This is a genomic window from Bradyrhizobium sp. BRP22, assembly GCF_020194175.1.
Classification (GTDB): Bacteria; Pseudomonadota; Alphaproteobacteria; order Rhizobiales; family Xanthobacteraceae; genus Bradyrhizobium.
The window spans coordinates 1-57,671 of record NZ_JADYVX010000038.1 but is presented as its reverse complement, the minus strand read 5'-3'; the positions used below and the strand labels follow the sequence as shown (position 1 = coordinate 57,671).

The 57,671-nt window shown below is 62.9% G+C and carries 49 protein-coding genes and 1 pseudogene (1 of these 50 running past the window's edge); 21 read left to right on the top strand and 29 right to left on the bottom strand.

Annotation, left to right across the window (positions count from 1 at the left end; all coding sequences use genetic code 11):
• From I6F35_RS32690 to I6F35_RS32660, 7 genes are all read right to left on the bottom strand, one after another.
• Positions 1-1,487, bottom strand: the 5' portion of a protein-coding gene (locus I6F35_RS32690; protein ID WP_225121760.1) for a flavin monoamine oxidase family protein. 109 nt of this gene lie to the left of the window's left edge; 1,487 of the gene's 1,596 nt are visible here — the first part of the coding sequence; its start codon is at positions 1,485-1,487; its stop codon lies off the left edge, out of view.
• A gap of 182 nt (positions 1,488-1,669) precedes the next feature.
• Positions 1,670-2,419, bottom strand: coding sequence for a hypothetical protein (locus tag I6F35_RS32685; RefSeq protein WP_225121759.1), 750 nt, complete (start codon positions 2,417-2,419; stop codon positions 1,670-1,672).
• Between the two features lie 45 nt (positions 2,420-2,464).
• On the bottom strand, positions 2,465-3,205 hold the full coding sequence (locus tag I6F35_RS32680; RefSeq protein WP_225121758.1) for an ABC transporter ATP-binding protein: 741 nt from the start codon (positions 3,203-3,205) through the stop codon (positions 2,465-2,467).
• Entirely contained in the window at positions 3,189-3,938 is a 750-nt protein-coding gene (locus I6F35_RS32675) for an ABC transporter ATP-binding protein (protein WP_225121757.1), read from the bottom strand. The genes I6F35_RS32680 and I6F35_RS32675 overlap by 17 nt, the downstream gene beginning before the upstream one ends.
• Complete coding sequence (locus I6F35_RS32670) at positions 3,931-4,866, bottom strand: branched-chain amino acid ABC transporter permease (RefSeq protein WP_225121756.1); 936 nt, start codon at positions 4,864-4,866, stop codon at positions 3,931-3,933. The genes I6F35_RS32675 and I6F35_RS32670 overlap by 8 nt, the downstream gene beginning before the upstream one ends.
• The gene (locus I6F35_RS32665) at positions 4,863-5,729 is read right to left on the bottom strand and encodes a branched-chain amino acid ABC transporter permease (RefSeq protein WP_225121755.1); all 867 of its coding nucleotides are present in this window, start codon (positions 5,727-5,729) and stop codon (positions 4,863-4,865) included. Before I6F35_RS32665 ends, I6F35_RS32670 begins: the two co-directional genes overlap by 4 nt.
• 121 nt (positions 5,730-5,850) lie before the next feature.
• Positions 5,851-7,068: an amino acid ABC transporter substrate-binding protein gene (locus tag I6F35_RS32660; RefSeq protein WP_225121754.1), complete on the bottom strand. Its 1,218-nt coding sequence runs from the start codon at positions 7,066-7,068 to the stop codon at positions 5,851-5,853.
• A 161-nt stretch (positions 7,069-7,229) separates the two neighbouring features.
• Between I6F35_RS32660 and I6F35_RS32655 the strand changes: the two genes are divergently transcribed.
• On the top strand, positions 7,230-8,132 hold the full coding sequence (locus I6F35_RS32655) for a LysR family transcriptional regulator (RefSeq protein WP_225121753.1): 903 nt from the start codon (positions 7,230-7,232) through the stop codon (positions 8,130-8,132).
• 10 nt (positions 8,133-8,142) lie between these two features.
• Here the strand turns inward: I6F35_RS32655 and I6F35_RS32650 are convergent, their stop codons facing one another.
• From I6F35_RS32650 to I6F35_RS32640, 3 genes are all read right to left on the bottom strand, one after another.
• Complete coding sequence (locus tag I6F35_RS32650; RefSeq protein WP_225121752.1) at positions 8,143-9,786, bottom strand: benzoate-CoA ligase family protein; 1,644 nt, start codon at positions 9,784-9,786, stop codon at positions 8,143-8,145.
• Between the two features lie 142 nt (positions 9,787-9,928).
• Positions 9,929-10,741, bottom strand: a complete 813-nt coding sequence (locus I6F35_RS32645) for an alpha/beta hydrolase (protein ID WP_225121751.1) — start codon at positions 10,739-10,741, stop codon at positions 9,929-9,931.
• On the bottom strand, positions 10,738-11,232 hold the full coding sequence (locus I6F35_RS32640; RefSeq protein ID WP_225121750.1) for a MarR family transcriptional regulator: 495 nt from the start codon (positions 11,230-11,232) through the stop codon (positions 10,738-10,740). The genes I6F35_RS32645 and I6F35_RS32640 overlap by 4 nt, the downstream gene beginning before the upstream one ends.
• Before the next feature lie 261 nt (positions 11,233-11,493).
• On the opposite strand from I6F35_RS32640, the gene I6F35_RS32635 reads away from it, so the two are divergent.
• Together I6F35_RS32635 and I6F35_RS32630 are read left to right on the top strand one after the other, a co-directional pair.
• The gene (locus I6F35_RS32635) at positions 11,494-12,660 is read left to right on the top strand and encodes an ABC transporter substrate-binding protein (protein ID WP_225121749.1); all 1,167 of its coding nucleotides are present in this window, start codon (positions 11,494-11,496) and stop codon (positions 12,658-12,660) included.
• 28 nt (positions 12,661-12,688) lie between these two features.
• On the top strand, positions 12,689-13,141 hold the full coding sequence (locus I6F35_RS32630; RefSeq protein ID WP_225121748.1) for a cupin domain-containing protein: 453 nt from the start codon (positions 12,689-12,691) through the stop codon (positions 13,139-13,141).
• Between the two features lie 146 nt (positions 13,142-13,287).
• Here the strand turns inward: I6F35_RS32630 and I6F35_RS32625 are convergent, their stop codons facing one another.
• From I6F35_RS32625 to I6F35_RS32585, 9 genes are all read right to left on the bottom strand, one after another.
• Positions 13,288-14,532 (bottom strand): flavin-dependent oxidoreductase, encoded by a 1,245-nt coding sequence (locus tag I6F35_RS32625; RefSeq protein WP_225121747.1) that lies wholly within the window; start codon positions 14,530-14,532, stop codon positions 13,288-13,290.
• A gap of 188 nt (positions 14,533-14,720) precedes the next feature.
• Entirely contained in the window at positions 14,721-15,116 is a 396-nt protein-coding gene (locus I6F35_RS32620) for a RidA family protein (RefSeq protein WP_225121746.1), read from the bottom strand.
• A gap of 20 nt (positions 15,117-15,136) precedes the next feature.
• The gene (locus I6F35_RS32615) at positions 15,137-15,976 is read right to left on the bottom strand and encodes an enoyl-CoA hydratase family protein (RefSeq protein ID WP_225121745.1); all 840 of its coding nucleotides are present in this window, start codon (positions 15,974-15,976) and stop codon (positions 15,137-15,139) included.
• A 23-nt stretch (positions 15,977-15,999) separates the two neighbouring features.
• Positions 16,000-16,782 (bottom strand): SDR family NAD(P)-dependent oxidoreductase, encoded by a 783-nt coding sequence (locus I6F35_RS32610; RefSeq protein WP_225121744.1) that lies wholly within the window; start codon positions 16,780-16,782, stop codon positions 16,000-16,002.
• A complete protein-coding gene (locus tag I6F35_RS32605) occupies positions 16,779-19,094 on the bottom strand; it encodes a bifunctional salicylyl-CoA 5-hydroxylase/oxidoreductase (protein ID WP_225121743.1) in 2,316 nt (771 codons plus the stop codon). Before I6F35_RS32605 ends, I6F35_RS32610 begins: the two co-directional genes overlap by 4 nt.
• A 384-nt stretch (positions 19,095-19,478) precedes the next feature.
• A complete protein-coding gene (locus I6F35_RS32600) occupies positions 19,479-20,798 on the bottom strand; it encodes a UDP-glucose/GDP-mannose dehydrogenase family protein (protein WP_225121742.1) in 1,320 nt (439 codons plus the stop codon).
• A 42-nt stretch (positions 20,799-20,840) separates the two neighbouring features.
• Positions 20,841-21,632: an FkbM family methyltransferase gene (locus tag I6F35_RS32595; RefSeq protein WP_225121741.1), complete on the bottom strand. Its 792-nt coding sequence runs from the start codon at positions 21,630-21,632 to the stop codon at positions 20,841-20,843.
• A gap of 79 nt (positions 21,633-21,711) precedes the next feature.
• Positions 21,712-23,145, bottom strand: a complete 1,434-nt coding sequence (locus I6F35_RS32590; RefSeq protein ID WP_225121740.1) for a mannose-1-phosphate guanylyltransferase/mannose-6-phosphate isomerase — start codon at positions 23,143-23,145, stop codon at positions 21,712-21,714.
• 40 nt (positions 23,146-23,185) lie between these two features.
• Positions 23,186-23,872: a sugar transferase gene (locus I6F35_RS32585; protein WP_225121739.1), complete on the bottom strand. Its 687-nt coding sequence runs from the start codon at positions 23,870-23,872 to the stop codon at positions 23,186-23,188.
• A gap of 639 nt (positions 23,873-24,511) precedes the next feature.
• On the opposite strand from I6F35_RS32585, the gene I6F35_RS32580 reads away from it, so the two are divergent.
• From I6F35_RS32580 to I6F35_RS32535, 10 genes are all read left to right on the top strand, one after another.
• Positions 24,512-24,649 carry a hypothetical protein gene (locus I6F35_RS32580; RefSeq protein WP_225121738.1) on the top strand — a complete coding sequence of 46 codons (138 nt, stop codon included), beginning with the start codon at positions 24,512-24,514 and terminating at the stop codon, positions 24,647-24,649.
• Between the two features lie 60 nt (positions 24,650-24,709).
• Complete coding sequence (locus I6F35_RS32575; RefSeq protein ID WP_225121737.1) at positions 24,710-25,471, top strand: metallophosphoesterase; 762 nt, start codon at positions 24,710-24,712, stop codon at positions 25,469-25,471.
• Positions 25,472-25,758: 287 nt separating this feature from the next.
• Positions 25,759-26,208 (top strand): polysaccharide biosynthesis/export family protein, encoded by a 450-nt coding sequence (locus tag I6F35_RS32570; RefSeq protein WP_346283229.1) that lies wholly within the window; start codon positions 25,759-25,761, stop codon positions 26,206-26,208.
• A gap of 301 nt (positions 26,209-26,509) precedes the next feature.
• A complete protein-coding gene (locus I6F35_RS32565) occupies positions 26,510-27,937 on the top strand; it encodes an outer membrane beta-barrel protein (RefSeq protein ID WP_225121735.1) in 1,428 nt (475 codons plus the stop codon).
• Positions 27,918-30,236 carry a polysaccharide biosynthesis tyrosine autokinase gene (locus tag I6F35_RS32560; RefSeq protein ID WP_225121734.1) on the top strand — a complete coding sequence of 773 codons (2,319 nt, stop codon included), beginning with the start codon at positions 27,918-27,920 and terminating at the stop codon, positions 30,234-30,236. The genes I6F35_RS32565 and I6F35_RS32560 overlap by 20 nt, the downstream gene beginning before the upstream one ends.
• Positions 30,237-30,316: 80 nt before the next feature.
• Positions 30,317-31,609 (top strand): VpsF family polysaccharide biosynthesis protein, encoded by a 1,293-nt coding sequence (locus I6F35_RS32555; RefSeq protein WP_225121733.1) that lies wholly within the window; start codon positions 30,317-30,319, stop codon positions 31,607-31,609.
• Between the two features lie 21 nt (positions 31,610-31,630).
• The gene (locus I6F35_RS32550; RefSeq protein ID WP_225121732.1) at positions 31,631-32,704 is read left to right on the top strand and encodes a glycosyltransferase; all 1,074 of its coding nucleotides are present in this window, start codon (positions 31,631-31,633) and stop codon (positions 32,702-32,704) included.
• 2 nt (positions 32,705-32,706) lie between these two features.
• Positions 32,707-33,816, top strand: a complete 1,110-nt coding sequence (locus I6F35_RS32545; RefSeq protein ID WP_225121731.1) for an acyltransferase — start codon at positions 32,707-32,709, stop codon at positions 33,814-33,816.
• The gene (locus I6F35_RS32540; protein ID WP_225121730.1) at positions 33,816-34,865 is read left to right on the top strand and encodes an acyltransferase; all 1,050 of its coding nucleotides are present in this window, start codon (positions 33,816-33,818) and stop codon (positions 34,863-34,865) included. The genes I6F35_RS32545 and I6F35_RS32540 overlap by 1 nt, the downstream gene beginning before the upstream one ends.
• Before the next feature lie 2 nt (positions 34,866-34,867).
• Positions 34,868-36,304, top strand: coding sequence for an oligosaccharide flippase family protein (locus I6F35_RS32535; protein WP_225121729.1), 1,437 nt, complete (start codon positions 34,868-34,870; stop codon positions 36,302-36,304).
• An 8-nt stretch (positions 36,305-36,312) separates the two neighbouring features.
• Here I6F35_RS32535 and I6F35_RS32530 read toward each other — a convergent pair whose 3' ends face one another.
• Positions 36,313-37,416: an endo-1,4-beta-xylanase gene (locus I6F35_RS32530; RefSeq protein WP_225121728.1), complete on the bottom strand. Its 1,104-nt coding sequence runs from the start codon at positions 37,414-37,416 to the stop codon at positions 36,313-36,315.
• A gap of 207 nt (positions 37,417-37,623) precedes the next feature.
• Between I6F35_RS32530 and I6F35_RS32525 the strand changes: the two genes are divergently transcribed.
• From I6F35_RS32525 to I6F35_RS32510, 4 genes are read left to right on the top strand one after another with little or no spacing between them, the layout of a single operon-like run.
• Complete coding sequence (locus I6F35_RS32525) at positions 37,624-38,421, top strand: WecB/TagA/CpsF family glycosyltransferase (protein ID WP_225121727.1); 798 nt, start codon at positions 37,624-37,626, stop codon at positions 38,419-38,421.
• Positions 38,418-39,692 carry a glycosyltransferase gene (locus I6F35_RS32520; RefSeq protein ID WP_225121726.1) on the top strand — a complete coding sequence of 425 codons (1,275 nt, stop codon included), beginning with the start codon at positions 38,418-38,420 and terminating at the stop codon, positions 39,690-39,692. The genes I6F35_RS32525 and I6F35_RS32520 overlap by 4 nt, the downstream gene beginning before the upstream one ends.
• Positions 39,693-39,701: 9 nt before the next feature.
• Positions 39,702-40,877, top strand: a complete 1,176-nt coding sequence (locus I6F35_RS32515; protein ID WP_225121725.1) for a glycosyltransferase family 4 protein — start codon at positions 39,702-39,704, stop codon at positions 40,875-40,877.
• Entirely contained in the window at positions 40,874-41,287 is a 414-nt protein-coding gene (locus I6F35_RS32510) for a hypothetical protein (RefSeq protein ID WP_225121724.1), read from the top strand. Before I6F35_RS32515 ends, I6F35_RS32510 begins: the two co-directional genes overlap by 4 nt.
• Positions 41,288-41,306: 19 nt before the next feature.
• Here I6F35_RS32510 and I6F35_RS32505 read toward each other — a convergent pair whose 3' ends face one another.
• Together I6F35_RS32505 and I6F35_RS32500 are read right to left on the bottom strand one after the other, a co-directional pair.
• The gene (locus I6F35_RS32505; RefSeq protein WP_225121723.1) at positions 41,307-42,287 is read right to left on the bottom strand and encodes a class I SAM-dependent methyltransferase; all 981 of its coding nucleotides are present in this window, start codon (positions 42,285-42,287) and stop codon (positions 41,307-41,309) included.
• Positions 42,288-42,615: 328 nt separating this feature from the next.
• Positions 42,616-43,074 (bottom strand): DUF983 domain-containing protein, encoded by a 459-nt coding sequence (locus I6F35_RS32500; protein ID WP_225121722.1) that lies wholly within the window; start codon positions 43,072-43,074, stop codon positions 42,616-42,618.
• A 124-nt stretch (positions 43,075-43,198) separates the two neighbouring features.
• On the opposite strand from I6F35_RS32500, the gene I6F35_RS32495 reads away from it, so the two are divergent.
• Entirely contained in the window at positions 43,199-44,530 is a 1,332-nt protein-coding gene (locus I6F35_RS32495; RefSeq protein ID WP_225121721.1) for a PLP-dependent aminotransferase family protein, read from the top strand.
• A gap of 26 nt (positions 44,531-44,556) precedes the next feature.
• Here the strand turns inward: I6F35_RS32495 and I6F35_RS32490 are convergent, their stop codons facing one another.
• The 5 genes from I6F35_RS32490 to I6F35_RS32470 all read right to left on the bottom strand — a co-directional run bounded on the left by I6F35_RS32490 (position 44,557) and on the right by I6F35_RS32470 (position 51,674).
• Positions 44,557-44,733, bottom strand: coding sequence for a hypothetical protein (locus I6F35_RS32490; protein WP_225121720.1), 177 nt, complete (start codon positions 44,731-44,733; stop codon positions 44,557-44,559).
• Between the two features lie 17 nt (positions 44,734-44,750).
• Complete coding sequence (locus I6F35_RS32485) at positions 44,751-45,914, bottom strand: PepSY-associated TM helix domain-containing protein (protein WP_225121719.1); 1,164 nt, start codon at positions 45,912-45,914, stop codon at positions 44,751-44,753.
• Positions 45,915-45,924: 10 nt separating this feature from the next.
• A complete protein-coding gene (locus I6F35_RS32480; protein WP_225121718.1) occupies positions 45,925-48,255 on the bottom strand; it encodes a TonB-dependent siderophore receptor in 2,331 nt (776 codons plus the stop codon).
• 208 nt (positions 48,256-48,463) lie between these two features.
• Positions 48,464-49,387 carry an AraC family transcriptional regulator gene (locus tag I6F35_RS40645; RefSeq protein ID WP_225121717.1) on the bottom strand — a complete coding sequence of 308 codons (924 nt, stop codon included), beginning with the start codon at positions 49,385-49,387 and terminating at the stop codon, positions 48,464-48,466.
• Between the two features lie 940 nt (positions 49,388-50,327).
• The gene (locus I6F35_RS32470; protein ID WP_225121716.1) at positions 50,328-51,674 is read right to left on the bottom strand and encodes an acyl-CoA dehydrogenase family protein; all 1,347 of its coding nucleotides are present in this window, start codon (positions 51,672-51,674) and stop codon (positions 50,328-50,330) included.
• 253 nt (positions 51,675-51,927) lie between these two features.
• Here I6F35_RS32470 and I6F35_RS32465 point away from each other — a divergent pair, with 253 nt between their 5' ends.
• On the top strand, positions 51,928-52,557 hold the full coding sequence (locus I6F35_RS32465) for a transcriptional regulator (protein WP_225121715.1): 630 nt from the start codon (positions 51,928-51,930) through the stop codon (positions 52,555-52,557).
• Here the strand turns inward: I6F35_RS32465 and I6F35_RS32460 are convergent.
• Positions 52,521-53,864, bottom strand: coding sequence for an acyl-CoA dehydrogenase family protein (locus I6F35_RS32460; protein ID WP_225121714.1), 1,344 nt, complete (start codon positions 53,862-53,864; stop codon positions 52,521-52,523). The two genes, I6F35_RS32465 and I6F35_RS32460, sit on opposite strands and share 37 nt — an antisense overlap.
• 307 nt (positions 53,865-54,171) lie before the next feature.
• Here I6F35_RS32460 and I6F35_RS32455 point away from each other — a divergent pair, with 307 nt between their 5' ends.
• A complete protein-coding gene (locus I6F35_RS32455) occupies positions 54,172-55,908 on the top strand; it encodes an ABC transporter permease subunit (protein WP_225121713.1) in 1,737 nt (578 codons plus the stop codon).
• Positions 55,909-56,237: 329 nt separating this feature from the next.
• Positions 56,238-57,485: a multidrug effflux MFS transporter gene (locus I6F35_RS32450; RefSeq protein ID WP_225121712.1), complete on the top strand. Its 1,248-nt coding sequence runs from the start codon at positions 56,238-56,240 to the stop codon at positions 57,483-57,485.
• Positions 57,486-57,581: 96 nt separating this feature from the next.
• Here I6F35_RS32450 and I6F35_RS32445 read toward each other — a convergent pair.
• Positions 57,582-57,671, bottom strand: a pseudogene (locus I6F35_RS32445) (IS5/IS1182 family transposase); the annotation flags it as partial.

Genomic DNA, 57,671 nt, shown 5'->3' with positions numbered 1-57,671 from the left:
ATGCGCCCATCGATCTGGCATAGATGCTTGTAATGCTTCGCCCGGCCCTCATCGGTCCATTCGCCGCTGCAGCCGAGCGTGAACGGCACCCGATGCCAGGCGACCGCCACGCCGTTCTCGAATTCCCGTTTGTATTGCGGATGGATCATGGAACCGAACTCAACAGCATTTGCGATCCGTTGCGTCGGCGCCATCGCGGTGAACTCATACGCATTCGCGCCTTCGAAGAGATAGGCCCCCAGCAGCACGCCGCGTCCGGCGCGATTGAAACCGTCATTGGGATAGGCAATCTGCCGGATCGGCAGGTCGGTATAGGTGATGCCGCCGTAGATCGCCTCGTCCTCTTCCCAGAAGCGGCGCTTGAACTGCAGGCCGACCTTGACCGCGCCGGCATAGGAAACGGCGTCTATCGCGGCCTGCATGCGGCTGCCGACGTCGACCGGGATCTGGCTCAGGATCGAGAGCGGGATCGTGCAGATGCACCAATCCGCCTGTGCATGCAGTACCGTCGACGGACTTGTCGTGTCGACATAGCTGACGGTGACGCCGCGGTCGTTCTGCTGGATCTGCGTCACCTTGGCGTTATAGCGGATGAGATCGCCGACCTCCTTCGCAAACGCCTTGCCGATCATGTCCATGCCGCCCACCGGCTGGAACATCGTGGTCTGGAAGCTGTAGCGCGCAAAATTCTGCAAGTAGCGCCAGACACGCGACCGCAACAGGTCCGACAAGGTGACGGGATCGCTCGGCAACGGCTCGGGACTTAAGCCCCCGCCGGGCTCGCGCGCATAGCCGCGGAACTCGGCCGAGACGAGATTGGCGTTGTATCTATAGTCGGAATCCAGCGCGCCCCAGGATCGCAGCGCCTGCAGCAGGATCTCCTGGTCTTCCTTGGACACCGCCTCGTCGAGCTTGCCCTGCTGGGTTGCCTTCGCAAGCAGTTCGGAAACCTGGCCCTGGAAATCCGCCTTGATCGCGCGGATCTTTTGCGGCTCGCCGCCGAACGCGCGCGAGGCGTGCAGATAGGCATTGTGGTTCAACTGAATGAACGGCTCGAGCGCAACTCCGAGCCGCCGGCAATAGTCGAGCAGCGCGCGGTGATGATAGGGAATCCGCCACGGACCCGGGTTGAGGTAGAGGCCGCGGTCGAATTCGCAAGTCTGCCTCTGGCCGCCGAGTTCGACGAATGTGTCGCCGCCGCGCAGCGTCCAGTTGCGGCCGCCTGCCCTGTTGTTGAATTCGAGGACCTGGACCTTGTAGCCCGCCTTGCGCAACTCCAGCGCCGCCGTCATGCCGGCAAGCCCGGCGCCCAGGACCAGGACGGATGCGCCCTTCGGATCGCCTTCGAGCCGCAGCGGCCCCTTGTAGGTCGACTCGGAGGCGAAGCCGAGGCTGGTCATCGCGTGATACATCGCCGCGCTGCCGGCCATCGCGCCGATCAACGAGAAAAGATCACGCCGCCTGATGACTGCCGCTTCGCTCTGCATTGACGTCCCAGCCGCACCAGATCTGGAGGTGCCAAAGGAAACGATTGGCTACTCAACTGTCAAGCAAGCGGCTTGATTGAACGCGCGCCAACACGCGCTTTTGATGCGAGTGCGGCGCGTTGATGCGAGATCGAGAGGCACGCTCCGTCTCACCTTCGCCCGCTCGCGGGCTGAGGGAGAAGTCAGATCACCTTTTCGATGTGAACGCAGCGGCAGTCCATCTCGTAGTCGAGACCGACCACCGGCGGGCGGTTGAAATGCCAGGTCAGGCCGTTCCTGAACACACCGCGGCGGCCGAGTTCGCTTTCCAGGATCGAATAGACGTCCTGCACGGTGTAGAGCTGCACGCCGGTGGTCTGTTTCCACGTGCCCCCAAATGCGCTCATGCGGCGTTCCATCTCATCCAGCACCCACTTTGCCTTGGCCAGCATGCCCGCCGGACTGACATCGCCGGGGCTGACAATGTGGTCGCGATAGTTCGCCTTGCCTTCGACCGACTCGCCGCTGCCGGCGATCACGAAGGATGGCGCGGCCTGCGGCGCCGGCACTGCGTAGGAGAAGGCATGGAAACACGGCTCGGCCGGAGGATCGATCTTCGGACAGACATTGCTGCGCGCCACCGGATTGATGCCGTCCTTCATCACGCCCCATTCGATCAGCGTCTTGATGTAGATCTCGTTGAAGGCGCGAAAGCCCTCCTCCGTGAACGGCGCGGGCGAGCGCAATTCGCAGGCGCCGAACGCCGTCAGGGGGCGGCCGGCGCCTTTGAGGATATCGGCAATCCGCGCAAATCCCTCCCTCAGCGGCACCGGATCGGCGAAGCGCACGCGCTCGATGGTGAAGCCAGGAAGCGCGCCGATGCCGCAGGAATACTGGCTGACACCCGGCATGAAGCGATAGCCGCCGTCTTGAACCTCGATGGTCGTAATCATGACACCTCTTTGCAACGTAAAGGGGTTAGGAAAGGCCGAATTCGGTCATTCGTGGAGCACGCCGAGATACGCATCGCGGACGATCGGGTCGGCGAGCAGTTCGCTTCCCGCGCCGCTGCGCACGATACGGCCCATGTCCATGACAAAGGCGCGGTGACAGAGGTCGAGCGCGATGGTGACGTCCTGCTCCACCAGCAGGATCGACGTGCCGTTGGCGTTGAGCTGGCGCAGCGCCGCCACGAGCTGTTCGACCAGCAAGGGCGAAAGCCCGAGCGAGAGCTCGTCGATCATCAATAATAGCGGCGCACTCATCAGGCCGCGGCCGATCGCGCACATCTGCTGCTCGCCGCCGGACAATGTCGCCGCGGCCTGGCGCCGCCGCTCGCGCAGCTTCGGGAACGTGGCATAGACCTGATCGAGGTCGCGGTTGATCTCGGCGCGGCTCGCCTTGCGCAGATAGGCGCCCATCAAAAGGTTCTCCTCGACGCTCATGGCGCCGAACAGCCGCCGCCCTTCCGGCACATGCACGATGCCGTGGGCGAGGATTTCGGCGGCGGTGTCGCCGGTGAGGTCGCGGCCTTCGGAGAAGTAATTGCCCGCGGTGGTCGGGATCAGGCTCGACAATGCCCGCATCAGCGTGGTCTTGCCGGCGCCGTTGGAGCCGATCAGCGCGGTGATCTCGCCGTGCCGCACGTCGAGATCGATGCCCCACAGCACCTGGATCTCGCCATAGCCGGCGGAGAGCCCTTTCAGTTCGAGGATCAGTGAACTAGCCACGGCCGGCATTCCGTTTGGTATATTGCTGGCCGAGATAGGCCTCGACCACCGCAGGATTCTCGATCACCTCGCGCGGCGCGCCATCGGCGATCAGCGCGCCGTTATGCAGCACCGCGATGCGCGTGCAGACATTGAGCACGACCTTCATCAGATGCTCGATCATCACGATGGTGATGCCGCCAGCCGCAAGCTCATGGATCAGCTTCGTCGCGCGCTCGACCTCGGCGCTGTTGAGGCCGGCATTGACCTCGTCGAGGAACAACAATTTCGGCTTCATCGCGAGCGCCTTCGCAAGCTCCAGCCGCTTGCGCATGGCGAGCGTCAGCGTCGCAGCGGACTGATTGGCCTGCAGCTCGAGGCCGACATAGACCAGGTGCGCCATGGCCTGCTCACGCGCGGTGTTCAGACTTTGGCCCGGCTGCGAAAACAGCGCGGCAGCGGCGACGTTGTCGAGCGCGGTGAATTCGGCAAAGGGTTGCACGATCTGGAAGGTGCGCGACAGGCCGAGCCGCGCCGCCTGATAGGTCTTGATCCGCGTGATGTCCTTGCCATCGAAGGAGACCTTGCCGGAATTGGCCGGCGTGACGCCACAGATGGTGTTGACCAGCGTGGTCTTGCCGGCGCCGTTCGGACCAATCAGGCCGAGCACCTCGCCCCCGTTGACGGCGAGCGTGACGTCGCGCAGCGCCTGCAGGCCGCTGAAATGCCGGGACACGTTTTCGAGGCGAAGGATCTCAGACATGCTTGACCCGTCGCCACAGGTTGGCCGGCCGCAGCGAGATCAGGCCATGCGGCAGGAACAGGAGCAAGAGGACAATGATCAGCCCGAGCACGCCGGTGTGGAACTGGATGTAGTTGCGCCAGACCACCTCCTCGAGCCCGAGATAGAGGAACGCGCCGCAGGCAACGCCGAGCGGCGAGCCGAGCCCGCCCATCAGTGCCATCACGATCGGCTTCACCGAATAGAGGATGTCGAAGACGTCGGACGGATCGATATAGTGCACCCAGGCGGCATAGACGCCGCCGGCCGCGCTGACGAAACAGGCCGACAGGCCGAAGGCGATGCTCTTGTAGAGCGTGGTGTTGAGGCCGACCATGCTGGAGGCGGTCTCGTTCTGGCGGATGCAGGCGAGTCCGAAGCCGAGCTTGGACCCGGCGACCGCCATCACCATCAGCGCGGTGAGCAGCAGCAGGATCCACATCGCGTAGAAGAAGAACATCGCCTCCGCCAGCACGCCGAAGCCGGACACCAAGGGAATGTTGAGGCCCATGCCGCCGCCGGTGAGATCGGTGGCATTGTTGACGAGTTCGCGCAGCACCTCGACCAGCGAGAGGCTTGCGATCGCGAAGTAGTGTCCGCGCAGGCGCAAGAGGGCCGCGCCGAGCGCCGCCGTGACCAATAAGGCAGCGACGGCCGAGATCACGACGCCAAGCCAGAGCGGCAATCCCTTGCCCAGCAGCACGCCGGTGGTGTAGGCGCCGAAGCCGAAGAAGGCGGCCGTCGCAAACGACGGGTAGCCGGCAAAGCCGCCGACCACGTTCCACGACAGCGCCAGGATCGCGTACATGCAGGCGATGGTGCCGAGCCGCAGCGCATAGGGGCCGCCGACCAGCGGCAGTGCAGCGACGACCGCGAGCAGGATGAGCAGGACGATATTCGACTTCCTCATTCAAAACCCTTCCGGCCAAGGAGCCCCTGCGGGCGCAGGATCAGGAAGATGATGAGCAGGATGAAGGACAGCGTGGTCGCATGGGCCGGGCCGAAGAAGGTCGAGCCGATCCCCTCGACCAGCGCCAGCAACAGGCCGCCTGCAAGCGCGCCCGAGACGCTGCCGAGACCGCCGAGCACGCAGACCACGAAGGCCTTTCCGAGATAGCCCGACGAGGTCAATGGCGAGATCGGGAAGATCAGCGCCATCAGCACGCCGGCGCAGCCCGCGAGCGCAGCCCCGAGGCCAAACGCGATCGCGTAGATCGACTTGACGTCAACGCCCATCAGCACCGCCGCGTCGCGGTCGAGCCGCACCGCGACAATGGCACGCCCGACGCGCGAGCGCCGCAGCAGGAGATAGAGCACGCCGGTCAGCGCCAACGCGGACACCGTCGCGATCAGCCGGTCGACCGGCACCACCACGTCGAAGATCGAGACCGATCCGAGCGACGGCGTCAGCATCAGCTTGCGGTAATCGGCCTTGAAGAAATAGATCATCGCATTGTTCAGGATCAGGTCGAGCCCGAAGGTCAGCGTCAACGTGACCAGCACGGGGGCCGTGATCACGCGGTTGAGCAGCAGCCGCTGCAGGAGGTAGCCGAGCACGAAGAACAGCGGCGCAGCGACAGCGACCGAATACCAGGGCGAGATGTGCAGCGCGTTGTAGAGCCCGAAGGCGAGATAGGCGCCGAGCACGATGAAGGAGCCATGGATCAGGTTGATGACGTTCAGCACGCCCCAGACCAGCGAAAAGCCGATCGCGATGCAGGCATAGAGGCAGCCGAGGACCACCGCGTTCACCAGGATCTGGGCTGCGTGCATGGAGATGCCTAATTGAGCTCAATGCTGCTCGTCATTGCGAGGAGCGAAGCGACGACGCAATCCATTCTTTCCGCTTGTGGCGACATGGATTGCTTCGCTTCGCTCGCTATGACGGTGGTCATCAGTTGACGCCGACCTTGAGATCGCCCTGCTTGATGGCATCAGGGAACAACACCACGGGTTTGGCGCCCTGGATCTGGAAGACGGGCGGATCGAGCGAGTTGATCTGGCCGTTGGGGCCGAACTTCACCGGGCCGAAGAAGGTCACGACGTCGAGCTTGGCGAGTTCATCGCGCACCTTGTCGCGATCAAGCGAGCCGGCCTTTTCGATCGCCATCTGGAACAGCGCGCCGCACAGAGCCGCGGAAGCCTGGCCGTAGTCCGGCTCGCTCTTGTACTTCGCCTTGAACAGCTTCACGAAATTCTCGGTCGAGCCGAAGATGTCCTTGCCCTCATACCGCTCGGCCGGATGCCACCAGGAGGCGCTGGTGATGTTCTCGGCGGTCGGGCCGCCCGATTCGATGAATTCCTGGTAGGCGGGTCCGGCGATCATGGTGACGACCGGCGCCTTCATCTCCTGGTCAACCATCTGCTTGCGCACGAGCAGCAGGTCGTTGATGTAGCCGGTGATGAAGACCCATTGCGGCGCGAGCGACTTGATCTGCGACAGCGCCGCGGAGTGATCGAGCGTGCCGATCGCATATTTCTCGAAATAGACGACCTCGAAGCCGCTCGCCTTGGCCGACTTCTCCATTTCCTGCGCGATCGCCAGCGGGAACAGATCGTTGCGCGCGAGGATTGCGACCTTCTTCACCTCGGGCACCTTGGCCTTGATGATCTGGGTCAGCGGCGTCGTCAGCGTGTCGTTCGGCGTGAAGGTGCCGAACAGGTATTTGTAGCCCTGGTCATAGACCTGGACCGAGGACGCGGTCGCCGCCAGCGTCGGCACCTTGTACTTCTCGGACACGGTGGAGGCCGCCTTGGCCGCACCGGAGCCGAAGGCGCCGAACATGAAGTTAACATTGCCCTGGGTGATCATCTGCTCGGTCGCCTGCACCGCCCGCGGCGTGTTCGACTGATAGTCGGCGTAGACGATCTCGACCTTGTATTTCTTGCCGCCGACGGAAATGCCGCCGGCCTTGTTCGCCTCCTCGGCCCAGAGGTCGTAGCCCTGCTGCTGCTTGACCGCCTCAGGCGCGAGCGGGCCGGTGATCGGCAGCGGGGCGCCGAAGCGGATGACATCTTCGGCCGACGCGTTAGAGGCCAGCGCCCCGCAGCCGACCACCGCCCATAGCGGGGCTGCAAGATGCGCGTAACGAGCGACCCAAGACTTACTCATAGAATTTTCTCCATGGCGGCCAGAGACTGAAACACAAAAATGATGGCAAATCCCGCATTCGAATAAAAGCATTGAAATTAGAGGTCTGAGATCGAATAATTAGAACCCTGGTCAGGACCTGCCGCCTTGTTGGGCAGGCCGGGACAGGAGGACCAAGCCGCATGATCGAGTCAGCCGCCATCCGCTATTTCCGCGAGGTCACCGAATGCGGCTCGATCAAGCAGGCGGCGGCTTCGCTGCGGATCGCGCCGAGCGCCATCAGCCGCCAGATGCAGGCGATCGAGGAGGAGCTTTCGGCGAAACTGTTCGAACGCGGACCGCGCGGCATGCAACTAACCGGCGCCGGCCACCTGCTCTACCGCTACGCGGTGGAGAACCGCAACCAGCTCGACGGCATCCGCGTCAAGGTTCAGGAATTCGACAGCTCACGGCGTGGGCAGGTCCGGATCGCCACCGTCGAGGGCATGCTGATGAGCTTCCTGTCGAATTTCGCCGTCGACCTTGCCGGCGATTATCCGGGCATTTCGATCTCGATGACGATGGTGGGCTCGCGCGACGTGGCCGAGAAGGTCGGCCACAGCGATGTCGATCTCGGCTTCGTGTTCGGCCGCGCGCCGCGCAGCGACCTGATCGAGCTCGGGCGGATGCGGCAGTCGCTGTGCCTGATCGTCTCGCCGCGCCATCCGCTGGCGAACAAGGCGAGCTGCACGGTGAAGGAACTCGCAGGGCTACGCGTCGTGGTCCCCGATCCATCCTTCGGCATCCGCCAGGAAGTCGATCGCGCCTGCGCCCAGGCCAAGGTCAGGCTCGAGGTCTGCAACGAGACCAACTCGCTCGCCTTCGCCCAGACGCTTGCCGCCCGCACCGATCTCGCCACCTTCCTGCCGCGCGTCGCGGCGGTACCGGCGCTGGCGGCCGGCCTGCTCGTCGCCGTGCCGCTGCGCGACAAGCGGCTGGAGGCAACGCAGGTCACCTTGGTCCGGCTGGCGAGCCGCAACATGTCGCCCTCCTGCCGATTGGTCGCCGACCTCCTGATCGGGCGGATGCGGGAGGAGCAGGACTGATTGCCTGAGGTCAGCTCGCTTCGCGCAATTTGAAGCGCTGGACCTTGCCGGTCTGGGTCTTCGGCAGCGCGTCGACGAAGCTGATGGCGCGCGGATATTTGTACGGTGCGATCGTGGCCTTGACGTGGTCTTGCAGGAGCTTGACCTGCAAATCGTCGGAGCGGCAGCCTTGCTTCAGCACGACATAGGCCGAGACGATCTGCCCGCGTTCCTCATCGGCCTGCCCGACCACCGCACACTCGGCCACATCAGGATGCGTCAGCAGCGCGGCCTCGACCTCGGGGCCCGCGATGTTGTAGCCGGCAGAGACGATCATGTCGTCGGCGCGGGCGACGAAGGAGAGCCGGCCATTCTTGTCGCGCACGAACGCGTCGCCGGTCAGGTTCCAGCCGTCGCGCACATATTTGGTCTGGCGCGGGTCCGCGAGATACCGACAGCCGGTCGGGCCGCGCACCGCGAGCTTGCCGACCATTCCGGGCGGCAACTCGTTCATATCGTCATCGACGATCTTGGCCTCATAGCCTGAGACCGGATGCCCCGTTGTCCCGGCCACGGCGTCGCCGATCCGGTTGGTGATGAAGATGTGCAGGATCTCGGTGCTGCCGATGCCGTCGAGGATCGGCTTGCCGGTCTTCCTGGTCCAGCTCTCGAACACCGGCGCCGGCAGCGTCTCGCCGGCGGAAATGGCAAGACGCAGCGACGACAGGTCGGCTCCGTTGTCCATCGCGGCCATCATCGCCCGATAAGCGGTCGGCGCGGTGAAACAGATCGTGGCCTTGTAGGTCTCGATGATCTCGACCATCTGGCTTGGCGCGGCGTTTTCCAAGAGCGTCGCGGTGGCGCCGAAGCGCAACGGAAAGATCGCGAGCCCGCCAAGGCCAAACGTAAAGGCGAGCGGCGGCGACCCCACGAAGACGTCGTTCTCGGTGACATCAAGCACTTCCTTCGCATAACCGTCCGCGATGATCAGGAGATCGCGGTGGAAATGCATCGTCGCCTTCGGCTCACCGGTCGTGCCCGATGTGAAGCCCAAGAGCGCAACGTCGTCGCGGCCGGTCTTCACCGCCTCGAACCGTACCGGCTTGCTCAGCGCGACGCGATCGAGCTCGGCGTCATGGTTCTGCGTGCCGTCGAAATTGACGACCTGCTTGAGGAATTTGCTGGTCTTGGCACAGGCGACGAGTTCGTCGGCGATGCGGCTGTCGGTCAGCGCCAGCGAGATTTGCGCCTTGTCGACGATCTTCGCCAGTTCGCCGGCGCGCAGCATCGGCATGGTGTTGACGACGACGGCGCCGGCCTTGGTCGCGGCAAGCCAGGCGGCAACGAAGGCCGGATTATTGCCGGAGCGGATCAGCACACGGTTGCCAGGCTTGACGCCATAGTTTTCGACGAGCGCATGCGCAAGGCGGTTCGACCAGTCGGTCAGCTCCTTGTAGGTGCGCTGGCGGCCATTGCCGATCAGCGCGATGCGGTCGCCAAAACCCTTCTCGACCATGCGGTCGGTCAGTTCGACCGCGGCGTTGAGATAATCGGGATATTGAAATTCCGGCCGGTCGAGCAGCAGGTCCGGCCATTGATGAAACGGCGGGAGATTGTCGCGCGTGAACGTGTCGACATGGGCGGAAGGGCCCAGCTTCGGTGCAAGAACTGCCATATCCATCGCCCCTCGCTTTCCAGCAAGAATGCTCACGATCACGCATCGCGGACGCCCGGCAGCGTACCCGGCAACAATTTTATACTTAAAACAATTCCGCGCAAGGGCCGATTTTCGCGGTTCGCCGGAACGTGAGGAGAATTCAGCCCTGCGCCAATTCGCGCAGCCGCGCGACCATCGCCGAGTCAGGATCGGCGAGCGGCGCGATCGCGGTGAAATGATTGGCAGCGGCGATGACGCCAAAGCGGGTGGCAACGCCGGCTGCGCCCCATTGTTCGACGATGGCGCGGCTCTGCCGATGATATTCGGCGCTTTCGGTTTCGCCGACCACCGCATCCATCGCCGCTCCGGCCGGCGGCTGCCAGAACAGCGGACTTGTGGCCCTGGCCGATGCGGCATCCAGATGCAACGCCTTGTTGATCGAGGTTTCGACCAGCGGACCGAGTTCGAACAGGCCCGAGATCGCATAGGCTGATGTGACCCGCGGTTTCGGCAGCGACGCATCGAACGCCGACCAATCGGTCGCCAGCATGCAGGCGGCGAGATGCCCGCCCGCCGAATGGCCGCTCATCACCAGCGATCGGCCAAGCCGCGCCAATTCGCGTGACGCATCGCGCATCTGGCCGATGATGTCGGCAATGGTGACGGCGGGGCAGAGATCGTAACTCGGTACAGCCACGCTGATGCCGTGGGCGTTGAGCCCCCGCGCGCAATGGCTGAAGAAGGAACCGTCGAGCGCCTGCCAATAGCCGCCGTGGATGAAGACGACGAGCGGCCCCTCGCCGCGCTCAAAGACATCGATAGTGTGGCGATTGCCGGGACCGTAGGCCATGCGGCGCGGCGCATGCTGCGCGCGATAGGCAGCCGCGTCCCTGGCCCAGCCTTCGATCAGCGCGGGATGTTCCGGCACCCGTGCGCGGTTGTTGTATTCAACCTCATAGTCGACGGCATTCATGGCGTCCGCGCCTTGGCCGATCGCTGCGCCGAGGCCTTGGTCTTGGCGAGCAGCCGCATCAATTCGCGGATGTCCTTGTGCGAGAGGTCGCCGAAGATATCGGCGATCCAGGTCTCGTGCTCGGCCGCCATCTTGCGGAACTCGGCACGGCCGAGCTTGGTCAGGCGGATGAACTGCACGCGGCGATCGGTGTCCGAGGTTCGGCGGTCAAGATGACCCGATTCCACCAGTCGCTCCACCAGGCCAGTCACATTGCCGTTCGACACCATCATCCGCTTGGACAGATCGGACAGCGTCATGCCGTCAGGCGCCTTGTCGAGCTGCGCCATCAGATCGAAGCGCGGCAGCGTCACGTCGAAGCGCTCGCGGAGGCGACTGCGCACCTCGCCCTCGATCAGCGTGGTGCAGGTCAGAAGCCGAAGCCAGAGCCGAAGCTCGGTGCCGTGGTCTTCCGGCAGTTCGACGGCTTTTGTCTCGGAATCAAGCATCATGGGCAGTTACGCCTTTCGCGGCGCCAATTCACGGCCGATCGTTTTGACCTTCAAACAATTCGTCGCATGTCGCAAGTCAAATGGCCGATGCACCATGCTACGCTATTCGGAATTTCTTTAAGCTTCAAGCAATTTGGCGCGACGCTTGCATGCGCGCCGGCGGATGGACGAGACGTCGCGTGGCATTGGCTTGCGGCGCTTGCCGTCATCAGAATAAGCTATGGCGCGAAGGTTTTGATCTTGTTGGCGCGAGGAGAGACCATGAATCAGGCATTGAAGTTGGCAGGATTGGCGGCATTGTTCGGATTTGCTGCCGTACCTGCGCTGGCGCAGGAGAAGATCAAGATCGGCGTGATCGTGACGACGTCGGGACCGGCCGCCGCGCTGGGCCAGCAGGTGCGCGACGGTTTCGCGCTGGCGATCAAGGATATCGGCGGCAAGATGGCAGGCCGCGATGTCGAGGTCATCAATGTCGACGACGAGCTCAAGCCGGATGGCGCGGTGACCAAGGTGCGCGGGCTGCTGGAACGCGACAAGGTCGATTTCGTGGTCGGGCCGATCTTCTCCAACATCCTGCAGGCGATCCATCGCCCCGTCACCGAGAACAAGACCTTCCTGATCTCGCCCAACGCCGGTCCTTCGAGCTACGCCGGCAAGGAATGCAACCCGTTCTTCTATGTGACCTCGTACCAGAACGACCAGGTGCACGAGATCCTCGGCAAGGTCGCGCAGGATCGCGGGTACAAGCGCGTCTATCTCCTGGTGCCGAACTACCAGGCCGGCCGCGATTCGGTCGCTGGCTTCAAGCTAGACTACAAGGGTGAGATCGTCGATGAATCCTACACGCCGCTCAATACGCTGGATTTCCAGCCCGAGCTGACCAAGATCGCCTCGCTGAAGCCGGATGCGCTGTTCACCTTCATGCCGGGCGGCATGGGCGTCAATCTGGTGAAGCAATACAAGCAGGCCGGCGCGACCGTGCCCGTTCTTTCCGCCTTCACGGTCGATGAATCGACGCTGCCGGCGCAGCAGGATGCGGCGGTCGGCATGTTCGGCGGCGCCAACTGGGCGCCCAACCTCGACAATCCCCAGAACAAGAAATTCGTGGCTGCCTATGAAGCCGCCTACAAGAGCGTGCCCGGCACCTACGCCATGCAGGCTTATGACGCGGCACTGCTGATCGACAGCGCGGTGAAGGCGGTCAACGGCGATCTCTCCAAGAAAGCGGCGGTCGCGGCGGCGCTGAAGAAGGCCGATTTCGTTTCGCTTCGCGGCACTTTCAAGTTCAACACCAACGGCTATCCGGTCCAGGACTTCTATCTGACCCAGGTCGCGAAGCGTCCCGATGGCAAGTTCCAGACCGAGATCGTGCAGAAAGTGTTCGAGAATTACGGCGACCGCTACGCCAAGGACTGCTCGGCCAAGTAAACGAGCAAATAAGCGAGGGAGTGGACCAATGAACGACGAGATCGCAGGCATCACCCGCGCCAATGAGGGCATCCAGGGCATCACCTGGAACATCCTCGGCCAGACCTATGTGCCGAAGAACCGCACCGAGCACTCGTTCTCCTGGCATGCGACATTTCCGCCCGGCACCTTCGTGCCGCCGCACATCCATCCCGACCAGGACGAATATCTCTATATCCTCGAAGGCAAGCTCGACTTCATGCTCGATGGCGCCGATGAATCGGCAACGCCTGGCGATCTCGTGCGCCTGCCGATGGGCAGGCCGCACGGCATCTTCAACAAGTCGCAGCAGGCCGCGAAGACGCTGTTCTGGGTGTCGCCGACGCGCCGGCTCTATGACCTGTTCTGGGCGATCCACAACATGCGGGAACAGAATCCTGATGACGTGGTCCGGCTCGCCGCCGAGTACAACATCCACTTCCTGCCGCCGCCTCCGGCGTAGTGGGCTTTGCTGCAGGGGCCTCATGGTTCGAGACGCGCGGCGGGCCGCGCTCCTCACCATGAGGTTCTAAGATCCTATCGCTCTTTGACCTCATCCTGAGAAGGCCGCGTAGCGGCCGTCTCGAAGGATGAAGCGCCGATAGGCTGTTACGACTGCCGCGCCACCACACGCGCGGCAAAGCCGGCCTTGGCGGCGTAGCCGCGCACGATTGCTTCGCGGGCCTCGTAGCTCAGGATGGCGTCGACATCAGTGAAACCCTGCGGCGCGATCTGCTCGACGGCATCGATCACGCCCTCCGGTCCGCCGCGGCGGTTGGAGGCGACGATATCGGCTGTCATCGGCAGGCGCTGGCGTTCATAGGCGACCAGCGCCTGACGCGGATGCTCCGAGCGTGCCAGCGCATCCGCGAGGCACCGCGCATCGAGAACGGCCTGCGAGGCGCCATTGGAGCCGACCGGATACATCGGATGCGCGGCATCGCCGAGCAAGGTGACACGGCCGCTGCTCCAATACGGCAACGGATCGCGGTCGCAGCATGGATATTCCCAAAATTCCGGCGTGGCGCCGACCAGCGCCGCAAAATCGACCTGCGGGATCGAGAAGCCTGTGACATGGGGCATCAGCTCTTCACGTCGGCCGAGGTTCGACCAGCCCTCACGGCGCGGTGGCGGTGAAGCGCCGTCGCCGATCCGTACCATGACAGCCCAATTGGTGAGGCGGCTTGCCGGGCTCGAGCCCTCCGCGATTGGATAGATCACCGCCTTTGCATTCAGGCCACCGGCGATGATCATCGATCGGCCCATCAGAAACGCAGGCCAATCCGCGGCGCCGCGCCACAGCATCAGGCCGTTCCAGCACGGCGGACCTTCGTTCGGAAACAGCGTCTCGCGCACTTTCGAATGGATGCCGTCGGCGCCGATCAGGATGTCGCCGCGCGCGGTGTGCACATGCTGGCCTGCACGATCGAAGAAATAGGCGGTAACACCGCCTTCGTCCTGCGTGAACGCGCCGAGGCGGCAGCCGGTGTGGATCGCCTCGCTGCCGAGCCGCTCGACCACCGCCTGATGGATGACGCCCTGCAGGCGGCCGCGATGAACAGAGAATTGCGGCACGTCATGGCCGGCATCGAGCCCGCGCTTCTCGTGCCAGACCTGCTGGCCGTGGCGCGTCAGATAGAACAGCTCGTAGGTGCGGATCGCGACCTTGTCGAGCGCATCGAGCAGCCCGAGGCCGGCGAGTTCGCGGATCGCATGCGGCAAGGTGTTGATGCCGACACCGAGCTCGCGGATCGTCTCCGCCTGCTCGAACAATTCGCAGGCGATGCCGCGGGCCCGCAGCATCAGCGCCGTCGTGAGCCCGCCAATCCCGCCGCCGACGATAATCGCCTTCATTGCCCTACTCCACTCGACAATCCGGACGTTGTGAGACCCTGAGAAGGTTGCACGGCCGTCGAGCCGCTCGCAAGACGCTTTATCGCCTCAGTATCCGCGGCGTGCGCGACTTAGGTTAACGCTTTTTCGTTTAAGCATGATCTTTCGGAAAACCGGTTTCCACTTTTCCGGATCATGCTCTCACCACTTCAGTCCGGAACCACCGCGATCGCCTGGATCTCGACCTTGGCCCGGTCCTCGATCAGGCCGGAGACCTGCACCGCCGTCATCGCCGGGAAGCGACGGCCCATGACGTCACGGTAGACAGCGCCGATCTCCTTCAAGCGCGCCGAATATTCGCGGCGGTCGAGCAGGAACCAGGTCATCGACACGATCTGCTCGGGTTTGGCGCCGCCGCTGGCGGCGACCGCGACGACGTTCCGCAGCGTCTGGCCGATCTGCTCCACGAGGTCGTCGGTCTCGAACACGCATTGCGCGTTCCAGCCGATCTGGCCGGCGATGAAGATCATCTTGCCACGCGCACTGACGCCGTTGGCATAGCCGACCGGCTGGGCCCAGCCTTCGGGCTGCAGGAGTTCGATCATGTGCTTGTTCCCGTCACGGGCTAGTTCCCTTCGAAGACCGGGTTCTTCTTGGCGGCGAAAGCCTCGAAGGCGCGGCGGAAATCGCCTGTCGCCATGCAGATCGCCTGCGCCTGCGCTTCCGATTCCACCATCTCGTCGATGCCCATCGCCCATTCCTGGCTGAACATCGTCTTGGTCATGCCGTGCGCGAACCACGGGCCGTCGGCGAGCGAACGCGCGAGTTCATAGGCCGCGGTTGGCAGCTCCGCCGATGGCACCAGGCGGTTGTGAAAGCCCCAGGCAAATCCCTCCTCCGCGCTCATGGCCCGCCCGGTATAGAGTAATTCGGCCGCGCGGCCCTGTCCGATCACCCGCGGCAACAATCCGCACGCGCCCATGTCGGCGCCGGCAAGGCCGACGCGCGTGAACAGGAAGGCGGTCTTGGCCTGCGGCGTTGCCAGCCGCAGATCGGAAGCAAGCGCCAGCATAGCGCCAGCACCGGCGCAGACGCCATCGATCGCGGCGACGATCTGCTGCGGGCACTTGCGCATCGCCTTGACGACATCGCCGGTCATGCGCGTGAACGCGATCAGGTCCGGCATCGTCATCCGCGTCAGCGGCTCGATGATCTCGAACACGTCGCCGCCGGAGCAGAAATTGCCGCCCTCGCCGGTCAGCACGATGGCGCGGACGTCGGAGGCATAGGCAAGATCCCGGAACAGATCGCGCAGTTCCTCGTAGGACTGGAACGTCAGCGGGTTCTTCTTGTCCGGCCGGTTCAGCGTGATGGTGGCGACGCGGGCATCGCCATCGGTCGACCATTTGAAATGGCGCGCCGGATAGTTCCTGAATGGCCGCAGCTTTGCTTTCATCTCAGACATGATGTGTTCCTTGGGCGTTTCCATTATCCCGTGAAGACCTCGCCGCCGGCGACCGCGATGGCCTGGCCGTTGATTGACGATGCACCCGGCGAGGCAAGCCAAACAATGGTGTCTGCGACTTCCTCAGGCGTCACCAGCCGCTGCATCGGATTGACTTTTGCCAAGGCTGCACGCGCTTCCGCTTCGCTCCGGCCAGTCTTGGCGACGATGTTGGCGGCGGCCTCCGCCACCAATGGCGTATCGGTATAGCCCGGACAGACAGCATTCACAGTGACGCCGCGGCGGGCATATTCGAGCGCGAGCGCGCGCGTCAGCCCGACGACACCATGCTTGGCGGCGACATAGGCCGAGACATAAGCGTAGCCGGTCAAGCCCGCCGTGGACGCGACATTGATGACGCGCCCGCGTCCGCGCTGCGCCATGCCGGGCAGCACCGCATGCGTCACCAGGAACACGCTGGAGAGATTGCTCGCCAGCATGTCCGACCACAAAGCGGTGTCCGTCTTCTCGAACGGCGCGCTCAGCGCTTTCCCTGCATTGTTGACGAGGATGTCGATCGGGCCGATCTCGGCTTCGATCCGCTTGATGCCGTCCGCGACGGCGATTTCGTCGGTCACATCCATGGGCAGAACCGCGCCGGCACGCTTGCCGAGAGATGCTGCCGTCTCGGCAAGCGTCTCCGGCCTCCTGCCCGCAACACTCACCCGCACTCCGGCTTCAGCCAGCGCTCGCGCGGTGGCGGCGCCGATGCCTGAACCGCCGCCGGTGACGAGCGCATGCGCACCGGGCCAGAAATTCCGGGTCATGCTTTCGCTCCTGCGGCGGCGCGTTCCAGATTGGTCTCATATTGCTGCTTGCCGGAGAGATATTGCTTCGGCCAGGCAATCGACTTCACGCCGATCCTGGCGGCCTCGTGCAGCGTCCAGGCAGCATCGGCAAGATGCGGGCGCGCGATGGCGCAGAGATCGGCGCGGCCGGCGGCGATGATGGAATTGGCGTGATCGGCTTCGGAGATCGCGCCGACTGCAATGGTCGCAATGCCGACCTCGTTGCGGATCTTGTCGGCAAACGGCGTCTGATAGAGCCGGCCATAAACCGGATGGTCATCGGCCCAGACCTGGCCGGAGGAACAATCGATCAGGTCGGCGCCGGCTTCCTTGAACAGCTTCGCGAACTGCAGCGCATCATCCGGCGTGTTGCCGCCCTCGGCCCAGTCATGGCACGACAGGCGCACCGAGATCGGCTTGTCCTGCGGCCACACGTCACGGATCGCGCGAAATATTTCCAGCGGATAGCGCGCACGGTTTTCGATGTCGCCACCATATTGGTCCGTCCGGCGGTTGGTGAGCGGCGAGAGGAAGCTCGACAACAGATAGCCGTGGGCACAATGCAATTCCAAGATGTCGAAGCCCGCTTGCACCGCGCGCCGGGCCGCGGCGACGAACTGCTCGCGCACCTCGTCCATTTCGGCGCGCGTCATCGGCTCCGGCGTCTGGCCGTCGGGCAGATAGGGAACGGCGGAGGCCGACACCACTGGCCAGTTTCCCTCTGGGAGCGGCTCATCCATTCCCTCCCAGGCGACGCGGGTCGACCCCTTGCGTCCGGAATGGCCAAGCTGGATGCCGATCCTGGCCGCGCCATTGCCGTGAACGAAATCGACGATACGCTGGTAGGCTTTCGCCTGCTCGTCGTTCCACAATCCGCAGCAGCCCGGCGTGATCCGCGCCTCGGGAGACACGCAGGTCATCTCGGTGAAGATCAGCCCGGCGCCGCCGAGGGCGCGGGCGCCGAAATGGACGAGATGAAAATCGTTCGGCACGCCATCGACCGCCGAATACATCGCCATCGGCGAGCAGATGATGCGGTTGGACAGCGACAAGCCGCGGATGCGGAACGGCGTGAACATCGGCGGCGCCACGCGATCATTGGCGGCAGGCAGCCCGGCGCGTTCCGCGAACCAGCGTTCATAGCCTTCGAGCCATGCCTTGTCGCGAAGGCGCAGATTCTCGTGGCTGATGCGCTGCGAACGCGTCAGCAGCGAATACATGAACTGCTCAGGCTCCAGCGTGTCTGCATAGCGCGCGCCGACCACCTCGAACCACTCCATCGCATTGCGCGCCGCATTCTGGATGCGCGCGACATCGACGCGGCGCAGCTCCTCATAGGCCGCGAGCACCGACGGAATCTTGTCCGGCGTCGCGCCGAGCTGCTTGAACTGATTGGTGAGCTCGATCGCATCCTCGAGCGCGAGCTTGGTCCCGGATCCGATGGCAAAATGCGCGGTGTGCGCGGCATCGCCCATCAGCACGACATGGCTGCTGCCGTTGAACGCGGTCCATTTGCCGCAGATCAATCGCGGGAACGAAAGCCATGCCGAACCGCGCAGATGGCGCGAATTGGAGACCAGCGAATGGCCCTCGAGGATTTCCGCGAACACCTTTTCGCAGAAGGCGATGGAGCCTGCCTGGTCGAGCTTGTCGAGACCGTGCGCGAGGAACGCCTCCTCGGTGGTCTCGACGATGAAGGTCGCCGCGCCCTCCTCGAATTTATAGATGTGCGCCTGGAACCAGCCGTGCTCGGTCTTGCGGAAATCGAAGGTGAAGGCGTCGAAGCGCTTGTTAGTGCCGAGCCAGATGTAGCGGTTCGGCCGCAGCAGGATGTCGGGCTGGAAGCTGTCGACATAGCGCGTCCGAATCTTGGAGTTCACGCCGTCGGCCGCGACGATCAAATCGGCATCCGGGAATTCGAGATCGGAATCGACCTCGCGCTCGAAAACCAGTTCGACGCCGAGTTCCTCGGCGCGCGCCTGCAGGATGTTGAGCAGCCGCTTGCGGCCGATGCCGACAAAGCCGTGGCCGGTGGTGCGCATCCGGCGGCCCTTGATCAGGACCTCGATATCGTCCCAGTGGTTGAAGGCCTCCTCGATCGCATCCGCCGTAACCGGATCCCATTTGCGCATGTTGTCCATGGTGGCGTCGGAGAACACGACGCCGAAACCGAAGGTGTCGTAGGGGCGGTTGCGCTCGACCACCGAAATCCGGTGCGCCGGATCGAGCATCTTCATCAGGATGCCGAAATAGAGCCCGGCCGGCCCGCCCCCGATGCAGACGATGCGCATGGCTGTCTCCTCGCTTCGACGGTCAGCGGGGCCCAAGCCGAAAAGTTCCCCCGGGACGAAGCCGGAAGATATTTTATGCTTAAAATAATTTTGTCAAGCGAGGCCCGACCCGTTGAGGCAAAAAAGCGGCCAGCCGCGCCCTCGAGCACGACGACGGGTTAGGACAGATTGGATCGATTGACGGCCGTTCCTCCCTCTCCCCGTTCTTTACGGGGCCGGGACGAGCAGAGCTCGCCCTGAGAGGGTTGGGGTGAGGGACTCCATCCGCGAATACGATGACAGACGGACTCGCGGAGACTCCCCCTCACCCGAAATTCAAGCTGCGCTTGAATTTCGACCTCTCCCCGCAAGCGGGGCGAGATGAACTGAGCTCGCGGCCGGGCCTCAATAAGCCAGCGGCTTCGGCCGGCCGACACCGCAATAATGGAAGCCGTTCCGCATCACATCCTCGGGCGAATAGATGTTGCGGAGATCGACGATCACGGGCGTTGCCATGATCGTCGCCATCTTCTTCAGATCGAGCGCACGGAACTGCTCCCATTCCGTGACGATCACGATCGCATGGCTTCCGCGCGCGCAATCATAGGCGTCGCGGCAGAAGGTGACGTTCTCGAACACCTTCTTGGCCTGCTCCATCCCGACCGGATCGAATGCGCGGATCACCGCGCCCATGTCCTGCAGCGCGGTTATCAGCGGGATCGAGGGCGCATCGCGCATGTCGTCGGTGTTCGGCTTGAAGGTGACGCCGAGCACGGCGATGGTCTTGCCGCGGATATTGCCGCCGAACGCGTTCGCCACCTTGCGCGCCATGGCGCGCTTGCGCTGGTCGTTCACCGCCACCACCGTTTCGACGATCCGCAGCGGGGCTTCGTGGTCCTGGCCGGTCTTGATCAGCGCCAGCGTGTCCTTGGGAAAGCAGGAGCCGCCGAAGCCCGGACCGGCATGCAGGAATTTCGAGCCGATGCGGTTGTCGAGGCCGATCCCGCGGGCGACTTCCTGGACATTGGCGCCGACCTTCTCGGCAAGATCGGCGATCTCGTTGATGAAGGTGATCTTGGTCGCAAGGAACGAGTTGGCGGCATATTTGGTCAGCTCCGCGGTACGGCGGCTGGTGTAGAGGATCGGCGACGCGTTGAGATGCAGCGGACGATAGACTTCCGCCATCACTTCCTTCGCAAACGCATCCTCGGTGCCGATGACGATGCGGTCGGGATGCTTGAAATCCTGGATCGCGGCCCCCTCCCGCAGGAATTCGGGGTTGGAGACGACGGCGAATTTCGCATCCTTCTTCTCCTCGCGGATGATCCGCTCGACCTCGTCGCCGGTGCCGACCGGAACCGTCGACTTCGTCACCACGACGGCGGATTCCGGCAACGCCGCAGCGATCTCACGTGCCACGGCGTAGACGTGGGAAAGATCGGCATGGCCGTCGCCGCGGCGTGACGGAGTGCCGACCGCGATGAAGATGACCTCGGAACGGCTGACCGCCCCCTTCAAGTCGGTCACAAACGCCAGGCGCCCCTGCGCGACATTTCTCGCCACCAGATCGGAAAGCCCGGGCTCGTGAATCGGTATCTCGCCCTTGTTGAGCGCGGCGATCTTCTTTTCATCCTTATCGACGCAAACGACGTAGTGCCCAAAGTCGGAGAAACACGCCCCCGACACCAGTCCGACATAACCGGCGCCGACCATCGTGATATGCATGGCTTATCCTGTCTGACAAAGTGATCGCAGCGGTCGCGCCGGTCATTTGACCAGCATCGACTCGCCATCGAGATGCTGCGGGAAGAAGAAGAAGTTGTTGATATAGAACCGCCCTTCCTTGCGGCCGCCGTCCGGTTCGAGCGCCGCCGCATCCTGCAGCTCGTCGACGTCGAATTTTTCGACGTCGACCACATCGTCTTCCTTCAGGAAGAAACCACGGTAGGACCGTTGCCGGAAATAGTCGAACACAGATTCCGTCGCGGCCGGCCGATGGCGATCCTCCGCTTCCACCAGGAACACCGGCTGGCAGCGGTCCAGCAGCTCGACGGCGCCATTGAGGACGTTGAGTTCGTGCCCTTCCACGTCGATCTTCACGAACGCGACCTCCTGATGCATCACCGAATCCAGCCGCGCCATCGGCACGTGAGCGGCAACGATCGGATCGGACGACGCCATCACCCGCCGCTCCAGCGAGGCAAGACCGTGGACCAGCCCGCTGTCGCCGCGCGGAATGAAGAGTTCGGCGTCACCTTCGTGGTCGGACAGCGCGATCTCGTGCACGCTGACGTTTGAAGCAGACGTCCGCCGCAGCAGGCGCGCCATGTCGTGGGACGGTTCGAAGGCGTGGACCTCGCGGGAAAGTCGCGCCAGTTTTCGCGTGTAGAGCCCGCAATTGGCGCCGACATCGACCGTCACCGCATCATCCGGAATGATCTTGTCGAGGTAGGAAAGCTCGCGCTCCGCCGATTTCGGGCGATGCATGAAATGCCACTGCAGCCAGATCGATGGGAATGCATCCTTCAAAAGATCCTTGGCCTGCTGCTTGGCACCCATGTCCATTCCCTCCGTTATGCGTTGATGTGGGGTGGGCGCTTCCGGACGCCGCCTGCCGGCCTGGCTTGCGGTTGCTGCGTCACACCCGGTGGTAGATGTCCTGCACCCGGACGATGTCGTCCTCCCCAAGATACGTGCCCGACTGCACCTCGATCAGGTTGAGCGGAACCTTGCCGGGATTTTCCAGGCGATGCATGCAGCCGAGCGGAACGAAGATCGATTCGTTCTCGCGCAGCAGCACCTCCTCGTCATCACGCGTGACGATCGCGGTGCCGTTCACCACGACCCAGTGCTCGGCGCGGTGAAAATGCTTCTGCAACGACAGCTTGGCGCCGGGGTTGACGGTGATGCGCTTGACCTGGAAGCGGTCTCCGGCGTGGATCGACGTGTAGTAACCCCACGGACGGTGCACGCTGTGGGTCTGCGTCGCGGCGCGATGGCCGTTGGCCTTCAGCCGCTCCACAAGCTTGCCGACGTCCTGGGCGCGCTCGCGTTTGGTCACCAGCACCACGTCGGGCGAAGCGGTGATGACAAGATCCTCGACGCCAAAGGCCGCGACCAGCGGGCCGTCGCCTCGCACGTAGCAGCCGGAGGTGTCCTCGGCCACCGCGTCGCCGATCACGACATTGCCGGAGGCGTCCTTCTCGCCCATCGTCCATAGCGCCGACCAGCTTCCGACGTCACTCCAGTCAAAACTGGCCGGCACCACCACGGCCTTGTCGGTCTTTTCCATCACGGCATAGTCGACCGAGATGGATGGGCAGGTCTCGAATGCCTTTTCTTCAAGCCGCAGGAAATCCAGATCGCGCGTCGCGCCAGCCAGCGCCGCGCGGCAGGCTTCCAGAATGGCCGGCTCGCGCTGCGCCAGCTCATCGATGAAGGGGCGAGCGGGCAACAGGAAGATTCCGCTGTTCCACAGGTGATCATCGCCGGCCAGCAAGTGCTCCGCGGTGGCAACGTCGGGCTTCTCGACGAAGCCCGCGACTTTGCGGATTTCGGGTAGGTCGGCGACGCCGCGGCCCATGCGAATGTAGCCATATCCGGTCGCAGGCCCGCTCGGCTTGAGACCGAACAGGACGAATTGTCCGCGGCGCGCCGCCGGAAGCCCGCTCGCAATCGTCGCCCGGAAGGCCGCATGATCGCGCACCCAGTGATCGACCGGCGTTACCAGGATCACCGCATCGGGATCGACCTCGCTGGCGAGAAGCGCCGCAATCGCCACGGCCGGCGCCGTGTTTCGTCCGAACGGTTCCAGCACCATGGTCGGAGCGGCGATGCCGGCCGCGCGCAGTTGCTCGCCAATGGCAAAGCGATGCTCGGCATTGGCAATCACCATCGGATCGGTGAAGAGCGATGGCTCCGTCACGCGGCTCGCGGTCTGCTGCAACAATGTCTTTTCGCCGAGCAACGCGAGCAGTTGCTTCGGCTGGTTCTCGCGCGACAGCGGCCAGAGCCGCGAGCCGGTGCCTCCCGACAAAAGAACTGGGACTATGCGGCCGCGTGGCTGCAGCATCGTGTCGCTCCCTTTTTGTGATGCTTGTGTGTCGGCGGACTTAGAAGCCGCTGCCGGACAGGAATTCGCGGCGGACGGTGCGCACGATGATCAGGATGTCCATGCGCAAGGACCAGCGCTCGATATAGTCGAGGTCGTAATCGATCCGCGAGATCGCGCGGCCGGCCTCGACCGTGCTTCCGCGGCAGCCGCTCACCTGCGCAAGACCCGTGATCCCGGGCCGGGCGCTGTGGCGCTGGAAATAGTACGGCACGAGGTCCTCATACGGCAGGTCGGCGGCGAGCATGCCCGGGACATGCGGTCTGGGGCCGACCAGCGACATGTCGCCCTTGATGACATTGATCAATTGCGGGATTTCGTCGAGGCTCGTCTTGCGCAGGATCTTGCCGATCGAGGTGACCCGGGGGTCGCCCTGCACCGTCTGCTTCACGCCGCGCACGTCGCAGGCGTCGATCCGCATCGTGCGGAACTTGTAGATCTTGAAGCGCCGGTTGCGATAGCCGTACCGGTATTGATGAAACAACACCGGTCCCCGCGATGTCAGCTTGATGCCGACCGCGATCGCGATCAACAGCGGCGCGAAGAACAACAGCGCCGCGCTTGCAACCACGATGTCGAAGATGCGCTTGACGAAGGAGGAGCCCGGCTCGGTGCGCACCGAGCGACGTGGACGCTTTGCGCGGTAGGGACTGTACGCATTACTGCCAGCATATTCGACCGGTCGCATCGAGATGGTACTCCGCTTATTGCGGAGGGACCTGATACTGTCCTGGTCAAAGTTGGCTGTGACGATGGCGGCCATTTGCTCTCGCTCTCTCTGTTGAACCCAAAGAGGTCACAAGCGCGACGCACGCAGTTCGTCGCTGCCCATCTCGCGGGCACCTTCGCATTTGCGAATTTTCCTGCGCAGCAGAGACGCGCTTCGATCGCGCGGCGCGTATAATTCTACGAACTCTTTGAGCGAAATGGGGCAGCAAAACGAAAATGTTGAGCGCGATTTTGCATCGCGGCATCGTGAACTTTGTGCGTTGCAAAGAATCTGTTTTGTTCGGAGGCGCTTAGGTTCAACTGCACGCGAATTGTGCTGCGCGTCCCTCGGTGCAGCCATGCATTAACGCCGTTATGGAACTCGCGAATCGGATTCGATTCAGGAGCGCTACACTGGCTACATCGCATTTCTGCATGGCACTTAATGCGTGCGGTCATTTTTGAAGGATTTTTTTCACCGCATACTAAACGGCTACCCGTACTTCCTCGACGTGATCATTACACTTGATGGTTGCCGATGATTGCGAGACCTCAACGCGTGGAAGCGGCCGTAGCCAAGAAGCCGCTCGTCTCGGAAGAAACTTCCAGGGAGGCGCCCATGATCGCCGCACGTTTGGAACGCCCTGAAACAGCACGACTCGATCCGGCGGGGCGCCGACTGAGAAACTGCATCATTCTGGCGAACGTGCTTGCCTGGATCGTGATCATCCTGCTCGTCCGAATGATCTTCTTCTAGACTCTATATACGCAATATACGAACGAAGCGGACGCCGCGGCGTCTCCGCCGATTGACCTCATGACGGTTCCATGGTCGAAGCAATCGATGATGCGGCCGCCAGTTGCATATCCGCAATATGTTGCACCCTCGGCTCCCGCAGACACGCGCATCTACGCGGTCGGCGACATTCACGGACGTGCCGACCTCCTCGCCGAGACCATTGCACGTATCGACGACGACATCAGCCGGCGGCCGATCCGCTACGTGCTCGAGATCTATCTCGGCGACTACATCGACCGCGGCCCCGACTCCAAGACCGTGCTCGATCTGTTGGCAGTTCGCCTCGTCAGGAATCACGCAGTCTGCCTGCGCGGTAATCACGAAGAGCTTTTGCAACACTTTCTTCACGATCCGGCCGTGTTCGCGGATTGGCGGCGGCTCGGCTGCATGCAGACGCTGGCTTCCTATGGCGTAACTCCGCGCGAGATGCCCGTCTCTGAAGTCAATCTGCAGCAGCGCTTTCTCAGCGTGTTCCCACGCGCGCATATGCTGTTCCTGCAATGCCTGCGCGACAGCTTCACCTGCGGCGACTTCTTCTTTGCTCATGCCGGAGTGCGCCCTAAGGTGCCGATCGAGCAGCAGAATTCGGAGGATCTGCTCTGGATTCGCCAGGAATTTCTCAATTCGGATGAAGATCACGCCAAATGTGTCGTGCACGGCCACACGCCGGTCCCCCATCCCGACATCAGGCACAACCGCATCAATATCGATACCGGCGCATGGAGAAGCGGAACCCTGACCTGCATTGCCATCGAGGGAACGACCGTCCTGGTCCTCTGAAGGAGCGCGCAGGCGCGCCATTAACGCTGCACGGTCATGGAACCGAATGACGGCCCTCGCGGAACGCCCACCCACATTTTTTCGCCTTGTTTGCTCACCTATGATCCGCGCCGTTACTGACGGACTTTCGTGGGGATCTAGTCATGCAGCAACAATGGATTCGTGTCGCCCGAGCGGCGCCACGCATTACTCTATTTGCGTTTGCTTTAGCGAGTATCGCGAGCTTCGCACCTTGCGCGTCAGCCCAAACGCACACAGGCTCGCATGCGCTCTCGACAGGAAGCTACGTGCTCGGTCCGAACGACAGGGTGCGTGTGAAGGTCTATGGGGAACCCGACATCACCGGGGAGTATGAAATCGACGCGGGTGGCCAGGTCTCGGTTCCGCTTGCAGGCCGCATGAAGGCGTCCGGCATGACGACGAAGCAGTTGGAGCGCGCGATCACTTCCGCGCTATCGAAGGACATCGTGCGTGATCCGAAAGTGAACGTCGAGATCGTCGCCTACCGACCTTATTACATTCTCGGCGAGGTCAAGAAGGCCGGCGAATATCCGTATCGACTCGGTCTGACGGTGATGGATGCCGTCGCCAGCGCCGGCGGATTCACCTATCGCGCCAACGAATCCAAGGTCTTTCTGCGTCGATCGGGCAGTCCAGCAGAAGAGATCTACGCGCTCGATGCGCCGATCCTGGTGTTTCCCGGCGACAACATCAGGATCGGCGAGCGCTACTTCTGAACGGCCCGCTCGACGGAGCAATCTCATTCGCAGATCACGCGCGTGAACATTTATGTCATACGCGCTGCCATAGTGTCGTCGATTTGCGGTGAGTATTATTTTGCAATGCAGAAAACTTTTTCCCGCGATGCACGTTAACGCGCGGGAGGACGTTCTCTGATCAAGCCAGCAATGCTCCGTAGTGCGCGCGTAACAAGTGCAAGGACTGCCATGTCGATGCGCAGTCCGCGGTGAATTTGTGAGCACGGGCAACCGGGCTTCAGGACTTCATCGCCTCCAGAGTTCCCGCAAGGGATGGATTATGGAACGCACCACTGCATTTGGCTGGATGAACACGATTGGAACGAGTGGGTCGCAAACCCGTTCGGTCGTCGCGTTCGGTCGCCGCGGATTCAAGATCGTACCCGCGCCGGTAACTGCGATTGTGCTTGGGCTCGGATCACCGGCGAACGCGCAGGTGCTCCCTTGGCCAAATGAGGAGGTGGCGCCGCCATGGAACGCGCAGCAAATCTTCGAGCCAACCCCGTTACCCAAGCTGACCGATCCTGACACCCGTGAAGCCATCCCGCCGGAGGACACGCCCGTGAAAGGCCGCTTGCAGCCTGGCTATGAGCCGGTGGGCATTCGCTCGGGCTCGTGGATGTTCAATCCATCGCTGATCACTGGCGGGTTCTTCGACAGCAACGTGTTCGCATCGAATACCGACATCCGCAGTGACGTCGCGGCTGTGGTCGAGCCGCAGCTGCGCGCCCATACGCTATGGGAGCGGCACGGCATCGACCTCAAGCTCGACGCCCAGGAGACGGTCTACAAGCAGAACTCCAGCCTCAACCAGACCAATGCCAGCCTGAAGGGCAATGGCTGGATCGACATTGCTCATGACATGGCGCTGCTGGGCAGTTTCCAGATCGCGCATCTCAACGAGGGCGTCGGCTCGCTGAGTTCACCCGCCAACGCCATCGCACCGACACCTTATAATTGGTACTCAGGCGATCTGAGCTTTCGCAAGGAATTCAATCGGCTGACTGCGTCTGTCGGCTTCCGCACCGATTCCTACGACTACGGCTCGACCGTCGCGCAGAACGGCATGCCCATCAACCAGGACGCCCGTGACGGTCAGATCTACTCGCTCCACAGCCGGATCGACTATGCGTTTTCCGAGACTCTTGGCTGGTTCGGCAGCGCCGAGGGCAATGTGCGCGACCTCCGCGGCCAGCCTCTCCAGCCGCTGAGTTCACAGGGCTATCGTGCGCTCACCGGCGTCACCGTCGGACTGGCGCGCCTGATCACCGGCGAAATCGGCTTCGGCTACGTGCAGCAACGCTTCGTCGATCCGACCATCGGCACGATCGAAGGCCCGACCTATCGCGCGCGACTGACATGGAGTCCGACGCGGATGATCGACGTTCACCTGAACGCCGAGCAGATCGTCACGGAGACTTCCGTCACGAGTTCCACCGGCGTGCTCGCCAACGCCGTGCAGCTCGGGCTGGACTATGAGTTCCGTCGCAACGTTATCGTTTCGTTCTACGGCGCCTATGAGAGCGATAAATTCTTCGGGCAGCCGCGCAAGGATCAGGTCACCACCTCCGACGCCCGCATCAAATATCTGCTGAATCGTTTCGCCGCTATCGCTGTCTATTACCGCTTCACGTCGCGCGAAAGCAACATCTCGACCTTCAGCTACGACAAACACCTGGTGGGATTGAATGTTACAACGCAGTTCTGAGCACCTGCCTCGCCCCCCGGAAGAAGCGGCTGAACGTGCCGCCCCCCGCTGGCAGCCGCCGACCGTCGATCTGCGCGAGATGGGGCGCATCCTGCGCCGCCGTTACAAGTTTGCCATCCTGCCCGCTGTGCTGCTGGTCGCGCTCGGGCTGACCTACTGCCTGCTGGCCACCACTTTATATACATCGACCGCGACCGTGCTGGTCGATCCGCGCCGGGCCGCAGCCGTGGAGACGAACAGCCAGACCGCGCTGTCGAACTACGGCACCGATGATGCAACAATCGAAAGCCAGGCATTGCTGATCCAGTCGGTCGCGATCCTCGATCGGGTGGTCCGCCGGCTGAAGCTGACGCAGGATCCGGAATTCATCCCGAAACCGGGCCTGCTTGATCCGATCAGGCGGCTGTTCGCCTCGGCAGCTCCCGAGGGCGCCGCGGACCCGCAGGACGCCGCGCGCGCGCGTTCGATCGAAATCCTGCAGAAACGCATGAAGGTGACGCGACAAGGCACCACCTTCCTGGTCGATATCAATGTCAGCTCGGAATCGCCGTCGAAGGCCGCTGTTATCGCCAACGCGATCGCGGACGCCTATTTCGAAGACCAGGTCCGCGCCAAGAATGACGCGACCCGCATCGCCGCCAACTGGCTCGGCGGCCAGATCAACGATCTCAAGTCGAGGGTCGTCGCCTCCGAGAAGGCGGTCGAGGATTTCCGCTCCGCCAACAATCTGACGGTGTCGCAGGGCGTCACCGTCAACGATCAGCAGATCACCGACCTCAACAACAAGCTGATCGCGGCGCGAGTGCAGACCGCTGAGGCGCGCGCCAAATACGATCAGGTGCAGCAGATCGCCAAGTCCGGCGGTGACCCCGGCGGCATCAATGCGGCGATTTCGTCGGACATGATCACGAAATTGCGCACGCAGTATGCGGACATCGCCAAGAACGAGGCCGATCTCTCCAGCAAATACGGCTCACGGCATCCGCTCGTCACCAATGTGCGCGCACAGCTCAAGGACACCCAGCGGCTGATCAACGAGGAAATCAAGCGGATCCTCGAGAGCACCAAGCACGATTACGACGTGGCGCTCTCCCGCGAGAACTCGCTGAACCAGAGCCTGGAGCAATTGCAGAACGTATCCAATACGTCCAGCCAGGCCCAGGTGCGGCTACATGAGTTGCAGCGCGAGGCCGAAGCCAACCGCACTCTCTATGAATCCTATCTGGCGCGCTCGAAGGAGACGACGTCGCAGGAAAGCCTGGAGATGCCGGACTCGCGGGTCGTGACCAAGGCCAGCGTTCCGATCCGTCCGTCGTCGCCGAAGACCATGCTGATCCTGGGCCTTGCCGGGATGCTCGGCCTCGGTCTAGGCAGCGTGCTCGCCTTCGGCGCCGACTACCTCGACGGCCGCATCAAGACGCTGGAACAGGCGGAGTCAATATCGGGCGTGCCGGCGCTGGCTGCGGTGCCGCTGATCGGCACCAGGGAACTTGCAGGGCTGGCGCGACGGCGCGGACGCAGCGAGCTCGAAAATCATGATCCGAGAACGGTCAAGCTGCTGCCCGCCGCTTTGCAGCCGCCTTTGATGCGCTATGCGATCGATGAGCCCGCCACGTTCTTTGCTGAGGCGATTCGCTCGGTGCGCCTGGCCCTGCAACGGACCATGCGGCTGCAGCCGGTCAAGGTCGTGCTCGTGACCTCCGCCCTCGACAGTGAAGGCAAGACCACGCTCGCCGGCAATCTCGCGCAGTCGCTGGCGACATTGGGTATCCGGACGCTTCTGATCGACGGCGATCTCCGCAACCCGCAACTCACCCGCTCGCTCTGCCCGCGCGCCGACATCGGATTGCTGGACGTGGCCCTCGGCCGCGCGGCCATCGAGCAGGCCATCCTCACCGACGAAAGCACCGGCCTGTCCGTGCTGCCGTCCACCGCGGTCAAGCAGGCCGAGATCATCACCGAACTGATGTTCTCCGACCGCATCGTCGATGTGCTCGATCACTTGCGCCATCGCTACGAACTGATCATCGTCGACTCGCCGCCGCTGGTGCCGCTGGTTGACGGCCGGGCACTGGCCGAGCTCGCGGACCGCATCATCCTTGCGCTGGCCTGGGATCAGACCCCGCGCGAGGTCCTGACCCACACCATCGATCTGCTGTCGCCGGTTGCCGACCGCATCCTCGGCACCGTGCTGACCCGCGTCGACCTCAGCCGCCTGCAGTTCTACGACTACTACCGCAGTTCCGCCTACCTCAAGCCATACGCAACCGCGAGCCTCAGCTCCGGAGCAGCACGGTGAACATGCGCGGCTTTGCCAGCCAGCCTTTAAGCCTGCCCGGGGCCGCATCGCGCGCGCCATCCCGGACGCCGGCGCGCGGGATGACATTCGACACCTTTGTCGAATGGCTGGCGACAGGCTTTCTTGTGCTCGCGGTCGTCGCCATGTTCATGCTTTCGGCGGGCATGCTCACCAGCGTGAAGATCCACTACCTGACGGCGGGCGGCAATTTCTACGAAAAGCTCCACCCGGCGACGTACTTTACCTTCCTCGCCTTTTTCCTGCTGCTGATGCGCAGCCGCGGACCGATCGGCGAGATCGACCGGATGTTCTCGCAGTCGAAGCTTCTGCTGTTCTATCTGTTGTGCTGGGCGTTCCTGCTGGTGCAGATGTTCGTGCTGGAACGGCCGTTCACGGTGATCTTCGACACCTTCCTAACGCCGGTCGTCCTGTGCCTTGCGATCTGGCAGCTCTCGCCGTCGCAACGACGACCGCTGGCATGGGCGATCCATGTCACGATTCTGATCAACATCGTGGTCGGCTACTATGAATATTTCTCCGGTCACCGTTTGATTCCGCTGACAATGGGCGACATCGTCGTCCTCGGCGAATGGCGCTCCTCGGCCTTTCTCGGCCATCCGCTCACCGCCTCCGGCGTGGTCGCGGGTTATGTGCTGGCCTTGCTGCTGCGGCCAGCGCTCTGCCCCCCGATTCTGATACGGGTGCCGCTGATCGCCTTCAGCCTGGCGTCGCTGATGGCGTTTGGCGGCCGGACCGCGCTGGTCACCGTGCTGGTCGTGATGGGACTGCTTGTCGCCTTCGAGATGCTGCGGATGCTGCAGGGCAAGCGCATCCCGCTTTCGGCCGCGATCCTCGCCATCTGCCTGCTGTTCGTGGCGGGCGCGGTCGGATTTGCGGCGCTCGATCTCGGCATCTTCGACAAGATGCTGCTGCGCTTCTCCTCCGACAAGGGCAGCACGCTGGCGCGCTATGCCACCTTCCATTTGCTGTCGCATTTCGACTGGCAAGAGTTGCTCCTCGGTCCAAATCCGGTGCGGGTGAGTGCGCTGCAGAGCCAGCTCGGCCTCGATTATGGCATCGAGAATTTCTGGATCTCCTGCATCGCGCAGTTCGGCATCATCCACACCGTGGCGCTGACGATCGGGCTCGCCTGCCTCTTCACCGAAATCATCAGGCGCGCCGACCGCAGCGTCTGGGCGATGCTGCTGCTGATGTTGACGATCGCTGCGAGTTCGGTGAGCTTCTCGTCCAAGAACATCCAGCTTGCGCAGTTCATCGTGTTGATCACCGTGCTGCTGCCGCGCGATGAATATCGGCGGACATTCGCTCAGCCTCCCGTCGCCCAGCGCCGTTACCGGCCTGTTCCCGCGTAAATCCGGCGTCAGGACATCGTTATGGACATCTACGTCGACAACACCCATCTGGGACGTCATGTCACCGGGCTCGAGCGCATCACGCTCGAACTGTTTTCCGCATCCGCGCTCGCTCCGCTCCATGTGGTGCCGGTCACCGCGCGCGGCACACGCCAGATGGTGACGACGCAGACCTTCGGGTTGCCGCTGCGGCTTGCGACCTCATCCGCGATGTTGCTTTGTCCCGGCTTTCCGCCCAGCCCGCTGCTGTTGCCGTTCGCCTCGCGCGTGCTGCCCTACATCCACGACGATTTCCTGGTGACGCGGCCCGCCGAGCTCAACGCGCGCGCCCGCCTCTATATGGCGCGTCCCTTCAAGCTCGCGCTGCGGCGCTATCCCCGCTTCCTCGCCAATTCCAACGATACGAGGCGCCGGATCGCCATCCATACCCGATCCGATGCCGAGATCACGCTGTACCGTCCGTCGGTGCGCAACGTGTTCGGCCTGCAATCGGAGCAGCGCGCCGGCCGCGCAACGATGCCGCGACCGCTGCGGCTGGTCGCACTCGGCACCGTCGAACCGCGCAAGAATTTCAAGGCCGCCGCTGCGCTCGTCGAGGCGCTGCGCGAAAGGGGTTTTGCCGGTGCCACGCTGGATATTGTCGGACGGCGCGGCTGGGGCGACGACTGGGAAACGCTGCAAGCCATGCCGGGCGTCACGCTGCACGATTATCAGCCCACCGAGCGCGTCAGGGAGCTGCTTGATGCGGCCGACCTGTTCATCTGCACATCGCATGACGAAGGGCTCGGCCTTCCCTTGCTCGAGGCCCAATATGCCGGGCTGCCGATCGCAGCGCCCGATGCGCCGATCTTCCGCGAGGTGCTCGACACATCCGGTATCTTCATTAATCCGGCCGAGCCGACGGCCGCCGCAGCGCAGATTGCGGCCACACTGTCGATCCAGAATTGGCGTGCGCGCTATGTCGCGCTGGCCGAGCAGAATCTTGGTCGCTGGAACGGACTTGCCCGCGATGATCGTGAGACGGTGATCGACCTGATCTCGCGCCTTGCCGCCCACCCCCTCGCCTCAGATCAGTTCAACCCGAAGCGGATCTAAACTTGCACAAGACCACCAACGCGATGCGGCACCTCGACAGCCTGCGGATCATCGCAGCCTGCGCCGTGGTGGTCCTGCACTATTCCGATTACTTCAAGGACCTCGCCGTCGGGCGCTTCATGATCGGCCATGTCTGGCATTTCAATCTGTTCGTTGACCTCTTCTTCGTGGTCTCCGGCTTCGTCATCGCCCGGCAGTATTACGGCGATGTCGGCGACGGCGCCGCGATCGGGCGTTTCCTCTGGCGACGCCTGGCGCGCATCTATCCGCTGCATCTGGCGACCCTGGCATTCTATGTCGCAATCGCGCTGGCGCTGTCCTTTGGCATTTCGCACACCGGTAATCCTGCGCGCTATCCGCTCTCCGATCTGCCGGCGCAGATCTTCCTGCTGCACGCCTTCGCCGGCGAACGGCTGACGTTCAACTTTCCAAGCTGGTCGTTGTCGGCGGAAATGTTCTGCTATCTCCTGTTTCCGCTGATGGTTGCGATCACGGCACGACGCAAGGTGCTGGTCATCGCGCTGTTCGCGCTGCCGGCACTCGCCAACACGCTCTGGACCGTGGCGATGGGAACCGAGCCATGGGCCGACTGGATCAATTACGGCGGCGCGTTCCGCGCCGTCCCCGCCTTCAGCCTCGGCATCGCCTGCTATCTCTATCGTGACCGGATCGCGCGCTGGCCCGCGGTACCGGGCCTGCTGATGTCCTCGCTGGCCGCGTTCATGCTGCTGGGTTCATGGCTGACGCCGATGGCGGCCCTGGCGGCGATCTATGCCATCGCGGTGCTCGCAATCCAGCCCGATTGCAGCGGTCGCGAGACGTGGCTATCGATGCTCAAGCTCGATCGCTTCGCGCCGTTCACTTACTCGTGCTACATGCTGCACATCCCGGTCGCGACCGTCGTCATCACGTTCGGTTCGCGGCTGTTGTCGTTTGGCTCGCCGGAGGCCAAGCTGGTGCTGGCGCCGCTCGCCGTCATCATTCTCGGAATCGCCAGCGTGCTCTCCTTCCGTAAATTTGAGACGCCGGTCCGGCGCTACCTGACCAACCTTTACGATCGCCGCTTCGCAGAGCCGGTGGCGGCACCGATCCCGCAGCGGGAGATCGCCTGATGACCCTGGCGGCTTCGGCACAGGCAGACGTCGTTCACGCTCGCGCGGATGCGCGGACGACGAGCCGCGATGCCGTGATCGACACGATGCGAGGCGTTGCCATCCTGATGGTGATCGGGATCCATTCGCTGCCGCAGCCGCTCGATCTCGCCTGGACCAAGGCAATCGATGCGGCGCTGCGGCCCTGCGTACCCATATTCCTGTTCGCATCCGGCTACCTGACCGCGCGCGCCGGACGCGTACCGCTGTTCAAGCGACTGAAGGCGGCGGTGATCCCCTATGCCATCGCCTTCGTCGCCGCCTATCTCTACATGGCCCTGCACAATCCCGCGATGGATCATCGCGTCACGACAACTGTGGCGCGGTTCGCGCTCGCCTATGTCTTCGTGTACTACTACGTCTTCGTCTATGTCGGTTGCACCATCGTGCTGTGGCTGATCTATGCTGCCGCGGATTCGAGCGGGCAGAATACGGAGCAGCGGATGACAATCCTGCTTGCCCTTGCAATCGGCTTCGGACTTGTCGCCGGAAGCTACCTCGATCCGCTGCTGTTCCGCCTTGGCTTTGCCGAATCCTTCGTCGATGAAGTCCGGATGCGCGACATCCCCTTCTGGTTCTCGTTCATGGCGGTCGGCGCGCTGACGGCCAGCTTCGTCGATGCGACCGCGCGGAACATGCGCGCGATCCTTGTCGCTGCCATGCTGTTCGCCTATTTGCTGTATCTGGCCGTGCGCCTGTCCGGAATCGGCGATGCCGCGGTCTACGACTCGATGTCGTTCTTCCTCTATGCGGCGCTGTTGAGCGTTGCGCTGCTGGTGCTGAAGCCCAGCGCAGCCTGGCTCGCGAGCCTTGGCTCAGGCAGCTATTTCATCTATCTCTGGCACATCTTCATCGTGATGTTGTTGCGCGATCACGCGGGATTGCGCCAGTTTGGCCCGGCTGCCAGTTTTGCGGTGACCATCGGGCTGACAGCCATCGTCAGCGTCGCCGCGCTCGGTGCGGTCAGGCATTTCTCCTCCGTGCGCGTCGCCCGCTGGCTTGGAGCGTAACGATGCTGCTGCGCCACACCCTGCTCTATCTTCCTGCGCAGTTCGTCGGCCCGCTGTTCCAGCTGATCGCGATGATCGTCTGGACCCATGTGGTCAACGATCACACGCTTGGCATCATCACGCTGGTTACCGCCACGCACGAATTCCTGCAGATCGCCTTCCTCGCCTGGTGGTCGCAATATGCATTGCGCTTCTCCGGCCGCTATCAGGATAGCGATGCGCCACGCTTCTACCGGACCGAAAATGCGGTACTTCTGACGTCGGTCCTGCTGCAGAGCCTCGTCGTGGTCGTCGTGCTGCGCCTCGTCATCTCCCCCGACGCGCATTTCGGCATGCTGCTTGCCGCCATCGCCTACGTGGTCACGCGTTCGCTGAACCTTTATATCGGCGAGCGCGCCCGCGCTCATCAGCAGATCTGGGTCTACACGATCCAGCAGGTGGTCGGGCCCGCGGTCGGCTTCGCCGTGGGCCTTGTGATGATCAAACTGTTCGGCCAATCCGCCGAATGGCCGCTGGCCGGTTACGCCATCGCGCAACTGGCGGCCGCGCTGATCGTGCTGCCGAAGATCGCCTATGGCCGCCGCCTCTGGCCGATCGATCGCGAGATCGTCGTGCACGCACTGCATTACGGCGTTCCCCTGATCATCGGCGGCGGACTCGGCTGGGTCGGCCTCAATGCCTCGCGCTTCATCATCAACGAGATGCAGGGTGTGGCCGCAGCCGGCCTATTCGCGGTGGGTTACGGTCTGGGACAACGTGCCGCCGCAGTTGCCGCCATGCTGGTGACGGCGGCCGCCTTTCCGCTCGCGGTCAGGAGCATGGAACAAAGCGGAAGCAAGGCCGCGATGCGGCAGCTTGCCGACAACACCGCGCTGCTGGTTGCGATCCTCGCGCCGAGCCTGACCGGCATCTTCATGCTGCGGTTCGAGATCGTGCATCTTCTGATCGCGGCGCCGTTTCAACAGGCAACCCTGAGCGTGCTGCCGCTCGCGACGCTCGCCGGTGCGATCCGCAACCTTCGTGCCCATTTCGGCGACCAAGTCTTCCTGCTGCACAACCGCACCCGCTGGATGATGGCGATTTCCGCCATCGACGCCACCATGACGGTGATCCTCAGCGTGATCTGCCTGCGCTACTGGGGACTCGCCGGCGCGGCCGGGGCCACGGTTCTCGCCGCAACCGCGGCGGCTGCCACCAGTTTCAGCATCGGCTTCTCGCTGTTCGGGCTGACCCTCCCGTTTGCGCATCTCGCGCGCATCGCGGTGGCAACGGTCGCGATGGCGGCGCTGTTGCGAGTGTTCCCGGAGGCGGCGAACGCGGTCATGCTCGCCGCACATATCGCAGCAGGTGCGGCGGTCTATCTCACCGTGCTGGCGCTGCTCTATGCGCCGTCACTGTTCAAGATGTTGCGGGCGCGCCCGCAACATTCCGGCGCATGACCGTTCTGTTACGCCTTCTTGGCATTCTCGAACGCGCGCGCGATCGCGAACCACAGCGGCTTTCGCTGCATCGATGAATCATAAGGCAGCGGCCGCGGCAGGCGCTGTGCCAGCGGATCCTTCTTCTTGGCGGCATCCGTGTAGAAGGAGTAATTGTCTGACAGCTCCCAGGCGATCACCATCTTGACTGCCGGCACCCGCAGCGCGTTGGTGAGAAATTTCTCGCCGGTTTCGGCGATCATGGCATCGCGGGTGGCGATATCGTCGGGGAACGTGTCGTCGCGCACATCGAATTCGGTGATGTAGATATCGACGCCGCGTGATGCGAGTTGATGCAGGAACTCGGTAAACCGTCCCGGATCATGCGGATAGCGCGGCTGCAGATGACCCTGCAGGCCGACCGCGGCAAGCGGCACCCCGGCCTGCTTCAATTCATCGACAAGACGGAGCAGTCCGCTGCGCACGATGAGCCCTACCTCGTCATCGCGCTCGGTCTGCGCCTCGTTGAGGACAAATTTGGTTTTCTTGTCGACCATGGCTGCGCGTTCGTAAGCACGGCGGATATAGCCGGTTCCGCCGAATGCGTCGTACCATGGCCCAAGCCTGTAGCCACCCGGCGCCTTGTGGCCTGGCCAGAACGGCTCGTTGACGACATCCCATGAATGCAACTTGCCGACGTAGCGGCTGACCACTTCTTCGATGTAGGAATCGAAGAACATCTGGCGCTCCGCATTGCTCATGTTCTTGATCCACTGCGGAACCCAATCGTTCCAGATCAGACAGTGGCCGCGCATCGGAATCCGGTTGCTCGCACAAAATTGCAGCAGGCGATCCGCGCTCTCGAAACGTTTGGGGCCAGGTTGTGGCGCGATCGTGCCCATTTTCATCGCAACGTCGGTCGTGATGATGCGCGTCTGCGTCGTATAAAGCTCGCGATAGGCAAGATCCTTGTCGATGACGGGGCCGGCGGCAGCACCAAAGGCAAATCCGTGTTGTGCAGCGATCGCGCCGAGACTCTGATTTTGCGCCGGCGCGGCGCTTGAAACTCCAGCACGCGCGGCAACGCTAGTGCCTGCGAGAATGGCGAGTGCACGTCGTCGCGACATCTGCATGGCTGCTCTCCATCAAGTGAATGCATTCGCTACGCTGAATCATTTTGCACAGCGGCATCGCCATCGTTGCGACGCAATAGTTCTATTTCGTGACGATGCTCGTCGAGGAAGAATCTTCGAGATGCGAGTTCCCTTTTCGCACAAGCATTGAGCATGCCGGCGACGTTCGTCAGCGCATCTCGGCTTCTCTGTCACCTGGAGATCGACATGCCGGAAATACAGACGCAGCCTGGGACGTCCAATCTCAATGTTGATGGCATTGCCATCAACATTGGTTCACTTCCCGAAGCTGTGAACTCGATCGTATCGGCTGCCCAGAAAGGCGAGAACTTCAGCGTGTGCACGTTGAATCTCGACCATGTCGTTCAACTGCAGCATCGGCCCGACTTTCGGGCGGCTTACCGTCGCGCCAAATTTGTGACGGCAGATGGGTTCCCGATCGTCGTGCTCTCTCGCTTGCTCGGCACGCCTATCGAGCGGACCACCGGCGCTGATCTTGTGGAACCGCTGTGCGAGGAAGCGCAGAAGAAAGGCCTTCCTGTGTTCCTGCTCGGGTCGAACGACGCGACGCTGAAGGCAACCGCACAACGTTTGTCGGAACGGTACCACGGCCTGCAGGTTGTGGGATGGTATGCGCCGGGTCCCAACTTCGATCCTTATTCCGCTGAGGCCGATCACGCGATCGAACTGATCCGCGAGTCCGGAGCAAGGCTCTGCTTTGTCGCGCTTGGAGCGCCGCGCCAGGAAGTCTTTGCCGCCCGCTGTCTCGACGAACTCGATGGCACCGGCGTGTTGTGCATCGGCGCCGCGCTCGATTTCATCGCCGGCACGCAGAAGCGCGCGCCATCGGTGACCCAGAAGGCCGGGCTCGAATGGGCCTGGCGCATGCTGAACAACCCGAGCCGGCTCGGGCCGCGCTATGCGCGCTGCATGGCCGCCGTTCCCGGGCTCGTTGCGCGAACCCTGCCCCAGATCATCAACGCACGAATCCGGAAGACCGCATGACCTCGACCGTGACATTGGCGCTGCGCGCCCGCAATGCAAGCCGCGTTCGGCCACGCTATCAGATCTGCCTGATCCATCCCTTCGACCCGCGCGGTCAAAAGGTCGGCGGGCTCGAGACCTATATCCGCGACTTCATCACCTTCCATCCCGACAACACCGACATCCTGTTCGTCGGCGTGGATTCGATCGGCGACCTTGCGCTCGGTGAAGTGCACCGGATCACGTTCCGTGGCCGCACCTTCGATTTCCTTCCGATCCTGCGCTATAGCGACGCCCAGGCGCGTGAAGCCGCGCGCACCATTCGCTCTTCGCTGACCGGACAGTTCTTCATGGCGCTGTTGCGTCATTTCGGCCAGGTCGCTCGCCTGGTGCGGACGCGGCGGTGCTCGATCGACCTGCGACGAGTCGAGTTCTCCTGGCTGCCGGCGATCCTGCGTCTTCCCTTCGTGCAGATGCTGCATGGCGAGGGCGCGCCGAAACTGCAGATGGACTCGCTGCTCCGGAAATATTCCTTCGTGCACAACACCGGCGAGCGGTTCGCGGTGACGATGAGCGAGAAGTTCCTCTGCGTCAATCCGTTCATCACCGAGCGGATGCAGAAGACCTATCCGCGCAGCAAGGAGAAGATCGATACGCTGTGGACCTGGGTCAACACCGACATCTTCCAGCCGCAGCCGTTCCCGGAACGCATGTCGCCGTTCCAGATCGTGTTCGCGGGCAGGCTCGACGAATTCAAGGACCCGCCGCTGATGTTCCGCACCATCGCGCGATTGCGGCAGCGGCTGAACGGCGCGATCCGCTTTCATTATATCGGCACCAGCGATCCGCATCGCTTCAGTGAATTTGCCGCGATCGAGGACATCACCGTTCGTCACGGCTTCAAGGACGCCATGGGCATGGCGAAGACGCTGGCAGAGGCGCATGCAGGGATTCTCACCTCCGAATTCGAGGGCATGCCGCGCTGCGTGCTGGAGACGCTCGCGGTCGGCCGTCCCGTGGTCGCGATGCATCTGCCGCAGCTTGAGTCCGTCATCCATGACGGCCAGAGCGGCTATCTCGTGACGCGCGACGGCAGCCGCGATGACATGGCAGAGACTCTGGCACAGCGCTTCATTGATGTCCGCGACGCCATCGACAGCGGCAGCATCACGCCCGAGCAAGTCGCCGATGCGATCCGAGACTTCACGCCGGCCACGCAACTGGCACGCGTGTACCGCTACCATCAGGAAATTCAGGACGCCCGCGGCTTCGCCGCCGCCACGGCCTCTTGAGGCGGCGACGTGGACATCCTGCTGCTGACCAGTGAGTTTGCTCCTGCCATGGGCGGGATCGGCACCTACGCAGTAGAAATCGCAGCCGCCGCCACGCGACTCGGCGCGCGCGTCACTTTGGTGGCGCCGGACTACGGACAGGACAATGCCGGCCGTGATCGCGCGTTGCCGTTCGAAGTGATCCGCTTTAACGGCGGCCTGCATTCGATGAAGGACCTGCCGGCGAAAATGATGCTGGCGCGCAACAAGGTACGCGAGCGGCCCTACGATGTGATCCATGCGGCCGATTGGCCGTTCTTCATTCCCGTCGCCTTGTCTCGCTGGCAGACGCCGGCACGCGTGCTGATGACTGTGCACGGCACCGAGATCAACGAGACCCAGACGCCACTGAAGCGGCTCGCGATCCGCAGCGCCGGCGTGTTCGGACCGCGGACCGAGATCATCGCCAATAGCCGCTATACAAGAGATCTGTTCCGCAAGCGATTTTCCGTCGATGCCGGACAGATCAGTGCGATCAGTCTCGGCGTCTCGGACTTCTGGTTCGGAGACCGACGCGATCACGCAGACATCCGCGCCGGCCTCGGCCTGGCGCCGGAGCGGCTGGTGATGGTCACCGTGGCGCGGATCACCCACCGCAAGGGACATCATCTGACGCTTGCGGCGCTGGCGCGGCTTCCCGAACGATTGCGCCAGCGTATCACCTGGCTCGTGATCGGCCCGAACGGTGAGGCCGATTACGTCAACGAACTCCGGCGCCTGATCGAAACGGCAAATTGCGATGTCCGCCTGCTCGGCCCGCTGCCGAACGAGGAGATCCGCGACATCTATGGCGCGGCCGATCTGTTTTGCCTGACAGGACTTCCTGATTCTTCCGGCAGGGTCGAAGGATTTGGATTGGTCTATCTCGAGGCCGGCGCTGGTGGCGTGCCGAGCATTGCGACGGCTGTCGGCGGCGTTCCAGACGCAGTACTGGCGGATCAGAGCGGCATCCTTGTATCGCCCGATATCACCGACATTTCCGCTGCGATCGCCAGGATCGCCGAGAACGACGAACTGCGTGCCAGCCTTGCCGCGGGCGCGTTGGCTCATGCGCGCGCATTGTCCTGGGAACGCTGCGCTGCGGCGACCTATGGACTGCCTCACAAAGAGCGGCCTGCACCACAGGCCGAGGTCGTGACCGCATGAGACGGATCGCCGCCGCCTCGATCCTGCTCGTGCTCGCCACCGGCGTAGCGCGCGCCGACGCCGACAACTGCCGTCGAAGCCGCGAATATTTGCTGGGCAGCCTCGGCGGTGACCTGAAGTTGCCGCCGCAGTCCTACAACGATCTGTTCAAGATCTGCCTGGCGGCAAGCAACATGACGAATGTGAAGGACGCCTACATCCTCAAGGACGGCGGTATCGCCGTCGTGCCCAAGCAGGACACCATCCCGGCGACGGCGTCGACGCTGTCGCAATTCTGCGACGCCTATCCGAACGCGACGCTGCGCTTCCTCACCAGCAAGGAGACGCTGGCGATAAAATCTATCGTCGGCATCGTGCAGCTTTCCTCGACCTCGGCGACTCCCTGCAAGAAGATCAAGGGTCTCACCTGAAAACCGAAGGCGCCTGCCATCATTTCTGCGCGTCGTAGTAGCGCGGCATGACGTGCGGATCGAGCGGTCGCTCCGCACGGCGTCCGAGGAAGAAGAAGCCGCTCGCCGCATCCGATCCCGCGCGACCGCGCGTCAATGGATCGAACAGGCGGATCCAGAAGAACGGCAGCGCGACCAGGCGTGACAGCTTGTCGCCGGCGCCGAGCGCACGGGCGAAATAGCGGATCGACCACACCAGCGCGACGCCTGCGCCACCGATCCGGCCCGCGCGGATTTCCGAGAACTGCTTGAACAACCAGCGATGGCCGCTCCGCGTGAACCGGGAGAAATCATAGCCGCGCTCGTGCACCTGTTGCATGAACGGCGTTTCGGCATAGACGAGACCTCGGCGCCGGAGCACGCGGTGAATCTCGCTGACGACGGCCGCAGGCTCCAGCACGTGTTCGAGCACAGCCTGAACCCAGACGCCGTCAAACACGCCGTCCTCGAACGGCAACCGGTGCGCATCCGCCACCAGCAGCGTGTAAGGCGAGGCATAGACGTCGGTCCCGATCAACTCGAGGGAGTCATCAGCGTAGAGTTCGTCGGCGCCGTCGCCAACCGCGCCTCCGCCAATGACAAGTACGACCGGCCGTTCCGATTCCTGCTTCAGAAGCTCGATGAAGCGTGCGCAGTTCGATTGCGCCACCGAATTGCCGCCGAAGGTGAGCTGATGAAGGCGTGAACTGATCGAACGGCGCGACACGTCGCGATGGAAGATCGAACCATTGCCGCCGCGATACATTCCGCGCTCGAAAACGCTCGCGGCGAAATCGATCAGGACCGGCTGGTCTTCGACGATCGGAAATCCACTCCCGGAATATTCGCATGTGGCATTGGAGCAGAACGGTCGCGCGTCGATCTCGCGCAGCGGCGCCGCGCAGCGGGGACAACGAACCGTGCGCCTCCACCAGTCGGTCTGCGCCCACGTGTCCAATCGGTCGGTGACGGAAGAATCCAATGAGGCCCCTTCATTCGAGCGACGTTCCCGGGTTCGTCTCAGGAACTGATCATATCTCGATTGTTTGATGCAAATTACGGCGCCTGTGCGACGCAACAAGCCAACGCGTGCGAAGCAAGATGGTTCTGTTTGATGGCGAAGAGACTTGCCTTCAACAAGCCACAGAACGGACGCCGCCGGTCACGTGGCAACGTGAGCGCGCGCTATTCATAATGAATCTTCAAATTGTCAGCACGATGGCTGCGCCAACCTCAACCCGCGATCTTGATCGCGGCTCATTGTGTGAGGATGGCTCACGGAACTTTCCGGACGCCACTCCGAACAGAGCTCAGACCAGCGCGTGGTTCTTCAGCGACGTGGTGTTGGTCGAATTGGTGGACTTGGTGGTGGACTTGCCGGAACTGGCGGACCTGCGGTTCTTCGATTCCGCGAAGTCGTGCATTCCGGTCTGCCATTGCAGGCCGACGATCGCGCCTTTCGTCGGCTGCAGCAGCGCGAGCGACGAGAACAGCGTCAAGGGCAGCCATATCGCAAGCTGCAGCCATGCCGGGGGTGCGTAAGCCATCTCGACGGCGAGCAATGCCGGCACGATCACATGGCCGACGACGACGATAACGAGGTAGGCGGGAAAGTCATCGGCACGCTGGGGCGTGTAGTCCTCGCCGCAGACTTCGCAGTGATCCACGACCTTCAGGAAGCGGCGGAAGAGATGACCCTTCCCGCAATTGGGGCATCGCATGGTGAAGCCGCGCCACGCGGCTTGGGCAAGCGAAACTGGCTGTGTCATGGCTGAATTCCTTGACCTGAGGCATGTCCATACAGTACGAGAATGTATGGATACAATCAAAGACAAATAGGCCTATTGTATGGATTGGGTCCCTACACTTTCCGAATGGCAAGGCCCGTTGTTCATGCGCATCGTCGATGCGCTGACCGCCGATATCGAGAGCGGCCGACTTGTCCGCGGACAAAGGCTGCCGACACACCGCGCGCTCGCGACCGAACTCGGCATCGATCTCACTACCGTCACCCGCGCCTATGGCGAAGCGCGCCGGCGCGGCCTCTTGGAAGCCAGGGTCGGTCAGGGAACATTCGTTTCGGAGACGACGGTGCGCTCACCGTCGCAGGCGCCCGCCCAAGTCACGATCGATCTCTCGATGAACCTTCCGCCGCAGCCCGTGGAAGCCAATCTGGATCTTCGGATCGCGCAGGGGTTGGACACCATTCGCCGAGAAAGCGGCTTTGGCGCATTCCTGACCTATTCGAGACCAGGCGGCAGCGAACTCGAACTCGAGACCGCCGCAAATTGGCTACGTCATCGCATGCCGGACGCGAGCGCCGAGCGCCTGGTGATCTTTCCGGGATCACAGGCCATCGTGTTCAATGCGCTTCTCGCTTTGACGTCGCCCGGCGATGTCGTGCTGACAGAGTCCCTCACCTATCCCGGCTTGAAGACGGCAGCGGCCCGATTGGGCGTTCGCCTGATCGGCTTGCCCATGGACGACCAGGGCGTGCGGCCGGATGCGCTCAAGGATGCATGCCGCAGGCACAAGCCGAAGGCCATCTATCTGGTGCCGACGCAGCAGAACCCGACGACCGCGACGGCGAGCCCGGCGCGCCGCAAGGCCATCGCCGAAATCATTCGCCACGCCGGGACCTTCCTGATCGAGGACGACGTCTACGGTCCGCTGGAGCCATCGATTTCCCCGATCGCGAACCTGATTCCCGAGCGGACCTATTTCGCCGCCAGCATGTCGAAATGCATCGCGCCGGGATTGCGCGTCGCCTATCTGCTGGCACCCGACTCCACGGCCGCACAGACCATGCGCGGGGGATTGCAGGCGACGATGCAGATGTCGCCTCCGCTGATGGTCGCCCTGGTCACCTATTGGATTCGAAACGGTATTGCCGACGAAATCATCGAGGCGGTTCGCAACGAAGCCAAAGGACGACAGCTACTGGCGAGCCGCATCCTGAAGGGCATCCCTTTCGCATCCCGTCCCACCAGCCATCACCTCTGGCTGGAGATTCCGCCTGCGTGGAATCGAATGGACCTGCTTTCGCATCTGCTGCGGCACGGGCTGGCCGTTGTCGGCGAAGATGCGTTTGCCGTCATCGACAAACCGCCACGCGGGATCCGCGTCTCGCTCGGCGCGGCGCGCAATCGTGCCGATGTCAGCCAGGCCCTGCAGGTGCTCGCCGCAGCGATGAAATTATCGGTCATGCAGACGCAGGTCGTCTGAAGCGCTGAGCCGCTGCGTTGAGCTGCTCAATTCGGCTTTCGCCACCAGATGAACAGCGAGTAGAGAACGACCGGGACCGCCAGGGTCACCCACGAGAGGGCATCCCACCAGCCATCACCCACGAGCGCGCAGACGAGGCCCAGCGTGCTGACGATCGCGACCAGCAAAGGCGCGACAAAGATCTGCCGAAGTGTGCGATGCATGGATTTGCGTGACGTCATCAGGACGACAATGCGGGACTTTCGATGCCGGAGGAGCGCGCGATCACGCGATCGACGCTGACCCCTGCCCTACGCCGCCGCATCCACAAATAGATGCCAGTGACGAGGATGATGATCGTGAGCACGTCGAGCACGGCCCAGAGGATCTTGAGCGGCATTCCGCCATAGTCGCCGAAATGCAGCGGCTGGGAAATGAACAGCGTCGAGACATACCAGGGCATGTCGCGGCTGTCAGTGAGCGTGCCGGTCTCGGCGTCGATCAAGGCCGGCTTCAACAGCCGCGAGGTGAGCGGCGTATTGCCACGCAGGAACACGGTGTAGTGGCTCTTGCTGCTGAAGATCGAGCCGGGGAAAGCGACGAAGCTCGCCGTCATCCCCGGCACCGCATGGGCCGCCACTTCAACTGCCGCATTGACGGACGTCAACTTGGTCGGCGGGGCGCGATCGCGATATTGCGCGGTCATCTCGGCAAGCTGGCCATACTGCCACATCTTGAGGACCAGGTCGGCCCACGTGTTGATGACGCCGGTGAAGCCGACCACCAGTGTCCACGCGACGAGCAGTATTCCCGCGAGATTATGCACGTCCAGCCAGCGCACCACGCGCGTCCGACCCGCGCGATAGGTGCCGAAGCTCAGCTTCCGCATCGAGGGAGCGTAGACGACGATGCCCGAGACGATGGCGACACAGAACAGGATGCCCATCAGGCCAAGGAAGAGCTTGCCCGGCAGGCCTGCGAACATGTCGGTGTGCAGCTTCAGCATGATATAGGTGAAACGGCCGGTAACATCAGGCGCGTCCAGATAGGCGCCAGTATGTGAATCCATCCGGATCAGCAGATTCTTGCTCGGATCTGACGTGATCGAAGGCCCGACGCTGACGAACATGGCGTTCGGATCCTCGCGATCCCAGATCAGGAAATGGGGCACCTGTCCCGGCGCGTTGACGATCGCATTGGCAAGCAGTCGGTCGAGATCGGCAAGCGGCGTGTCCGGTGGCACCTCCGCCGCCTTCACCTGGCTGTGCAGGAGGTCGTCGATCTCCTCGTGAAAGATCAGCGGCAATCCCGTGATGCACAGGAGCAGCATGAACACCGTGCAGATGAGGCTCGTCCATTTATGGACAAACCCCCATCGCCGAAGGGACCTGGTCGCTGCCGTCACTTTGCCTTCCCTAGTTCCAGCTATATTTCAACGTACCGAGCACCGTACGCCCATTCCCCAATCCACAATAGGGCAAGCCCGTCAAGCACGACGCCACGTAGAAGTGGTCGGTCAGATTGGTCACGTTGACCTGCGCAATCAATCCCTTCCAGTCCGGCCGCAGATAGGCGAAGTCGTAGCTGATGGCGGCATCGAACAGCGTATACGATGGGATGACGAAGGTGTTGCGGCTGTCCCCGTAGGTCTCGCCGACGTAGCGCACGCCGAAGCCGAGCCCGAGACCCGCAACCGGACCATCGTACCAGGTGTACTTGCCCCAGAGCGACGCCTGGTCCTGGGCGGTGTTCATCATGTATTTGCCGGCATATCCGGCGATGCTTGCCGTGACCTTCGGATCGAGATGGCTATAGCCGCCGACGATCTCGAGTTCGCGGGTGATGTTGCCTTTCGCTTCAAACTCGAAGCCGCGAACGCGAACGGCGTCGGTCTGCACGTTGAACAGCGGGTTGATCGGGCTTGCGGTGAGGATGTCCTGCTGGTTGATCTCGAACACGGCCGCGGTCAGCATCAGGTTCGATCCGTTCGGCATGAACTTGACGCCGGCTTCAGTCCCGTTGCCGGTCGTCGGCTTGAACGAGTTGCCGGCGAGATCCGCGCCGAGGTTCGGCGTGAACGACGTCGCATAGCTCACATAGGGGGCCAGTCCGAAATCGAAGAGATAATTGAGGCCGACGCGTCCGGTCTGCGCGCGGTCGTCGCGGGAATAGCTGCCGGCGAGCGGAAAGATTGCATAGCTCCTGAAATCCGTGTGAGCCCAATCATTGCGGCCGCTCACCGTCAACGTCCAGCGATCGAGCTTGATCTGGTCCTGCAAATAGAGACCGGCCTGGCTCAGCTTGTCGTCGCGCAGGATGAACGGCGCCAGCGATGCGAAGGGCGGAGCCGCGGTATTATAAACCGGAGCGTAGGCATCGATCGGAGCGATGCCGGCCGATCGGTAGTCGGTGCGGGACCAGAGATTGAAGTAGTCGAAGCCCAACAGCACCTTGTGGGCGAGCGGTCCGGTCAGGAAGTCGGCCTGCAACTGGTTGTCGACGGTGACGTTGGCCGCGCTTGCCTTTACGTAATTATAGCTGCGATTGACGAGACGGTCGGTTGCCATGCCTTCCGTGCGAACCGACGAGAGGTCGTTGGTGACGTCGGTGTAGCGCAGGTTCTGGCGGAACTGCAGGTTGTTGTCGAAGCGGTGCTCGAGCGCATAGCCGACCATGAATTGCTCGAGATTATATCCGTCGGCGCCGGGTATGCCGAGATAGCGGCTGTATGGAACGTGGCCGTTCGGGTTGGGCAGGAACGACACCTGGCCGGGGACGTATTGCTGGTAGCCCCTGTTGTCGGCCTTTTGATACTGCGACAGCAGCGTGATGCTGGTGTCCACCGTCGGAGCCCAGGTGAAGCTCGGCGCGATGAACAGCTTGTTGTCCTGCACGAAGTCGGTCTGGGTATTGCTGTCGCGCGCGAGCCCGACGATGCGGTAGAGGAACTCGCCATTCTTGTCGATCGGACCTCCCAGGTCGAACGCGCCCTGGAAGCGCTCGAACGAACCGAACGTACCCTCGATCGAGTAGTGCGGCGTCGCCGTCGGCCGCTTGCTGACCATGTTGAGCAGACCGCCCGGCTCGGACTGGCCATAGACCACCGACGACGGTCCTTTCAGCACCTCGATCCGCTCGAGCCCATAGGTCTCGATCCGCGGCACGGCGAAGGTGGTGTTATCCAGCGGCAGCCGCAGCCCATCCAGATATCTGGGCGCATCGAAGCCCCTGATCTTGAAGTTGTCGAAGAAGGCGTTGGCGCCGAAGCTCTGCACTGTGACACCGGGCGTGTAGCGCAAGGCCTCAGTGACGTTCTGGGCGCCCTGCGCGAAGATCTGATCCTGGGTGACGATCGAAATCGACTGCGGTGTCTCCAGGAGCGGCGTGTCGGTCTTGGTCGCGGTCACGCTTTGCGTGGCGAGATAGCCGACCACCGGACCCGTTCCCTTTTCACCGGTCGACCGTCCTTCCGTTCCTCCCGGCAGTCCTGCTTCCTGCGTCACCGGCGCCGCTGTCCGGCGTGCAACGTTGCGGCTCGAACGCGCCGCGCGCGTCGATCGCACGGGAGCCACGCGACTGCGCTGCTGGCGTGGCGCATCGACCGTGACCGGCGGCAGGTTGCTGCTCGGCGTCGCCGCGCCGGAGGGGCTTTGCGCCAGTGCCGGTGTGTCCGTGAATGCCGCCGCGGCAAACCCGCAAATCGTCACAAGGGCGAGTCCCCACTCGCTCTTTCTCCTGAAGTCCATCGCTTGATCCCCCGTCGCGGAACGCCCGCAAAGTCAGGGGGATGAGTGCAAGAATTACCAACCTTACGCCTTTGCAGTTGCGCAAAAATTCTTTGATCTGTTGTCGACAAGCTCCAGATTGGTCGTCGAGACATTCCGCCGCAGCATCAGCGCCGCTACATACGCGGCTGAACATGCTGCCCAACTCCAATATAGAATTGTTCTTATTCTAATTCGTCGGCTGGCGGCAGCGACTGGGGGCATATCCAAAATGCTTGCGAAACGCGGTCGCAAAATTGGCGGGGTTGCCGTAGCCCGCGAGATAGGCCGCCTCATTGATCGATATGCCCTGCTCGATGATCGCATCGCGCGCCGATTCGAGCCGGCGCGTCCGCAGATAGTCGGAGGCGCTGACGCCGAACGCCCGTCGGAAGTGGGTATTGAAAGAGCGGCGGCTGATGCCTGCCTCACGCGCCAGTTGCGAGACCTTCCACGGACGCCGCAGATCCGCGTCGATCGCGTCGCGGATCGCGCGCAGCCGCCGCTGCTTGTGATCGCCGGCCATCTCGATGCTGGCGCGCTTGCCTGCCATCGATATGACCCGCGCGAGGATTTCCATGGCGTGCGCGGACAGCAGGAGCTCTTCCGCGCGCCCATCCAGCGTCGGAGACAGCATTTCCGTCGCCATCGCCAGAATGCGCGGCGGCGCTTTGAGCGTGACCACGAATTCATCCGATTCCGCCGAGGAAAACAGTTCAAGGAACTCGCGCTGCAGATCGAGGCGATCGATCGATGCCTTGGGAAACGCCAGGCCCGCGGCGAACATATGCGCGCCGCTTGGCGCCTCGCCGGTGCAAGGCAGGGGCTTGCGCAATGCCATCACGACGATCGAGTTCTCCGAATAGCGGAACCGCTTGGCGGATCGGCGTGGGCCACCCTGCCCCGACCCCTTCAGCACGATGGTCACGAACAGGCCCGGCTTGATCACGCCTTCGGTCATGATCTTGCGGTCAAGGACGAAGTTGTTGCGCTGGAACAGGCAGCCGGGAGACTCGAGCCATCGCGCGGTGCCCGCGAAATCATCCGACCTGGATGCGCCCTCGGAGTCGAGGATGCTGAATCGATCGAAGATGCGATGATAAATGTGCGTCACTTCCCTCCTCGCCCGCAGCCAGCCAGCGCAAACCCAACAGGTTTATCTGCCCTTCGATCGTTGCCGAGGCAATTAGAACGTTTTGAAAGTGTCGCCCATACGGTGCACCCACGCGTGGCCTCGACCCATGAGGGAGAACTGCTTCCATGATCATGCCCAAGCCCGCGCGTTCGAGATTGCGCTGCGCCATCGCGATCTTGCGGGAATCCTGGGGCGACGGGAGAGGATCTGATTCGAATGTCAAATAGCGCTCCGCTGTCATCGTCCGCCACCAGGTCGGCGCAAAGCGCCGCCCGATGGCGGGGCATCACGGTGGAGTGGATGTGAGTCCGTGTTCTCGCGGCATGATGTGCCCGAGCTTTGCATCTCGTTTCGCCCTCGCATTGAAGTGAGGGCGCAGGGAAAGCCGGGTGCTGGTTGCACCCGTGGGCCCCGTGCAGCAAAAAGCACGGGGGTAGGGCCACAGGTTCAACCGATTCACACCGGCCTTCCCTGCACGATGGTTTACGGCTTACTTCGTGCTCTTCCCGGTGACCGGGCTTTCTTGCCACCGTCGCCCGCAGATCATCTCTACGAACTTAGCGCCAGCGTCGGGGCGCCAGAACCACACGACTTCGCCGTCCGCGGATAGCTGCGCTCGTCAGTCGCAACACTCCCGTCCACCGCATCTCACCGCAACGTTCGTGACGATCGCGAGCCGCCCCTCATCCGCCGTGAGACGCGCGGAGTCATAGTGCTGATTTGCCCGACGACGGAAGCGGAATATTTTTCGCGCGAGGGGTGGACAGACTTTCGTCCTGATTTGCCCGTCGGGTTGTTATGTCGCACCCAAACCAGCCACATCGTCATTGCGAGCTACCGGCGCGCCGCCCCGGTGGCTCGCAATGACCGCAGATGTCGTGCCGGGCCGATCACTGTAACGATGGCCCGGCATGCGTCGCTATTCGGCGGCCTCCATGATGCCGCGTGACTTCATCAAGGGATCCGCGACGGTCCCGATCTCCTCCATGGTCTTCTCGAACTCGACGAAGTCGTCGTCCATGATCGCACGGGGATTGAAGCTCTCATGGGCCATCACGCCATGGACGCGGCGACGCTGCATGCCCATGTTGCCACCGTCGTAGATCGGCAGCACGGACGCCTCGCGCAGATACTTGCCGAACTTGTACTCGGTCGAGAGGCTGTTGACGCCGACCACCTGCATGCATTTGTAGACGCACTCGAACATGGTTTCGGTGACGTTGATCTTGCACATGGCGCCGATCAGTTCGGCATGCTGCGAGTGCTTGTCAAGGTAATCGGACGCGCGCCACGAGAAATAGCGCGCCGATTCGATCTTCGCCGCAACATCGCCCATGATGTAACCGGCGTTCTGGAAACGGATGATCGGCGTCAGCGATCCCGCCGTATTCTTCTTGAGGAATGTCATCGCGTCCTCATAGGCGGCGCGGGCGACGCCGACCGCGGCGATCGCAGCCACGGGACCGGACCAGGCGAAGTTGCGGTTGATCACGAAATCGCCGTTGCCCTTGGCGCCCGGCAGCAGATTGTCCACCGGCACCTTCGCATCCTTGAACACCACGAGGGCATTGGAGGTGGTGCGATGGCCTTCCTTGTCGAGGAACGTCCAGGTGATGCCCGGCGTGCCGCGCTCGATGACGATGGCCGAAAGCCCCTGCGTTCCGCCGACACTGGTGTCGGTGCGGATGATGCAGCACTGGCTGTTGGTGCCGAGCCCGTCCCAGCCCGCGCTCGACGACCACTTCTTCTTTCCGTTCAGGATGAAGTAGTCGCCGTCACGCACGGCGGTCAGGCCGATTCCCGCCTTCACCTGCGGGCTGTCGAAATTCGCCGTGCCTCCGGTGCCGCCCGGCGGCTCGCCCGCGGTCCACGCACTCAGATAGGTGCCGGTCGGATCGGACGTAGCTGCGCCGATGAAGCGCCGCTTCTGCTCTTCCGAGCCATACCAGGAGACCGGCATCAGCCCGAGTCCATTGCAGAGGACGGTGCACGCGAAACCGGGATCGACGGCACAGATCTCCTCTGCCGCGATCACGAAATCGAGGCAGGACAGCCCGCCGCCGCCATATTCCTTCGGCAGCATCGCCATGGCGATGCCGGCCTTGTAGGCCTCGACGTAGGCGCCCTTGGTCTTCTGATAGGCCAGCATCGGATCCGGTTCCTTGTCGGCAGCCGGGATCACCGGTGCAAGAACGCCCTCCGCGAAGTCCCGCGCCATCTTCTGAATCTTCCGCTGCTCTGCGGACATCGTGAAATCGATACCCATGACTCTCTCCATTGATTGTCGATCGATCCCGGAATTACGACCCGGCGCCGCTGCCTCCCGAAACCTTCTCGATCATGATTGCAAAGCGCGGACCGACAAGAAGATAGTTTAGGCAGTTAAAACTGTTTAAACTGGCTAGAGCGCCTAATCCTGGGGCGGAATGTCTTGCAATTGAGCAAGCTCCGATTGAAATTGGAGCAGCATTGATGGTTTGCTTCGGCTAAATCTCGTGCGGAACCAGCGAGGACCAGCAGTGATCGTCGGCGATACCCAGCAGAAGTTGCTGACCCAGCTATTGGAAACGAAGAGCGGCCTTACCGTCGACGATCTCGCCGTCAAGGCGGAGATCACCCGCAGCGCCGTGAAGCAGCATCTATCGGCGCTCGAGCGCTCCGGCTTCGTGCAGCACACGTCGTCCAAAAGCGGAGGCCGGCCGCGCTTTCTCTACACGCTGACCGAAAGCGGCATCGACCTGTTTCCCAAGCGCTATTCCTGGTTCTCGCGGATCATGTTCGAGAACTTGCGCAAGAAGATCGGCGCCTCGAAGTTCGGCGCCTACATGTACGAACTCGGCGTCGACATGTCGGCGATGGCCATTCCCCGTCTCGTCGGCAAGACCCGCGTCGAACGCGTGGTCGAGATCGTCCGGATCATGAACGAGACGGGCTTCGCCGCGCGGGTCATCTCGCCCGGCAAGGGCGAGAAGCTGCCCCGCATCGAATGCAAGAACTGCGTGTTTCACGACCTGTCCAAGGACTACAACGAAGTCTGCCAATTCGACCTCGGCTTCCTGTCCGGCCTGATGGGCGCGCCGATCGAGCACCAGGAATGCATGCAGCGCGGCGGTCAGGCCTGCCGCTTCAAGTTCCTGCCGACGACCTGAACGTCCGCCGGCGGCGGCGCGATCTTTCCGAACGGCGTCGCGGAGCAACTGGCGATCGCCCGCGGATCGAAATCGGCATGCGCCATCACGGTGCAGATCTTGCGCATCTGCATGCCGATATTGCCGGCGTCATAGAGCGGAAAGACCGCGGCTTCGCGCAGATAACGCTCCAGCGGGTGCGTCCGATCCAGCGCGTTGACGCCGACGACCTTCATCGACTGATAGACGGCGCTGAACAGCATCTCGCTGCAGAACACTTTTGCCATCGGCCCGACCGCGTGCCCGTTGGCGTCATGAAGGTCGTGATAATGCGCGGCCTTCCAGGCGAAGGCGCGGCCAGCCTCGATCTTCATGGCGACCTCGGCCAGCGTATAGGCCACGATCTGATGGTTGATGATCGGCACGTCACCGCCGCCGGTGTATTTCTTCGCCCAGCCGAGCGCATACTCATACGCCGACCGGGCGACGCCGACCGCTGCGATCGCGGCAACCGGCCCCGACCAGGTGAAGGCCTTGTTGATGACGAGATCGCCGTCACCAATCGCAAAGGCGTTCTCTTCCGCAACGCGGACATCGGCGAAGACAACCGAATTGTTCTGGCAGAGGCGATGGCCGAGCTTGGCGATCGGGCGCTCATAGCTGACGCCCGGCGTGCCGCGCGGCACGATGATCGCGCTCAGTCCTCGCGAGCCGCCCTGTTTCGGCTCGGTCCGCACGATGCAGACATTGACATCGGCTCCCTGCAGGTCCCATCCGCCGGCGTTGACGGGCCAGTATTTTCTGCCGTTCAGGACGTATTCGCCGTTCTTGCGATCGTGCGTCGCGGTCAGCGCGATGCCCGCCGGATATTGCGCCGGACCGTCGAAATTGGCCGTGCCACCGGGCGCACCTGCGGCCTCGCTCACCGTCCATCCGGCCAGGTATTCGCCGCGCGGGTCGCTGGTCGCGCGCGGCAGCCAGGCCTGCTTCTGCTTCTCGGAGCCGAACCAGACCAGCGGCATCAAGGCCAGGCCGTTGACCAGGAGGATCGTGGCAAAGCCGGGATCGACCGCCGTCAACTCCTCGACCACGATCTGCAGATCGAGGTTGCTGATCCCGCCGCCGCCATATTTCTTGGGAATGAAACCGGTCGCGAAGCCGAGCTTGTAGCTCTCGACATAGGCGCCCTTGACCGACTGGAATGCGCGCTGCGGGTCCGGATCATCGTCCGCCGCACGCACCAGCGGCGCAAGGATCTCGTTGGCGAACTCGCGCGCGATCCGCTGCAGCCGGCGCTGATAGGATGTGAGCGTGAAGTCGATCGGCATCACACCTCCATCATTCGTCCCACACTTAAAACAGTTTTACATACCTAAAGTTATTTTGCGTGGATTCGATGTGGGCAAATGGAGGCTGTCCTTTAGGCACCAGGACAGGCTTGCGCCAAAGGCCCGGTCAAATCGCGTTGAAACAACTCACGAAATTCAAAAAACGGCCGCCGCGCCAGGGGTCAGGCCGTCTCCCGACCAGCCTGGACTATCGGTTCGTCGTGAACCCTGCCTATAACGCCGATCGCGGTCCGGGCTCGATGCTCTCCGACCCGCCCGCATGCCGAGTTCTGACCAGAGGTGGCTCATGACGTTTCGGGATATTCGCAGCGCCGTCCTCAGACAGAACTCGCTCCGGCCCAATCTCTGGGATCTGGTGGCGCTGCTGCTTCTGATCGGCACGCTGGTGCTGATCGTCTATGGCGGCCAGCAGACGATCGCGCCGCTGTCGGCGCTCGAGCATACGCCTGTTACGCTCGATCCGCGCAACCTCCCGCTCTATGCGCTGCGGACCACGATGCGGATGCTGCTGGCGATCGTGTGCTCGACCGTCTTCACCTTCATTTATGCGACGCTCGCCGCCAAGAGCCGGCGCGCGGAGATCGTGCTGATCCCGCTGCTCGACATCCTGCAGTCGGTGCCGATCCTCGGCTTCCTGACCTTCACGGTCGTGTTCTTCATGAACCTGTTTCCGGGGCAGGTGCTGGGCGCCGAACTCGCCTGCGTGTTCGCGATCTTCACCAGCCAGGCCTGGAACATGACCTTCAGCATGTACCAGTCGCTGCGCAGCGTGCCGAAGGACCTCGAGGAAGCGACGCAGAGCTTTCACCTGTCCGGCTGGCAGCGGTTCTGGCGGCTGGACGTGCCGTTCGCCATGCCGGGCCTGATCTGGAACGCGATGATGTCGATGTCCGGCGGCTGGTTCTTCGTGGTGGCATCCGAAGCAATCACGGTCGGCAACACGACGGTCACCCTGCCCGGCGTCGGCTCCTATGTCGCGCTCGCCATCCAAGAGCAGAACCTGCCGGCGATCCTCTACGCGCTGGTGACCATGCTGCTCGTCATCATCGCCTACGACCAGCTCTTGTTTCGTCCCATCGTCGCCTGGGCCGACAAATTCCGCTTTGAGCAGACCGCGTCCGGCGAGCCGCCGACATCCTGGATGCTCGATCTGTTCCGACGCACCCGGGCGCTGCGCGCGTTGACCTATCCGCTCGGCGCTGCCAACAAGGCCATCTCAACGCTGCGCATCAGCGTGCCCGCGGCACTGTGGCCGCGCGCCAGGAGCGGCGAGCCCTCGCGCATCGTCGACGGCATATGGGTGGCCATGGTCGCCGCGATCACGAGCTACGCCGCCTGGAAGATCTACCAATATCTGTCCGCCACGCTCGGCTGGTCTGACGTGACCACCGCGATCGGATATGGATTCGTCACGCTGACGCGCGTCGTCGTGCTGATTGCGCTGGCAACGATCATATGGGTGCCGATCGGCGTCTGGATCGGGCTGCGGCCGAAACTTGCGGAGCGCATCCAGCCGCTCGCGCAGTTCCTGGCGGCATTCCCGGCCAACCTCGCCTTTCCGGTGTTCGTCGTGCTGATCGTGCATTTCGGATTGAACCCGAACATCTGGCTCAGCCCGCTGATGATCCTCGGCACGCAATGGTACATCCTGTTCAACGTGATCGCAGGCGCCGCCGCATTCCCGAGCGACCTGCGGGAGGCCGCCGGCAGCTTCCATCTGAAGGGATGGCGCTGGTGGGTGAAGGTGATGCTGCCCGGCATCTTTCCCTATTACGTCACGGGAGCGATCACCGCATCGGGCGGATCCTGGAATGCCTCGATCGTCGCGGAGGTCGCGAGCTGGGGCGACACCCATCTGACCGCCATCGGCCTCGGCTCCTACATCGCGCGAGCGACCGAGGCCGGCGATTTTCCGAAGGTCGTGCTCGGCATCGCCGTCATGTGCGTGATGGTGACGTTGTTCAATCGCCTGCTCTGGCGGCAGCTCTACGCCTTTGGCGAACGTCGGCTTCGTCTCGGCTGAGTTTCCTCTGGGCAAAGCGCGGCAACGCATCGTGAGATCAGGTTGAGTTGCCTCCGCAACCGATGCTGCGCCCCCTCTCTCGCTTGCGGGACAGGGCTGGGGTGAGGATGTCTCCGCAATCGACACTCCCCGTATGGAGACAGCCCTCGCCCGACGCTACGCGCCGACCTCTCCCGCAAGCGGAAGAGGGAAGTGTTCGCCGGCCGCGACTGCCTAAAACTGCGCCTCGTGTGCCTAACCAGTCCGGAACCGCCGGTCCCTTATTCCGAAACGCGGGGTTGTGCATTGCAGCACGATGAATAGATTGCGCCTCCGCAAGAGGATACTACGTGACTGAAATCAATGCCGAGGCCTGGGTATCGTCAGGCCACCGCCCGATGGGCTTTCCTGAATTCGTGGTTGCGATCGCATCGATCATGGCGCTGAACCCGCTCGCCATGGACATGATGCTGCCGGCGCTGCCGAGCATCGGCGCCGCATTCAACATCGCCGACGCCAACCATCCGCAGATGGTGCTATCGATGTTCCTGCTCGGTTTCGGCGTCGGGCAGTTCGTCATGGGCCCGTTGTCGGATCGCTTCGGCCGCCGGCCGGTGCTGCTCGGCGGCATGGCCGTCTATGGCGTCGCGAGCCTGCTTGCAATCGCGGCGCCATCCTTCGAGACGTTGCTGCTGGCCCGCGCGCTGCAGGGTCTCGGCACGTCGGCGACGCGCGTCATTGCCACCTCGATCGTGCGCGACTGCTACGCCGGAAGGCGGATGGCGAGCGTGATGTCCCTCGCGATGATGGTCTTCATCGCGGTGCCCGTGGTCGCGCCATCGTTCGGCCAGGCGATACTGCTGCTGACGCAGTGGCGCGGCATTTTCGTGGCGCTGATGCTGTACGGCGTGATCGCGCTGCTGTGGAGCGCGCTGCGCATGCCGGAAACGCTGCCGGCGGAGATGCGGAAATCGCTTCGGCTTGGCGAGGTGCTCGGCGCCTTCCGGCAGACCATCAGCAACCGTCAGACGCTGGGCTACGCGCTGGCCTGCGGCGGCGTCTGGGGCGCGATGTTCGCCTTCGTGTTCTCGTCGCAGCAGGTGTTCACCGACATCTACCGGCTTGGTCACTACTTCCCGCTCGCATTCGCTGCCATCGCGACCGGCGTCGCCATCGCCGGCTTCCTCAACTCCCGCATCGTCGGCCGCCTCGGCATGCGCGTGATCTCGCACGGCGCTCTGGTCGGATTCCTGCTCGTTGCCGCCGTCATGCTGGCGGCGGTGAAGCTGCAGATGCTGCCGTTGCCGTTGTTCATGGTGCTGTCGGCACTGATGATGTTCACCTTCGGCCTGATGATGGCGAACTTCACCGCGCTCGCCATGGAGCCGCATGGCCACATCGCAGGCACCGCGTCATCGCTGTACGGATCGATCACGACGCTGCTCGGCATCGGCGTCGGCATGGCGATCGGCCAGAGCTATGACGGCACGCTGCTGCCGTTCACGACCGGCTTCTTCGTGTGCGCGGTAGCCGCGCTTGCCGCCGCGGCGGTGACGGAAAAGGGCCGGCTGTTCAGGCCGCATCACGCGGCGATGTAGTTGCGCCGGGTGGTCGGTTCCTTCGCGGCCCATCCTTCAAGACGCCCGCCGTTGGCGGGCTCCTCAGAGCCTGACTCAAAAAAGCGTAAGACGTCTTCAAGGTCTGGCCAGGCGGCGAATTAGGAGCCTCAGATGGGCGATGAGCAGCCATGCGAGCTCAGTGGCAGCAGAGCCTTCGAAGTCTTT

Coding starts and splice junctions, on each gene's coding strand:
- I6F35_RS32540 (WP_225121730.1), top strand. CDS start 33,816: ATGACCCTGGCGGCTTCGGCACAGGCAGACGTCGTTCACGCTCGCGCG.
- I6F35_RS32680 (WP_225121758.1), bottom strand. CDS start 3,205: ATGCCGGCCGTGGCTAGTTCACTGATCCTCGAACTGAAAGGGCTCTCC.
- I6F35_RS32645 (WP_225121751.1), bottom strand. CDS start 10,741: ATGAATGCCGTCGACTATGAGGTTGAATACAACAACCGCGCACGGGTG.
- I6F35_RS32530 (WP_225121728.1), bottom strand. CDS start 37,416: ATGCAGATGTCGCGACGACGTGCACTCGCCATTCTCGCAGGCACTAGC.
- I6F35_RS32615 (WP_225121745.1), bottom strand. CDS start 15,976: ATGTCTGAGATGAAAGCAAAGCTGCGGCCATTCAGGAACTATCCGGCG.
- I6F35_RS32575 (WP_225121737.1), top strand. CDS start 24,710: ATGACGGTTCCATGGTCGAAGCAATCGATGATGCGGCCGCCAGTTGCA.
- I6F35_RS32670 (WP_225121756.1), bottom strand. CDS start 4,866: ATGAGGAAGTCGAATATCGTCCTGCTCATCCTGCTCGCGGTCGTCGCT.
- I6F35_RS32560 (WP_225121734.1), top strand. CDS start 27,918: ATGTTACAACGCAGTTCTGAGCACCTGCCTCGCCCCCCGGAAGAAGCG.
- I6F35_RS32675 (WP_225121757.1), bottom strand. CDS start 3,938: ATGTCTGAGATCCTTCGCCTCGAAAACGTGTCCCGGCATTTCAGCGGC.
- I6F35_RS32495 (WP_225121721.1), top strand. CDS start 43,199: ATGCGCATCGTCGATGCGCTGACCGCCGATATCGAGAGCGGCCGACTT.
- I6F35_RS32685 (WP_225121759.1), bottom strand. CDS start 2,419: ATGATTACGACCATCGAGGTTCAAGACGGCGGCTATCGCTTCATGCCG.
- I6F35_RS32580 (WP_225121738.1), top strand. CDS start 24,512: ATGATCGCCGCACGTTTGGAACGCCCTGAAACAGCACGACTCGATCCG.
- I6F35_RS32490 (WP_225121720.1), bottom strand. CDS start 44,733: ATGCATCGCACACTTCGGCAGATCTTTGTCGCGCCTTTGCTGGTCGCG.
- I6F35_RS32590 (WP_225121740.1), bottom strand. CDS start 23,145: ATGCTGCAGCCACGCGGCCGCATAGTCCCAGTTCTTTTGTCGGGAGGC.
- I6F35_RS32600 (WP_225121742.1), bottom strand. CDS start 20,798: ATGCATATCACGATGGTCGGCGCCGGTTATGTCGGACTGGTGTCGGGG.
- I6F35_RS32650 (WP_225121752.1), bottom strand. CDS start 9,786: ATGGCAGTTCTTGCACCGAAGCTGGGCCCTTCCGCCCATGTCGACACG.
- I6F35_RS32455 (WP_225121713.1), top strand. CDS start 54,172: ATGACGTTTCGGGATATTCGCAGCGCCGTCCTCAGACAGAACTCGCTC.
- I6F35_RS32470 (WP_225121716.1), bottom strand. CDS start 51,674: ATGGGTATCGATTTCACGATGTCCGCAGAGCAGCGGAAGATTCAGAAG.
- I6F35_RS32535 (WP_225121729.1), top strand. CDS start 34,868: ATGCTGCTGCGCCACACCCTGCTCTATCTTCCTGCGCAGTTCGTCGGC.
- I6F35_RS32460 (WP_225121714.1), bottom strand. CDS start 53,864: ATGCCGATCGACTTCACGCTCACATCCTATCAGCGCCGGCTGCAGCGG.
- I6F35_RS32595 (WP_225121741.1), bottom strand. CDS start 21,632: ATGGGTGCCAAGCAGCAGGCCAAGGATCTTTTGAAGGATGCATTCCCA.
- I6F35_RS32635 (WP_225121749.1), top strand. CDS start 11,494: ATGAATCAGGCATTGAAGTTGGCAGGATTGGCGGCATTGTTCGGATTT.
- I6F35_RS32480 (WP_225121718.1), bottom strand. CDS start 48,255: ATGGACTTCAGGAGAAAGAGCGAGTGGGGACTCGCCCTTGTGACGATT.
- I6F35_RS32525 (WP_225121727.1), top strand. CDS start 37,624: ATGCCGGAAATACAGACGCAGCCTGGGACGTCCAATCTCAATGTTGAT.
- I6F35_RS32630 (WP_225121748.1), top strand. CDS start 12,689: ATGAACGACGAGATCGCAGGCATCACCCGCGCCAATGAGGGCATCCAG.
- I6F35_RS32605 (WP_225121743.1), bottom strand. CDS start 19,094: ATGCGCATCGTCTGCATCGGGGGCGGGCCGGCCGGGCTCTATTTCGGC.
- I6F35_RS32555 (WP_225121733.1), top strand. CDS start 30,317: ATGACATTCGACACCTTTGTCGAATGGCTGGCGACAGGCTTTCTTGTG.
- I6F35_RS32610 (WP_225121744.1), bottom strand. CDS start 16,782: ATGACCCGGAATTTCTGGCCCGGTGCGCATGCGCTCGTCACCGGCGGC.
- I6F35_RS32620 (WP_225121746.1), bottom strand. CDS start 15,116: ATGATCGAACTCCTGCAGCCCGAAGGCTGGGCCCAGCCGGTCGGCTAT.
- I6F35_RS32655 (WP_225121753.1), top strand. CDS start 7,230: ATGATCGAGTCAGCCGCCATCCGCTATTTCCGCGAGGTCACCGAATGC.
- I6F35_RS32665 (WP_225121755.1), bottom strand. CDS start 5,729: ATGCACGCAGCCCAGATCCTGGTGAACGCGGTGGTCCTCGGCTGCCTC.
- I6F35_RS32500 (WP_225121722.1), bottom strand. CDS start 43,074: ATGACACAGCCAGTTTCGCTTGCCCAAGCCGCGTGGCGCGGCTTCACC.
- I6F35_RS32550 (WP_225121732.1), top strand. CDS start 31,631: ATGGACATCTACGTCGACAACACCCATCTGGGACGTCATGTCACCGGG.
- I6F35_RS32625 (WP_225121747.1), bottom strand. CDS start 14,532: ATGAAGGCGATTATCGTCGGCGGCGGGATTGGCGGGCTCACGACGGCG.
- I6F35_RS32640 (WP_225121750.1), bottom strand. CDS start 11,232: ATGATGCTTGATTCCGAGACAAAAGCCGTCGAACTGCCGGAAGACCAC.
- I6F35_RS32510 (WP_225121724.1), top strand. CDS start 40,874: ATGAGACGGATCGCCGCCGCCTCGATCCTGCTCGTGCTCGCCACCGGC.
- I6F35_RS32660 (WP_225121754.1), bottom strand. CDS start 7,068: ATGAGTAAGTCTTGGGTCGCTCGTTACGCGCATCTTGCAGCCCCGCTA.
- I6F35_RS32585 (WP_225121739.1), bottom strand. CDS start 23,872: ATGCGACCGGTCGAATATGCTGGCAGTAATGCGTACAGTCCCTACCGC.
- I6F35_RS32520 (WP_225121726.1), top strand. CDS start 38,418: ATGACCTCGACCGTGACATTGGCGCTGCGCGCCCGCAATGCAAGCCGC.
- I6F35_RS32565 (WP_225121735.1), top strand. CDS start 26,510: ATGGAACGCACCACTGCATTTGGCTGGATGAACACGATTGGAACGAGT.